This is a genomic window from Enterobacter sp. UCD-UG_FMILLET, assembly GCF_000762975.1.
Lineage (GTDB): Bacteria > Pseudomonadota > Gammaproteobacteria > Enterobacterales > Enterobacteriaceae > Enterobacter > Enterobacter dykesii.
This window is the reverse complement of sequence record NZ_JRJC01000036.1, coordinates 748,493-806,163: the sequence shown is the minus strand read 5'-3', so window position 1 is coordinate 806,163 and position 57,671 is coordinate 748,493. Positions and strand designations below refer to the sequence as shown.

The following is a 57,671-nucleotide window of genomic DNA, read 5'->3' as shown; positions in this document are numbered from 1 at the left end:
AGCCAGCCGACGTGCGCGACGTTGCCCAGTTGAAAGGCTTCTACGACGCGATTCAGGCGCTGGTGGCGCAGCGTAAGCTGCTGGCCTACCACGACCGTTCCGACGGCGGCCTGTTGGTGACTCTGGCAGAGATGGCCTTCACCGGCCACTGTGGTGTGGAAGCCGACATTGCAACGCTTGGCGAAGACCGTCTGGCGGCGCTGTTCAACGAAGAGCTGGGCGCCGTGATTCAGGTGCGCGCGGCGGATCGCGACGCGGTTGAAGCGATTCTGGCGAAGCACGGTCTGGCAGACTGCGTGCACTATCTGGGTAAAGCCGTTCAGGGCGACCGCTTCGTCATTGAAGCGGACGGTCACGCCGTGTTCAGCGAAAGCCGCACCACGCTGCGCATGTGGTGGGCGGAAACCACCTGGCAGATGCAGCGCCTGCGTGATAACCCGGAATGTGCCGATCAGGAGCATAACGCGAAAGCGAATGACCAGGATCCAGGCCTGAACGTGAAGCTCTCCTTCGACATTAACGAAGACATCGCTGCGCCGTACATTGCGACCGGCGCGCGTCCAAAAGTGGCCGTGCTGCGCGAGCAGGGCGTTAACTCCCACGTTGAGATGGCGGCTGCCTTCCACCGCGCGGGCTTTGACGCTATCGACGTTCACATGAGCGACCTGCTGGCCGGGCGTACCGGTCTGGAAGATTTCCAGGCGCTGGTGGCCTGCGGCGGCTTCTCCTACGGCGACGTGCTGGGTGCGGGCGAAGGCTGGGCGAAGTCCATCCTGTTCAACAGCCGCGTGCGCGACGAGTTCGAAACCTTCTTCCACCGTCCGCAGACCCTGGCGCTGGGCGTGTGTAACGGCTGCCAGATGATGTCTAACCTGCGTGAGCTGATACCGGGCAGCGAAGCCTGGCCGCGCTTTGTGCGTAACCAGTCAGACCGCTTCGAGGCGCGCTTCAGCCTGGTGGAAGTGACCCAAAGCCCGTCTCTGCTGCTGCAGGGGATGGTCGGTTCTCAGATGCCAATCGCCGTTTCCCACGGCGAAGGTCAGGTAGAAGTGCGTGACGCTGCGCATCTGGCTCAGCTGGAAAGCAAAGGCCTGGTGGCGCTGCGCTTTGTCGATAACTTCGGTAAGGTGACAGAAACCTACCCGGCTAACCCGAACGGCTCCGCCAACGGTATTACGGCGGTGACCAGCGAAAGCGGTCGCGCGACCATCATGATGCCGCACCCGGAACGCGTGTTCCGTACCGTGAGCAACTCCTGGCACCCGGAAAACTGGGGAGAGGATAGCCCGTGGATGCGTATCTTCCGCAACGCGCGTAAGCAGCTGGGTTAAGTTTTAGCCCTACCCCCTTCCAGGCCCGGTAAGCGAAAGCTTCACCGGGCTTTTTATTTATGTCGCAATTACGCGACAGACCCGCAATATGGCTGTCTCCAAAAGGCGACACTTAAGTAATTGATTTATATGTGGCAGTAAAGGTTCCCGTTAAGGTGTTGCTTAATAGCGACACTTAGCCTGAAAATCATTCAACCGATAATTAACGCGTTAAACGAGTAAAAACTATATATTTCAATATGTTAATATTTTATTTTGCATTCTGGCACGGGTGTTGCATAATATTAACCAGTGGCTCATTCACCTTCTTATGTCAGCCCCTTCGGGACGCGCTACATAAACTTCGAATGACGCACAAAAAGGTGCCTGCCGTCCAACTACTGATCATAGCGATGCTTTATCAGGCCAGGGCGAAACGTCGAGTTAGGCACCGCCTCATTCCATGACAAAGCCGGGTTTTTACCCGGCTTTGTTGTATCTGAAGGGCAGACTCAGTTACGCTCTGCGTAAACCCCCATTAAGAGAGTAATGCGTTGAAACGCTGGCCCGTTTTCCCCCGCTCCCTGCGGCAGCTCGTCATGATGGCCTTCCTGCTGATCCTGCTGCCGCTGCTGATCCTTGCCTGGCAGGCGTGGCAAAGCCTGAACGCGCTGAGCGCGCAGGCGGCTTTGACCAACCGCACGACGCTCATCGACGCCAGACGCAGTGAAGCGATGACCAACGCCGCACTGGAGATGGAGCGTAGCTATCGTCAGTATTGCGTGCTTGACGATCGGACGCTGGAAAAGGTTTATCAGAGTCAGCGTAAACGCTACAGCGAAATGCTGGACGCTCACGCGGGGGTCTTACCTGACGACAAGCTCTATCAGGCATTACGTCAGGATTTAAACGATCTCGCGCAGCTGCAGTGCAGCAACAGCGGCCCGGATGCCGTTGCCGCCGCGCGCCTCGAAGCTTTTGCCAGCGCCAACACCGAGATGGTGCAGTCTACGCGCGCGGTGATTTTCTCTCGCGGCCAGCAGCTCCAGCAGGAGATTGCCGAGCGCGGCCAGTTCTTCGGCTGGCAGGCGCTGGTGCTGTTCCTGGTGAGTCTCGGGCTGGTTCTGCTCTTTACCCGTATGATCATCGGCCCGGTGAAGGGCATTCAGCGGATGATCAACCGCCTGGGGGAGGGAAGATCGCTCGGGGATACGGTCGCCTTTAAAGGTCCTCGCGAGCTGCGATCCGTAGGCCAGCGCATTATCTGGCTGTCCGAGCGCCTGGCGTGGCTCGAATCACAGCGCCATCAGTTCCTGCGCCATATCTCTCATGAGCTTAAAACGCCGCTGGCCAGCATGCGCGAAGGGACGGAGCTGCTGGCGGACGAAGTGGCCGGGTCCCTTACGCCAGAACAGAAAGAAATTGTCGAGATCCTGGATAACAGCAGCCGCAATCTGCAAAAGCTGATTGAGCAACTGCTGGATTACAACCGCAAGCTGGCTGACGGGGCGGTCGTACTGGAAAACGTAGAGATTGAGCCGCTGGTGGATATGGTGATCTCCGCCCACAGCTTGCCAGCAAGAGCTAAAATGATGCATACCGGCGTCGAGCTGAATGCGCCTGCGTGCCTGGCTGAACCCATGCTGCTGATGAGCGTTCTGGATAATCTTTACTCCAATGCGGTGCACTATGGTACTGAATCCGGTAACATTTATATCCGGAGTAATACGAATGGTTCACGGGTGTTTATTGACGTCGCAAACACCGGCACCCCGATCCCCGATGACGAAAAAACCATGATCTTCGAACCCTTTTTCCAGGGAAGTCATCAGCGGAAAGGCGCGGTCAAAGGAAGCGGTCTGGGCTTGAGCATCGCCCGGGACTGCATACGACGCATGCAGGGTGAGCTAAACATTGCCGCGGACGAACGTTCAGATGTTTGCTTCCGTATCGAACTGCCCGTGAGCCGGAAAAATCAATAAAATGAATCTATGTCTGGTGAGTATGTCACACGTCTTTTTCCGCGCCGTACGCGCGGTGTTTTCCAGCAAAACGCTTAGCCTGAGCCTGCCCTGTTTATTTCTGGCAGGGTGTGTTTCCCATGCGCCACAAAGTGCCATTAGCGATAAACAGGAAGATAAATGGCCCGATAACCAGCTGGCCGATTTCCTCTCAACCCGCTGTGACGACATCTGGAACCTGTCAGGACATGACGTTGAAAGCAACCCGCTCTTCTGGCTGCGAGGAATAGACTGCGCCCAGCGTCTGGCGCCGGTAGACGCCCGCTCGAAGGCCGCGATGCTGGATGACGACACCTGGCAGGATGCGTTCAAGCGTGGGATTTTACTTGCAGATGCGAAAATCACCCCCGTTGAACGCCGCGTCAATGTCACCCGGCTGGACACGTTTGTGGTCAATCTTCCCGTGCAGGTACGCCCGGTATACCAGCTCTGGCGCGATGGGCAGACATTACAACTTCAGCTGTCTGAAGAGCGTTCCCGCTACAGCAAGCTGCAGCAGTCAACCGACAGCGAGCTTGATACGCTGCGGCAACAGCAGCAACATTTACGTACGCAGCTGGATACCACGACGCGTAAGCTGGAAAACCTGACCGATATCGAAAGGCAGCTCTCGTCGCGTAAATATCAGCCGGGGAGTTCATCCGCGGCACCGGACAGCGATACGCCGAAACAAGAGGACGTGAAGCATGACGAGCCGTAAACCTGCCCATCTTTTACTGGTGGATGACGATCCCGGGCTGTTAAAGCTGCTGGGGATGCGTCTGGTGAGTGAAGGCTACAGCGTCGTGACCGCCGAAAGCGGGCTGGAGGGGCTGAAGATCCTCACCCGCGAGAAAATCGATCTGGTGATAAGCGACCTGCGGATGGACGAAATGGATGGCCTGCAGCTGTTCGCGGAGATCCAGAGGCAGCAGCCGGGTATGCCCGTGATCATTCTGACGGCGCACGGGTCGATCCCGGATGCGGTTGCCGCGACGCAGCAGGGGGTCTTCAGCTTCCTGACCAAGCCGGTGGACAAAGACGCGCTGTATAAGGCTATCGACAGCGCGCTGGAACATGCCGCCCCGGCGGGGGATGAAGCGTGGCGGGAGTCCATCGTCACCCGCAGCCCCATTATGCTGCGTCTCCTTGAACAGGCCCGGATGGTGGCGCAGTCCGACGTCAGCGTGCTCATCAACGGCCAGAGCGGAACCGGGAAAGAGATCCTGGCCCAGGCGATCCATAACGCCAGCCCGCGCAGTAAAAATGCCTTTATCGCCATTAACTGCGGCGCGCTTCCGGAACAGCTTCTCGAATCTGAACTGTTTGGTCATGCCCGCGGCGCATTCACCGGCGCGGTGAGCAGTCGGGAAGGGCTGTTCCAGGCGGCGGAAGGCGGCACGCTGTTCCTGGACGAGATTGGCGACATGCCCGCGCCGCTGCAGGTCAAACTGCTGCGCGTATTGCAGGAGCGAAAAGTTCGCCCGCTGGGCAGCAACCGCGATATCGATATTAACGTGCGCATTATTTCCGCCACCCACCGCGACTTGCCAAAAGTGATGGCCCGCAACGAGTTTCGCGAAGATCTCTACTACCGTCTGAACGTGGTGAATCTGAAGATCCCTGCGCTGGCGGAGCGCGCGGAAGACATTCCGCTGCTGGCGAATCATCTTCTGCGCCAGGCGGCCGATCGTCATAAACCGTTTGTGCGCGCGTTTTCCACCGACGCGATGAAGCGGCTGATGGCCGCAGGCTGGCCGGGTAACGTGCGCCAGCTGGTGAACGTGATTGAGCAGTGCGTGGCGCTGACCTCCTCACCGGTAATCAGCGATGCGCTTGTAGAGCAGGCGCTGGAAGGAGAAAACACGGCGCTGCCGACGTTTGCGGAAGCGCGGAATCAGTTCGAGCTGAACTATCTGCGCAAGCTATTGCAGATCACCAAAGGCAACGTGACCCACGCGGCGCGCATGGCCGGACGCAACCGCACCGAGTTCTACAAGCTGCTGTCGCGCCACGAGCTGGAAGCAAACGATTTTAAAGAGTAATGCCGTATGATACTGTGAGCAATCGATTACGAGGCAGCTTACAGGCAAGAGTTTAAGGACCCACCATGAAAAAGATTGATGCGATTATTAAACCTTTCAAACTGGATGACGTGCGTGAAGCGCTGGCGGAAGTCGGCATCACCGGGATGACCGTGACGGAAGTGAAAGGTTTTGGTCGTCAGAAAGGCCACACCGAGCTTTACCGTGGCGCAGAGTACATGGTCGACTTTCTGCCGAAAGTAAAAATTGAAATTGTGGTCAGCGACGATATCGTCGATACCTGCGTGGATACCATTATCCGCACCGCGCAGACGGGCAAAATTGGCGACGGTAAAATCTTCGTCTTTGACGTGGCGCGCGTGATCCGTATCCGTACCGGCGAAGAAGACGACGCCGCGATTTAACATTCCCAAAAGTTTTGTAGCCGGGAAAGGCGCAGCCGCCATCCGGCGAAAAAAAAAGCCCCTCGAACGAGGGGCTTTTTGCATTACAGCACCTTATGCGGCCCGAAACATTCGTAGTGAATGTTGTCTTTGTTCACGCCCAGCTCCACCAGCTGCTTCGCGGCGTACTGCATAAACGCCACCGGTCCACAGACGTAGAACTGCATATCCGGTGCGCTGAACAGGCCTTCACGCTGGCTCAGATTCATCAGACCCTCACTGTCAAAGCGGGCAGCTGTGCGGTCTGCTTCCGTCGGCAGGCGATACCAGGTGTGCGCGGTGAAGCGCGGCAGGGAAGCCCCGAGCGTGTTCACTTCATCCGCAAAGGCGTGCACGTCACCGTTTTCCGCAGCGTGGAACCAGTTGACCTGCGCACCGTGGTTGGTTTTCGCCAGCGTATCGAGCATCGCCAGCATTGGCGTTTGGCCGACGCCCGCAGAGATCAGCGTAACCAGGGTATTCGCTTCAACGGCCATGAAGAAATCGCCCGCCGGCGCGGCCAGATGGACCACGTCGCCCACGTTAGCTTCGTTGTGCAGCCAGCTGGAGACCTGGCCGCCGTCCTCGCGCTTCACCGCAATGCGGTAGCCTTTACCGTTTGGCTTGCGGGTAAGAGAATACTGGCGGATCTCCTGATGCGGGAAACCTTCAGGCTTCAGCCACACGCCCAGATACTGGCCCGGCTGGTAATCGGCAACCGGCTGTCCGTCCAACGGCTCAAATTCAAAGCTGGTAATCAGCGCGCTGCGCGGCGTTTTCTCAACGATGCGGAAGGCGCGCGTGCCTTCCCAGCCGCCGTTCTTGCTGGCATTTTCGCTATAGATCTGCGCTTCGCGGTTGATAAACACGTTTGCCAGCACGCCGTAGGCTTTCCCCCACGCGTCCAGCACCTCCTGGCCCGGGCTGAACATCTCGTCCAGCGTTGCCAGCAGGTGGCCACCCACAATGTTGTACTGCTCGGGCTGGATCTGGAAGCTGGTGTGCTTCTGCGCGATTTTTTCCACCGCGGGCAGCAGTGCCGCCAGGTTTTCAATATTGCTGGCGTAGGCCGCGATGGCGTTGAAAAGCGCTTCGCGCTGATCGCCGTTACGCTGGTTGCTCATGTTGAAAATTTCTTTGAGCTCCGGGTTATGCGTGAACATGCGATCGTAAAAATGGGCGGTGAGTTTAGGGCCGGTTTCCACCAGCAGGGGGATGGTGGCTTTAACGGTAGCGATGGTTTGAGCGTCGAGCATGAGCGCATCCTTCTGATGTGACTTTAATGATGTATTTTAAATGCATCTTATAAAAAATACCCCTGCGTTGTAAATGGTTCTTTGCAAGATGAAAAATATGCATCACAAACCTGAAAAGAAATCCGCTGAAAAGGAGGAGAGCTTTATTCCTCAAACCCTTGCGTGGCGCGCAGGAAAACGTTTGCGTAAAATCGTTTGTCAAGACCTGTTATCACAGAACTAATCAGTTATACTGTTGCCCGTTGTCCAACTGGACTGCCTTTTCAGGCCAAAATTTACTTGTTAGCTGAGTCAGGAGATGCGGATGTTAAAGCGTGAAATGAACATTGCCGATTATGATGCCGAACTGTGGCAGGCTATGGAGCAGGAAAAAGTACGTCAGGAAGAGCACATCGAACTGATCGCCTCCGAAAACTACACCAGCCCTCGCGTTATGCAGGCGCAGGGTTCTCAGCTGACCAACAAATACGCTGAAGGTTACCCGGGCAAGCGCTATTACGGCGGTTGCGAGTACGTTGATATCGTTGAGCAGTTGGCTATCGACCGTGCGAAAGAACTCTTTGGCGCTGACTACGCAAACGTGCAGCCGCACTCTGGCTCTCAGGCTAACTTCGCGGTCTACACCGCGCTGCTGCAACCGGGCGATACCGTTCTGGGTATGAACCTGGCGCAGGGCGGCCACCTGACTCACGGCTCCCCGGTTAACTTCTCCGGCAAACTGTACAACATCATCCCTTACGGTATTGATGAGTCCGGTAAAATTGACTACGAAGACATGGCGAAGCAGGCTAAAGAGCACAAACCGAAGATGATCATCGGTGGCTTCTCTGCTTACTCCGGTATCGTTGACTGGGCAAAAATGCGTGAAATCGCGGACAGCATCGGTGCTTACCTGTTCGTCGACATGGCGCACGTTGCGGGCCTGATTGCCGCTGGCGTTTACCCGAACCCGGTTCCACACGCTCACGTTGTGACCACCACCACCCACAAAACCCTGGCGGGTCCACGCGGTGGCCTGATCCTGGCGAAAGGCGGTGACGAAGAGCTGTACAAAAAACTGAACTCCGCTGTATTCCCAAGCGCGCAGGGCGGCCCGCTGATGCACGTTATCGCGGCTAANAGCCGTTGCGCTGAAAGAAGCGATGGAGCCAGAGTTCAAGGTTTATCAGCAGCAGGTTGCTAAGAACGCCAAAGCGATGGTGGAAGTGTTCCTGAACCGTGGCTACAAAGTGGTATCCGGCGGTACTGAAAACCATCTGTTCCTGCTGGATCTGGTTGATAAGAACCTGACCGGTAAAGAAGCTGACGCTGCCCTGGGCCGCGCCAACATCACCGTGAACAAAAACAGCGTGCCAAACGATCCGAAGAGCCCGTTCGTGACCTCCGGTATCCGTATCGGTTCTCCGGCCGTAACTCGTCGCGGCTTTAAAGAAGCGGAAGTGAAAGAGCTGGCTGGCTGGATGTGTGACGTTCTGGACAACATCAATGACGAAGCGGTTATCGAGCGCGTCAAAGGTAAAGTTCTGGATATCTGCGCACGCTTCCCGGTATACGCATAATTCTTCTGCTTCGCAGAAATAAAAAAGGCCGCGTATGCGGCCTTTTTTTATGGCTTAACGCCGGTCCAGGGAGATGGCGCCAGGTCCGACAATCGCCAGCAAAATAAAGGCGCCAGCAATACTGATGTTCTTGTAGAAATTAATCATATTCGGTACGACCGCATCACCGGTCATATCCCAGTAATGGTGACCGATAATCGCCGTGCCCAGCGTATAGAATACAAACAATACGGCGAGAGGACGGGTGAAAAAGCCCAGGACGATCAGGATAGCGGCAGGCACTTCCATCACCACCGCAATAATAGCCGCCAGCATGGGCATCGGCGTACCCAGCGAGGTCATATATTGTACGGTGCCGCTAAACCCCGTCAGTTTTGGATAGCCAAAGATGATAAACAGCACGACAAGCGCGATGCGCGCAATCAACAGCAAAAGGTGACGTGACTGACCGAAATCGAAATAACGTAATGAGTTCATGGCAGAAAAACCTCTGCAAGTGGAGTAATTTAAACGTAATACATATTTTCATTCCCCGCCATAAGCCAGACGACTGCACGAAATGTTAAAATCTCGTTAATTTATAGCAGGCTATCGACTTGCTTAATTTTTATATTCTCGCCAGACTATGGCCTCGATTTCGGGAGGGATTCATGGTCTTGCATTCCACGCGCTGGCTGGCGCTCAGTTATTTCACCTATTTCTTTAGCTACGGCATTTTTCTGCCTTTCTGGAGCGTCTGGCTTAAGGGTATCGGCCTGACGCCCGAGACCATCGGTGTCCTGCTCGGGGCCGGGCTGGTGGCGCGTTTCCTTGGCAGCCTGCTGATTGCTCCGCGCGTCAGCGATCCCTCCTTACTGATCAAGGCCGTGCGCATTCTTGCGCTGCTGACCCTGGTCTTTGTTGCCTGCTTCTGGGTCAGCCACCAGTTTGCCTGGCTGATGGTGGTGATGGTCGGCTTTAACCTTTTCTTCTCACCGCTGGTACCGCTGACGGATGCCCTGGCGAACACCTGGCAAAAGCAGATCACCATGGACTATGGCCGCGTGCGCCTGTGGGGCTCAATTGCCTTTGTGATTGGCTCGGCGCTGGTGGGGAAACTGGTCAGCCTTTACGATTACCGCGCCATTCTCGCCCTGCTGAGTATCGGTATTGCCTCGATGCTGCTTGGCATGCTGCTGCGACCGTCGGTGATGCCGCAAGGGGAGAGCCGCCATCAGGAGAGCGCAGGCTGGCCCGCTTGGCGGAGCCTGGTGGCCCAGAGCTGGCGTTTTCTGGCATGTGTCTGCCTGCTTCAGGGGGCGCATGCGGCGTACTATGGCTTCAGCGCCATCTACTGGCAGGGGGCGGGATATTCTGCTTCCGCCGTGGGCTATCTGTGGTCGCTGGGCGTGGTGGCCGAAGTCATCATTTTCGCCCTGAGCAAGAAATTGTTCCGTCGATTTGGCGCACGAGACCTGCTGCTGCTTTCCGCCGTGTGCGGCGTGGCGCGCTGGGGGATTATGGGCTGGACGACCGATCTGCCGTGGCTGATCGTGGCGCAAATTCTTCACTGCGGCACCTTTACCGTGTGTCATCTGGCGGCGATGCGCTATATCGCAGCGCGCGAGGGCGGAGACGTTATTCGCCTGCAGGCCGTCTATTCGGCAGTGGCGATGGGAGGCAGTATCGCGATCATGACGGTGTTTGCCGGATTCCTCTATCAGCACCTGGGGCATGGGGTTTTCTGGGTGATGGCGCTGGTCGCCTTACCCGCCATCGTTGTTCGCCCTAAAGTGGCCGCCCGCGCGTCGCTATGATTCCAGCATGGCGCGTATATGTTCTTGCTGTTGCGCGTTTAATGTCTCAACGGCATGGATCAGCGGCGGCGAGAACAGCGGCAGGGCAGTAGGGTAGGGGGTGATAACCAGCGCGGCCTCGCGCGGTGCCCCCTCTTTCTGGAAAGCCTGCAGCGTTAGATAGCGAATATTAAGCGGCAGCAGCGTCAGCTCGCGAAGCTGCTGTTCAATCAGATCCTCGCTGGCTTTATCGTCTCCCGTCAGCAGGATCACCTGTTTTTCGTGCAGATCGGTCTCCTGCATCAGCCAGGCACCGAAAATCACCGCCACCAGGCTCATCTCTTCATCAGAAAAACGCAGCCCAAACTCCGCTTCCAGCTCGAACAGCGCTTCCTTTGTGGTGCGTAACAGCCGGGGATAGAGACGATGGATCTCCTCCGGCAGGCTATTGTCGATGCCGATTTCAAACAGCGAGCGGTCCAGCGCCTGAGCCAGATGGATATACAGCTGATCGGTCAGCCCTTGCTCATCGCTGAAGTTCATCCCGGTCTGCGAGCGAAAACGGGCGACCATGCGCACAATGGCCCGGCGCAGACGCTGATCCTGCTGGTGCTTATCAAGCACCGGATCGGGCGTGCGGAGCATCATAAACAGCAGCGCCAGAAACAGCTGTTCATCCCCGTGCGCACCCTGCGGGACGCGCCGTTTCCAGTGACGTACGATCTCCTGGGCCGTAAAATACTCCCCTCTCGACTGGGTCCAGCTGCGCTGCACGTGAGAAAACTGTGGCGTATTTCCGAGCTGATGCTGAATGAGACAGTATTGCAAATAGAGCTGTAAAAACTGGACGTCGCGGCATTCAAACTGGCGCTGCAGCTTGCGGGAGCAGAAGCCGATCAGCGCCCGCAGGTTCGCATCATCGTAAAGCGGCCGCGCAATGCCGTGTTGTTTAAGCGCGGTTTTTAATGCGGGGGTAAACTGGTGCGAGACAAACTGCGGGCAAAGCCGCAGCGCCCGGCGCAGCCAGTGCAGCAGGCATAAACGCTGATTCAGGGCTGTGCCTTCAATCCGGTAGCTGCCGTCGTGGTGCGTAACGATGTCCAGCCGGTGATAGCGCTGGATTTCATCGCGCGTCTCGGCTATATCTTGCCGTGCCATCGCGTCGTCCACGCCGTTGGTAGCGATAATGCTCTGTGCGGTGACGGTAGCATCGGGCAGGTAAAGCATCAAAAGCACCTGGCAGCGGCGCTGCGAACTGGAAAGCACAGATGGAATTTCAAGCGTCGTCATCATCTGTCGGGTATCCAGTGTGAATGTTTGATAAGAATAGCTAAAGGATGAGCGCTGAAAAGCGCGCTGGCAGGCCTTTCACTCAGGATTGCTGGGGAACATCACAGAATTTTTGACGTGAGGAATTGATGCAAACAGTTAAACAAAGTGCGATGGCGTTATTTTTGGCGGTTATCAGCTTCACCGCCAGCGCACACCCTCACAGTTTTATTGACCTCCAGACGGAGCTGGTTACCGACGGCACGCAGCTGAGCGGCCTGAAGATGCGCTGGACGATGGATGAAATCACCTCGGCCGATCTGCTCTATGATGCGGGAAACGCGAAGCCTGGCGATGAAATCTGGAAAAAGCTGGCGGCGGAAGTGATGGCCTACGTGCTCGGCCAGCACTACTTCACGGAATTCTGGCACAACGGGCAGAAGGTCAAATTTCTGAACCGGCCAACGGAATACGGGATGACGCGTGACGGGCATCAGGCTGTGCTGACGTTTGTGCTTCCGCTGGCGCATCCGCAGCCGCTGGCCGGGCAAACGTACCGTTTTTCCACCTTTGACCCTACTTACTATGTCGACATGCGCTATGACAAAGACGGAGACGTACGGCTGCCGGACGCTCTGCAAAAAAACTGCAAAATTGGCGTACACACCCCGAAGCCCAGCGAGGAGACGCTGAACTTTGCGGTCTCGCTTGATAAAGAAGATGCCCCACCTGAGGACATGGAGTTGGGTAAACAGTTCGCGCAGGAGGTGACGTTACAATGTCAGTGATCTCCTCTCCGGTTCGAAAACCTCGCCGCTGGCTGCACCTCTGGCCACTGGCGCTCTTTCTTGTGCTAGCCGTTTGCGGTTCGCTCTGGCTATGGCAGGCCTGGCCGCAGGTCATGATGAAAAGCATTATCTGGCAGCGTGAGGTCAACCAGCAGATGAGCGGTCTGCTGAAGGCGGTGGCGGAGAACCCGACCAAAGCGGGTGGTTCCCTGCTGGCATTCAGCTTTATCTATGGCGTTCTGCACGCGCTGGGGCCGGGGCACGGCAAAATCGTGATAACGACCTGGCTCGCCACCCATCCGTCGAAGCTGAAATCGAGCATCGGCCTGACGCTGGCCTCCTCGCTGCTTCAGGGCAGCGTGGCGATTGCGCTCGTCGTGGTCGTGCTTTCGCTGTTGCAGCTTCCCGCGCGCCAGCTGCACATGAGCAGTTTCTGGCTGGAGAAGGGCAGCTACGCGCTGGTAGGCGTGCTGGGGCTGATCCTCTGCTGGCGGGCGCTGAAAAAGCTGCGCGCGCTGCTGCGAAAACCGAAATTCAAAACCTTTACGCCGCACCACGTTCATGATGAAAGCTGCGGCTGCGGGCATCAGCATTTGCCCACGCAGGAACAATTGCAGAGCGGTGACGACTGGCGTGCGCGGCTGATGATTGTTCTCTCGATGGGCATGCGCCCATGTTCGGGGGCAATCATGGTGCTGCTGTTCAGCAAGGTGATAGGCGTGTTTGGCTGGGGAATGCTCTCCGCGCTGGCGATGGCGGCAGGGACGTCTCTCACCATTTCGTCTTTAGCGCTGCTGGTTCACAGCTTCCGTCAGCTGGCGGTCAAACTGAGCGGCAATAAAACGCCGGTGCTGTGGCGACAGGTAGGGTGGACAACGCTTGCGCTGGCGGGCGGGGTGATTCTGCTGGTGGCGGCGGTGACGATGTGGATGAGCGCGGTACCGGTGGGAAGAGGATTGCGGCCGTTTTAGTTGGGATCCCCTCTCCCACGGGGAGAGGGAATGACCGGGATTAACGCTTCAGCGCATCGCTCAGTTCATCACGCATGTTTGCCAGCATGGCTTTAACAACGCGTGGGTTACCCGCAACGACGTTGCCGGTAGACATATAGTTATGGCCGCCGGTGAAATCACACACGATGGCGCCTGCTTCACGTGCGATCAGCTCGCCCGCAGCAAAGTCCCACGGCTTCAGCGACAGCTCGAAGTAACCGTCAACGCGGCCTGTTGCTACATAGGCCAGATCCAGTGCGGCAGAGCCGGTGCGGCGGAAGTCCGCGCATTCGGTGAACAGTTTGCCCAGGATATTCATATAAGTGGTCGCGTGCTGTTTCGCCTTGAACGGGAAACCGGTCGCCAGAATGGTGCCGTCCAGATCGCGTGCGTTGCTGCAGCGCAGACGGTAGCCGTTCAGCTGTGCACCCTGACCGCGGGTCGCGGTGAACAGTTCGTTACGCATTGGATCGTAAACAACGGCGACTTCAGTACGGCCTTTAATGCGTACAGCGATAGACACAGAGAAGTGTGGCAGGCGTTTGACGAAGTTGGTGGTGCCATCCAGTGGATCGATAACCCATTGAACATCCTGATCGGTACCTTCATGTTCACCGCTTTCTTCGGTGATGATGGTGTGCTGCGGGTAAGATTTGCGGATCGTTTCGATAATAATCGCTTCTGCGGCTTTATCGACGTTAGTCACGAAATCATTGCTGCCTTTCTGGCTGGTTTCTACGGAGTCTGGCGTTTCGTAGTGTTTGGCAATTACATTACCCGCCTTGCGCGCTGCGCGCACGGCGATGGTCAGCATCGGATGCATCGGTCTCTCTCACTGGATGTTAAAGAACAGGAAAATCGGCGCAGAGTATAGCAGTGGGATCGGATTATGTCTCCCGTTTATGATAATATGCCGGAATATTCTTCAGACGCTGAATTCAGACATTAAAAATTATGCTGCAAAACATTCGAATCGTGCTGGTCGAAACATCGCACACCGGCAACATGGGCTCCGTTGCCCGCGCTATGAAAACCATGGGCTTAACGAACCTGTGGCTGGTTAACCCGCTGGTGAAACCTGACTCGCAGGCTATCGCCCTGGCGGCAGGTGCCAGCGACGTGATCGGCAACGCCCAGATCGTCGATACCCTTGACGAAGCGCTGGCCGGCTGCAGCCTCGTTGTTGGCACGAGCGCGCGTTCACGCACGCTGCCGTGGCCGATGCTGGATCCGCGCGAATGCGGCCTGAAAAGCGTCTCAGAAGCGGAACAGGCTCCGGTTGCGCTGGTGTTTGGCCGCGAGCGCGTTGGCCTGACCAACGACGAGCTGCAGAAGTGCCACTATCACGTCGCCATCGCGGCGAACCCGGAATACAGCTCGCTGAACCTGGCGATGGCGGTGCAGGTTATCGCCTATGAGGTGCGAATGGCGTGGCTGGCGACGCAGGAGAAACAGGCAGAGCCTAAAGAAGAAACGGCCTACCCGCTGGTGGACGATCTTGAGCGCTTCTACGGTCACCTGGAGCAGACGCTGCTCTCAACCGGCTTTATTCGTGAAGGCCACCCGGGCCAGGTGATGAACAAGCTGCGCCGCATGTTTACCCGCGCGCGCCCGGAAAGCCAGGAGCTGAACATCCTGCGCGGGATCCTGGCGTCGATTGAGCAGAAGAATAAAGAGTAGTGTCGATTTCCCCCTCTCCTCGTGGGAGAGGGCTGGGGTGAGGACATCAGGCCGCACCTGGGTTATGAAGGCACGGAACGTTAAATACCTGACTAAAACAGTCAAGTAAATAGTTGACCATTTTAGTCAGGAATGTCAGACTTGGCCCTGCTATGCAATACCCCCATTTTACAATAAAAAACCCCGGGCAGGGGCGAGTTTGAGGTTAAGTAAGACATGAGACTGACATCTAAAGGGCGTTATGCCGTGACCGCGATGCTGGACGTTGCGCTCAACTCCGAAGCGGGCCCGGTTCCGTTGGCTGATATTTCTGAACGACAAGGGATCTCCCTCTCTTACCTGGAACAGCTATTCTCCAGACTGCGTAAAAATGGACTTGTTTCCAGCGTTCGTGGCCCAGGCGGCGGTTATTTGCTGGGTAAAGACGCGGGCAGTATTGCAGTTGGTGAAGTGATTAGCGCAGTTGACGAATCCGTTGACGCGACCCGTTGCCAGGGTAAAGGCGGCTGCCAGGGCGGCGATAAGTGCCTGACCCACGCGCTGTGGCGCGATCTGAGCGACCGTTTGACCGGCTTCCTGAACAACATCACCCTCGGTGAGCTGGTGAATAACCAGGAAGTTCTGGATGTCTCAGGTCGTCAGCACGGTCAGGATTCCCAACGCAGCACCCGCGCGCAGGACGCTATCGACGTCAAACTGCGCGCGTAATAAAACGATAAAGATTTCAGAATCAGGCCGGGGCGGTCACGCCCCGCGTACTCGGTCGTACATCCAGCCGGTTGCCTGATTCCTTGCATTGAAGCGATGTACGGAGTTTAAAGAGCAATGAAATTACCGATTTATCTCGATTACTCCGCAACCACGCCGGTGGACCCGCGTGTTGCCGAGAAAATGATGCAGTGTCTGACCCTGGACGGAAACTTTGGTAACCCAGCTTCCCGTTCACACCGTTTTGGCTGGCATGCTGAAGAGGCGGTTGATATCGCCCGTAATCAGATTGCTGACCTGGTGGGTGCCGACCCGCGTGAGATTGTATTCACCTCCGGTGCGACCGAATCCGACAACCTGGCGATCAAAGGTGCAGCCAACTTTTATCAGAAAAAAGGCAAGCACATCATCACCAGCAAAACCGAACACAAAGCCGTGCTGGATACCTGCCGCCAGCTGGAGCGTGAAGGGTACGAAGTGACTTACCTGGCGCCACAGAGCAACGGGATCATCGACCTGAAAGAGCTCGAAGCGGCCATGCGTGATGACACCATTCTGGTTTCTATCATGCACGTTAACAACGAAATCGGCGTCGTTCAGGACATCGCGACCATCGGCGAAATGTGCCGCGCGCGCGGTATCATCTACCACGTGGACGCGACCCAGAGCGTGGGCAAACTGCCTATCGACCTGAGCCAGCTGAAAGTGGACCTGATGTCCTTCTCCGGCCACAAAATTTATGGCCCGAAAGGGATCGGCGCGCTGTACGTTCGTCGTAAGCCACGTATCCGCATCGAAGCACAGATGCACGGCGGCGGTCACGAGCGCGGTATGCGTTCCGGCACGCTGCCTGTTCACCAGATCGTGGGCATGGGCGAAGCGTACCGCATTGCGAAAGAAGAGATGGAAACCGAGATGGCACGCCTGCGCACGCTGCGTAACCGTCTGTGGGACGGCGTGAAAGATATGGAAGAAGTGTATCTGAACGGCGATCTCGAGCAGGGCGCACCGAACATCCTCAACGTCAGCTTCAACTATGTTGAAGGCGAATCGCTGATCATGGCGCTGAAAGACCTGGCCGTTTCTTCCGGTTCTGCCTGTACGTCTGCAAGCCTGGAGCCATCCTACGTGCTGCGCGCGCTGGGCATGACCGACGAGCTGGCACACAGCTCTATCCGTTTCTCTTTAGGTCGTTTCACTACCGAAGAAGAGATTGACTACACCATCAAGCTGGTTCGCAACTCCATCGGCCGTCTGCGCGACCTTTCTCCACTGTGGGAAATGTTCAAGCAGGGCGTGGATCTGAACAGCATTGAATGGTCACATCACTAATCGGTACATAAGGAGAATTCAATCATGGCATACAGCGAAAAAGTCATCGATCATTACGAGAACCCGCGCAACGTTGGCTCATTTGACAACAGCGACGAATCTGTTGGTAGCGGCATGGTTGGCGCACCGGCGTGTGGCGACGTGATGAAGTTGCAGATCAAAGTCAACAATGAAGGTATCATTGAAGACGCGCGTTTCAAGACCTACGGCTGCGGTTCTGCTATCGCGTCCAGCTCCCTGGTGACCGAATGGGTGAAGGGCAAGTCTCTGGACGAAGCACAGGCAATCAAGAACACGGATATTGCTGAAGAACTCGAACTGCCACCGGTGAAAATTCACTGCTCAATTCTGGCAGAAGACGCGATCAAAGCCGCTATTGCGGACTATAAAAGCAAACGTGAAGCAAAATAATTGAGGTTTGAGTATGTCGATTACCCTTAGCGACAGCGCTGCCGCGCGAGTAAGCTCTTTTCTGGCGAACCGTGGTAAAGGCTTTGGCCTGCGACTGGGCGTACGTACCTCCGGCTGTTCTGGTATGGCTTACGTACTGGAGTTTGTTGATGAACCGGCGTCTGATGATACCGTGTTCGAAGACAAGGGCGTGAAGGTGGTGGTCGATGGCAAAAGCCTGCAATTCCTCAACGGCACTCAGCTGGACTTCGTTAAAGAAGGCCTGAACGAAGGGTTCAAGTTCACGAACCCGAACGTCAAAGACGAGTGTGGTTGCGGCGAAAGCTTCCACGTTTAACCGCGCGTCATCCGAAACCCCACCGTGGCTTACCTGCTGCGCGTGGGGTTTGTTCTAACAGGCTACCCCTGAGATTGTTATGGATTACTTCACTCTCTTCGGACTACCCGCTCAATACCCGATTGATCTCCAGGCGCTGACAATCCGTTTTCAGGATCTTCAGCGTCAGTACCATCCGGATAAATTCGCGAGTGGTACTCAGGCAGAACAGCTGGCTGCGGTTTCCCACTCTGCCACCATCAACCAGGCCTGGCAGACGCTGCGCCATCCGCTGGCGCGCGCTGAATATCTGCTCTTGCTCCACGGTTTCGATCTGGCGAGCGAACAGCACACCGTGCGTGACACGGCGTTTCTGATGGAACAGCTGGAGCTTCGCGAAGAGCTGGATGAGATTGAACAGGCCAAAGACGAAGCGCGTCTGGAAAGCTTTATTACGCGCGTGAAGGGCATGTTCGATACCCGCCATCAGCAGATGGTGGAGCAACTGAACAACGAGACCTGGGACGTGGCGGCAGACACTGTGCGCAAACTCCGTTTTCTCGATAAACTGCGAAGCAGTGCTGAACAACTCGAAGAAAAGCTGCTCGATTTTTAATTTCGGAAGCAATTATGGCCTTATTACAAATTAGTGAGCCTGGCTTAAGTGCCGCACCGCACCAGCGTCGTCTGGCGGTGGGTATCGATCTGGGCACCACCAATTCCCTCGTGGCGACCGTGCGCAGCGGCCAGGCGGAAACGCTGGCTGACGAGCAGGGCCGCCATCTGCTGCCTTCCGTGGTCCACTACCAGCAGCAGGGGCACGCGGTCGGCTATGACGCCCGCGCCAACGCCGCGCGCGATCCGGCCAACACCATCAGCTCCGTGAAGCGCATGATGGGCCGCTCGCTGACCGATATTCAGACCCGCTATCCGCATCTGCCGTATCAGCTGCAGGCCAGTGAAAACGGCCTGCCGATGATTGCGACCGCGGCCGGTCTGCTGAACCCGATTCGCGTTTCCTCCGACATCCTCAAAGCGCTGGCGGCGCGCGCGACGGCGACGCTCGGCGGCGATCTGGACGGCGTAGTCATCACCGTTCCGGCCTATTTTGACGATGCACAGCGTCAGGGCACCAAAGACGCCGCGCGTCTGGCGGGCCTGCACGTGCTGCGCCTGCTGAACGAACCGACGGCGGCGGCGATTGCCTACGGCCTCGACTCCGGTCAGGAAGGGGTCATTGCGGTTTACGACCTCGGCGGCGGTACCTTTGATATCTCGATCCTGCGCCTGAGCCGTGGGGTGTTTGAAGTGCTGGCGACCGGCGGGGATTCCGCGCTGGGTGGCGATGACTTCGACCATCTGCTGGCGGACTACATTCGCGAGCAGGCGGGCATCAGCGATCGCAGCGATGCGCGCGTCCAGCGTGAACTGCTGGATGCGGCGATTGACGCCAAAATCGCCCTGAGCGATGCGCAGACGGTTACCGTAAACGTTGCGGGCTGGCAGGGTGAGATCACCCGCGACCAGTTCAGCGATCTGATTGCCCCGCTGGTGAAGCGCACCCTGCTGGCCTGCCGTCGCGCATTGAAAGATGCGGGCGTTGAGGCGAACGAGGTGCTGGAAGTGGTCATGGTGGGCGGGTCGACCCGCGTGCCGCTGGTGCGCGAGCGCGTGGGCGAATTCTTTGGCCGCACGCCGCTGACCTCCATCGACCCGGACAAAGTGGTTGCCGTGGGCGCCGCAGTCCAGGCCGATATTCTGGTCGGCAACAAGCCGGACAGCGAAATGCTGCTGCTGGACGTCATCCCGCTGTCGCTGGGTTTAGAAACCATGGGCGGCCTGGTGGAGAAAGTGATCCCGCGTAACACCACCATTCCGGTGGCGCGCGCGCAGGAGTTCACGACCTTCAAAGACGGCCAGACCGCGATGTCCATCCACGTAATGCAGGGCGAACGCGAGCTGGTGCAGGACTGCCGCTCTCTGGCGCGCTTTGCGCTGCGCGGCATTCCGGCGCTGCCTGCGGGTGGGGCGCATATTCGCGTCACCTTCCAGGTGGATGCGGACGGTCTGCTGAGCGTCACGGCGATGGAAAAATCCACCGGCGTGGAATCGTCCATCCAGGTGAAGCCGTCCTACGGCCTGACCGATGGCGAAATCGCCTCCATGATTCAGGACTCAATGAGCTACGCCGAGCAGGATGTGAAGGCGCGTATGCTGGCTGAACAAAAAGTTGAAGCCGCCCGCGTGCTGGAGAGCCTGAATGGCGCGCTCGCTGCCGATGCCGCGCTGTTAAGCGCCGCTGAGCGCCAGGTGATTGACGACGCTGCCGCGCATTTAAGCGCAGTAGCAGAAGGCAATGACGCTGACGCAATAGAAGAAGCCATTAAAAACGTTGATAAACAAACCCAGGACTTTGCTGCTCGCCGCATGGACAAATCTGTCCGCGTCGCGCTGAAAGGCCAGTCCGTGGACGAGGTTTAATATGCCAAAGATTGTTATTTTGCCTCATGCGGACCTCTGTCCGGATGGCGCTGTTCTGGAAGCGAAGACCGGTGAAACCATTCTCGATGTTGCCCTGCGTGCAGGTATCGAAGTGGAACACGCCTGTGAAAAATCCTGTGCCTGCACCACCTGCCACTGCATCGTGCGTGAAGGTTTTGATTCTCTCGCTGAGAGCACCGAAGACGAAGACGACATGCTGGATAAAGCATGGGGTCTGGAGCCTGACAGCCGCCTGAGCTGTCAGGCGGCGGTAACCGATGAAGATCTGGTCGTGGAATTCCCACGCTACACCATCAACCACGCACGCGAGCATTGATATGGGACTGAAGTGGACAGACAGCCGTGAAATCGGCGAAGCGCTCTACGACGCGAACCCGGATCTCGATCCGAAGACCGTACGATTCACCGACATGCATCAGTGGATCTGCGATTTAGAGGATTTCGACGACGATCCAAACGCATCCAATGAAAAAATTCTGGAGGCGATTCTGTTAGTCTGGTTAGATGAAGCAGAATAAATAACATAACGGGCTGCCTTCAGGCGGCCCGTTTGCTAGTTGCTAATAAGGAAAAATAAAATGACCGAAGCGATGAAGATTACGCTCTCGACGCAGCCCGCCGACGCGCGCTGGGGCGAGAAAGCCAGCTACAGCATCAACAATGACGGCATAACCCTGCACCTGACGGGCAACGACGATTTGGGTCTGATCCAGCGCGCCGCGCGTAAAATTGACGGCCTGGGCATTAAGCATGTCTCCCTGGAAGGCGAAGGCTGGGACACCGACCGCAGCTGGGCATTCTGGGCAGGCTACAAAGGGCCGAAAGGCACCCGCAAAATTGAGTGGGCGAACCTCGACGAAGCCGGTCAGAAAGAGCTGGAAAGCCGCCTGCAAATCATCGACTGGGTGCGCGACACCATCAACGCCCCGGCGGAAGAGCTTGGTCCGGAGCAGCTGGCGCAGCGCGCGGTTGACCTGCTGTGCGGCGTGGCCGGCGACAAGATGTCCTATCGCATTACCAAAGGTGAAGACCTGCGCGAGCAGAATTACATGGGCATCCACACCGTGGGCCGTGGTTCCGAGCGCCCTCCGGTCCTGCTGGCTCTGGATTACAACCCAACCGGCGATAAAGCGGCGCCGGTCTTTGCCTGCCTGGTCGGGAAAGGCATCACCTTCGACACCGGCGGCTACAGCCTGAAGCAGAGCGCGTTCATGGACTCCATGAAGTCCGACATGGGCGGCGCGGCAACCATCACCGGCGCGCTGGCGTTCGCCATTACCCGCGGTCTGAACAAGCGCGTGAAGCTGTATCTGTGCTGCGCGGACAACATGGTGAGCGGTAACGCCTTCAAGCTGGGCGACATCATTCGCTACCGCAACGGCAAAAACGTCGAAGTGATGAACACCGACGCCGAAGGCCGTCTGGTGCTGGCCGATGGCCTGATCGACGCGTCTGCCCAGAAGCCAGAGCTAATTATCGACATGGCGACCCTGACCGGCGCGGCAAAAACCGCCCTGGGTAACGACTACCACGCGCTGTTCAGCTTCGACGACAAGCTGGCCGCTCGCCTGCTGGCAAGCGCCGCTGCGGAAAACGAGCCGTTCTGGCGTCTGCCGCTGGCCGAGTTCCACCGCAGCCAGCTGCCGTCCAACTTTGCCGAGCTGAACAACACCGCGAGCGCGGCGTACCCGGCGGGTGCAAGCACGGCGGCAGGCTTCCTGTCCCACTTCGTTGAGAACTACCACGAAGGCTGGCTGCACATCGACTGTTCCGCAACGTACCGTAAAGCGGCAGTTGAGCAGTGGTCCGCGGGCGCGACCGGTCTGGGCGTGCGTACCGTGGCGAACCTGCTGACGGCGGAGTAATCGTTATTGCCCTCTCCCCCTCTCCCAGGGGGAGAGGGGGAAATGCATCATCTGGAATTGTTATGTCCGAAACCAAAAACGAATTAGAAACTCTGCTGGAGCAGGCGGCGACCGAGCCCGCCCACCGTCCGGCATTTTTCCGCACGCTGCTGGAATCCACCGTCTGGGTGCCGGGCACCGCGGCGGAAGGTGAGCAGGTTGTCGAAGATAGCGCGCTGGATCTGCTGCACTGGGAGAAAGACGACGGCAGTTCGGTGATCCCGTTCTTTACCTCGCTGGAAGCCCTGCAGGAAGCGGTAGAAGACGAACAGGCGTTCGTAGTGATGCCGGTGCGTACCCTGTTTGAAATGACGCTGGGCCAGACGCTGTTCCTTAACGCGAAGCTGCCGACCGGGAAAGAGTTTACGCCGCGTGAAATCAGCCATCTGATAGGTGAAGAGGGCAACCCGCTCAGCACCCAGGAAGTGCTGGAAGGGGGCGAAACGCTGCTGCTGTCTGAAGTGGCCGAGCCGCCCGCGCAGATGATTGATTCCCTGACGACGCTGTTCAAAACCCTGAAACCGGTTAGACGCGCGTTTCTCTGCTCCATTAAAGAGCGTGCGGACGAGCATCCGGTTCTGCTGATTGGTATTGAGGCGGACGGCGATATCGACGACATCATTCAGGCCGCGGGTAGCGTGGCGACCGACACGCTGCCGGGCGATGAGCCGATTGATATCTGCCAGGTGAAGAACGGCGAGAAGGGCATCAGCCACTTTATTACCGAGCACATCACCCCGTTCTACGAGCGTCGCTGGGGCGGCTTCCTGCGCGATCTCAAAACCAACCGCATCATCTGATTACGGCGGGGTGAATATCACCCCGTTGCTTCCAGCAGCAGTAAATCCATCAGCAGCACCAGATTCGACTCAAACGACGTCACCCCCGCGGCTTCGGCGGCGAAGTGTACCGCTTCGTCATAGAGGGCGAAGTGCACGTCCGCCATCCCCGCCAGCGTATTGGCCGAGGCGCGGGTAAACGCGACGATCGTCATGCCAACGTTTTTGGCAATCCGCGCTTTATCCAGCACCTGCTCCGTTTCGCCGCTGCGTGAGACGGCAATAAACACCTGATAGCGGGCGGCATTGCTGAGGAAAATATTCCGGCTGTCCCCCGGCCCGGAGATAAACGCCGTTTTGCCCAGCACCTGCAGCTTCTTGGTCAGGTACTCCGCAAAGAGATAGGAAAACCCGGCCCCGTAGAGAAAGAAGCTCTCTTTCTGGCGCAGCAGGTCGGCAAACTGCTGGCGTTTTTCCTGCGTGACCCACTGGAAGGTGTGCTGATAGTTGGCGATAAACTGGTTAAACAGCGCCGGGAGTTCAGGAAGCGACTGCCCCTGAGCGGCAATATGCGGCGTGTCGGAGAGCAGCTGCTTGCAGTGCCAGATAAACTCGCTAAAGCCGCTGAACCCCAGCTTCTGGCACAGCCGCATGATGGTGGCGGTAGAAACAAACGTCGCCTGCGCCAGCTCGCGTACCGTGATGTTGCCCACCAGCAGCGGATGCTCCGTGAGGTGAGCGAGGACGCGATACTCCGCGCGGGTCAGTGACGCTCCGCGCGTTAACAGCGTGGCCAGGCGATTATCCATTATTTCGCCGGTTCAACCGGCAGGTCGTCACGCGCGCCCCATTCGCTCCAGGCGCCGTCGTATAGCGTGACGTCGTTCGCGCCGAGCGTGGCGAGCGCCAGGATCACCACGCAGGCCGTGACGCCGGAGCCGCAGCTGGCAATAATTGGACGGTGTAAATCAACGCCGGCACGGTCAAAAATGGCGCGCAGCTCGTCGGTGGTTTTCAGCTCGCCCTCAAACACCAGATCGCCCCACGGCACGTTCAGCGCGCCCGGAATATGTCCGCGCTTCAGCCCCGGACGCGGTTCGTCCGCTTCGGCATTGAAGCGAGGCGCTGGACGGGCATCGACGATTTGCGCCGTTTTTTCATGGCTCACGACCAGCACGTCGGTCAGGCGTTTTACCACGTGGGTGTCAAAGGTCGCGTCGAATTCACCTTCCGGCAGCGTTACGTCACCCTGCTGAAGCGGCAGCTCGTCGCGCTTCCAGCCCGCCAGCCCGCCGGCAAGAATCGACACTTTTTCCACGCCGAAGTTTTTCAGCATCCACCACGCGCGCGGCGCGGAGAAGAGGTTACCTTCATCATAGACAACGAGGTGTTTGTCTTTGCTGACGCCCAGCTCGCGCATCGCCACGGAAAATGCTTCCGGGCGCGGCAGCATGTGCGGCAGGGGAGAGTTGTGATCGGAGAGGGTTTCAATATCAAAAAATACCGCGCCAGGCAGGTGCCCGGCACGGTATTCCGCGACCATATCGCGAAGGTGTTCCTGCCCAGCCGGGGCCATACGCGCGTCAATAATCTGAACTTCCGGATCGTCACCGTGCTCAATCAGCCAGTCGGCGGCGACAAAATATGAGGTGGACATGGGTTGCCTCCATTCTTTTCCGTAAAAAAGGATTGTCGGTGTTTTTTCTGACACCGACAAGCAAACCACGTTCAACTCGCGAGCAAGCCCCTATTTTTTCACCGGTTCGCCGTCTTGCCAGGCTTTTTGCAGCGCTGGCCAGTAGTCGCTGTTGGCCTCAATCATTTCATCCAGAATCGCCTTCGCGTGTTCCATGGTCGGCACGGTGCGGTTGAGGGTAAACGCCTGCAGGGCTTTCTCATAGCTGCCTTCGATAGTCGCCTCTACCAGCAGCTGTTCAGATGCGAGCTGCTGCTGCAAAAGGGTTTGATGGAACAGCGGCACCTGACCGACGCGAATCGGTTCCGGACCCTCGGAGGTGATATAAGCGGGAACCTCCACCACCGCATCGTAAGGCAGGTTGGTAATCGCCCCGCGGTTTTCCACCATCACCAGATGGCGGCTGTGCAGGTTAAAGGCCAGCGAGCAGGCGACATCAACGATAAACTCGCCGTGGACGCCCACGTGGAAGGCATCAGGCAGGATCCCGGTGCGCTTATATTCTTCGGCAGCGGCGAACAGCTTTTTCTCGCGCCCGTCCATCACTTCATTGGCGCGGGTATAGTCCGGGTTCTGGTGTTCCACAATCTGGTTCGGCATCAGGTAGTACTGCAGATACGGGTTCGGCAGATACTCCGGGAAATGGTCCATGATTGGCTTAATGTTGCGCCAGGTTTTTACCCATGATGGATCGGAATGCTGCGGATCGGTTTTGGCCGCATCTTCCGTCAGCAGGCCAAACGTCGCGATATGCTTACGCAGCTCGGGAAGCTTGTCTTCGCCGTCCACCAGTACTCGGGTAAACCAGCCGAAGTGGTTCAGGCCGAAGTAGTCCACCTCCAGCCTGCGGCGATCGACCCCCAGAATCGCCCCCATATTGCGCATGGCGGCGACAGGCATATCGCAGATGTTCAGCACCCGCGCATCCGGACGCAGCCGGCGCACGCCCTCCGCAACGATCGCCGCCGGGTTGGAGTAGTTCACGATCCAGGCTTTTTCGTGCGCGTAGCGATCCACCAGATCGATAAGCTCAACCATCGGCAGGATCGTGCGCAGGCCGTAGGCCAGCCCGCCGGGTCCGCAGGTTTCCTGGCCGACCACCCCGTGACGCAGCGGGATCTTCTCATCCTGCTCGCGCATCTTATACTGGCCGACGCGCATCTGGGCGAAGACGAAATGCGCGCCGCTGAAGGCCACTTCAGGGTCGCTGGTAACGGTGAACTTGATGCTCTGGCTGTGGTCGCGGATGACCTTTTCGACGACCGGCGCAATGGTGTTCTGGCGCGCCTCGTCGATGTCATAAAGGCGGATTTCGGCCAGCGGGAAATCCTGCAGGCGCACCATCAGGCTTTTCACAATACCCGGCGTGTAGGTGCTGCCGCCGCCGGCAATCGACAGAATGAATGGGGGTGTAAACATCTTTAGCTCCTTTCAGAGAAACGTCTCAACGGCTTCTCGCATTTTTTTGACGTGCAGCCCGTAGACCACCTGAACGTTGTTACCTTGTTTGATAATCCCTTTCGCGCCGGTCGCCTTCAGCCGCGGCTCGTCGATAATGGCGACATCCTTCACAGTGACGCGTAAGCGGGTGTAGCAGTTGTCCACCACTTCAATGTTTTCCCGACCGCCGAGTCCCACCACGATGGATTCACCCAGCCCGTCGTTATTGCCCTTCGCCTGGTACTCCTGCTTGCTGTAGAGGCGCGTCTCTTGATCTTCATCCTCACGGCCCGGCGTTTTCATGTTGAAGCGCAGGATCAGGAAGCGGAACACCACGAAGTAGAGAGCGAACATGATCAGCCCGACCACGATGTACACCGGCCAGTTGGACTTCTCCGTGCCGAGCGGCAGGTTGTAGAGGATGAAGTCGATAATCCCGTTGGCACCGATGGCGTGAACGCCCAGCAGCGAGAACAGCATCATGCCGATGCCGGTCAGCACCGCGTGCACCACGAACAGCAGCGGAGCGACGAACAGGAAGGAGAACTCAATCGGCTCGGTCACGCCGACCAGCAGAGAGGTCAGCGCCGCCGGGATCAGAATGGCTTTCGCAATGGCTTTACGCTCCGGCTTTGCGGTCATGTACATCGCCAGGGCTGCGGCAGGCAGGCCGAACATCTTGCTGATGCCGCGCGCATCCCACACCACGGTGCTGCTGAGCTGCTTCACCTCCCGACAAGCCATTTCGGCGAAGTAGATATTGCGCGCGCCCTGATAGGTTGTGCCGCACACCTCCTGCGTGCCGCCCAGCTCGGTATAGAGGAACGGCGTATAAACCAGATGGTGCAGGCCGGTGGGGACCAGAATACGTTCCAGGAAACCGTAGATTGCCACGCCAAGCGGCCCGGAGCCTTTGATGGCCAGCGCCAGGGCACTAATACCGTGCTGGGCAAAGGGCCATAGTTCACTCATCACCACGCCGAGCAGCATGGAGACGGGAAGCATGACGATGGCGACAAAACAGTGGCCAGAGTAAATCGCCATCGCGCCGTTAAACTGTACGCCGGAGTATTTGTTGTACAGATAGCCGGAGAGCGCCCCGGTCAGGATCCCGGCAAAAACGCCCATCTCCAGCACCTGTACGCCCAGTACCATGGTCTGCCCGGCCGCTTTCATTTGGGCCGCTGGCGCCAGCGCGCCCTGCAGCTGCAGCGTGACGTTCATGGCGTTGATGAACACCACAAAGGTCACCAGACCAATCAGCGCGGCATAGCCTTTATCACGCGTCGCCAGACCAATCGGGATCCCGACGGCAAACACCAGCGCCAGGTTGACCAGCACCGACACGGCAGATTTCACGATAAGCTGACCAAGATGCTGAATCAGCGGATGGCCCAGAAACGGCAGGTATTCAGCGAGATTACCGTTACCCAGAACGTTACCAAAGGCGATAAACAGACCGACGATCGGTAAGATAAGGACCGGTCCATACAATGATTTTCCGAAATTTTGTAGGGCGTTCACGGCTCGTTTCATGGCTTTCTCTCTTTTTGAACCGCGCACTCGGGGTGCGTCATGGTCATAAAACTAGCAGCCTTCGGGCGAGCTTAGCCAGCTATCTTCTTGTTTTAAAAACAAATGACGTAAAAGGTAACATGTGACGTTATGTGCTGTGATCGCGGTTCCATCACGGTGTAGCGACGTGATGCCGTTCTGCGAGGCGCTTTCCACATTTTAAAATTGGCCTTTTTGAATTAACGAAACTTGCGGATAATACTTATCCGGACGACGACCAACAGGCCCCCTCAGGCCAGGGACACAGGATGAAACCGTTTCGCTTAGCCGCGATCTCTCTCGCGCTGCTTACCACGTTTACGCTTGTCGGCTGTGATAACAGCGACGATAAATCTCAGGCTGCGGCTCCCGCGGCATCCACAGCATCAACACCGAAAGCTGCAGAAAAGCCCAATGCTGAAACGTTGGCTAAGCTTGCCGCCCAGAGTCAGGGAAAAGCGCTGACCCTGCTGGATACCTCGGAAGTCCAGCTCGACGGTGCCGCCACGCTGGTGCTGACCTTTTCTGTTCCGCTGAATCCCGATCAGGATTTCGCCAAAACGGTGCATGTCGTGGATAAGAAAAGCGGCAAGGTTGACGGGGCGTGGGAACTTGCGCCTAACCTGAAAGAGCTTCGACTGCGCCACCTGGAACCTAACCGTAACCTGGTCGTCACCGTTGAACGTGACCTGCAGGCGCTGAACAAGGCGACGTTTGGCATTGATTATGAAAAAGCCCTGACCACCCGGGACATTGAACCCACCGTTGGTTTTGCCAGCCGCGGCTCGCTGCTGCCGGGCAAAGTGGTGGAAGGTCTGCCGGTGATGGCGCTCAACGTCAACAATGTTGATGTCAACTTTTACCGCGTGAAGCCGGAATCGCTGGCCTCCCTTGTCAGCCAGTGGGAGTACCGTAACTCGCTGACCAACTGGGAATCCGATAACCTGCTGAAGATGGCGGAGCTGGTTTACACCGGTCGATTCGACCTTAATCCGGCGCGCAATACGCGCGAAAAATTGCTGTTGCCCCTGAAGGATATTAAACCGCTCCAGCAGTCTGGCGTTTATATCGCGGTCATGAACCAGGCCGGGCACTACAACTACAGCAACGCCGCAACGCTCTTTACCTTAAGCGATATTGGCCTGTCCGCTCACCGTTACCATAACCGCCTGGATATTTTCACCCAGAGTCTGGAAAACGGTGCGGCGCAGTCCGGCGTGACCGTCACGCTGCTGAACGATAAAGGGCAGACCCTTGCCGAGGCGAAGAGCGACGGCGATGGCCACGCTAAGCTTGAGACCGACAAAGAGGCCGCGCTGATTCTGGCCAGTAAAGACGGTCAGACCACGCTGCTTGACCTCAAGCTTCCTGCGCTGGATCTGGCAGAGTTCGATATTGCCGGTAGCCCTGGCTACAGTAAGCAATTCTTTATGTTTGGCCCACGCGATCTCTACCGCCCGGGTGAAACGGTGGTCCTCAACGGCTTACTGCGCGACAGTGACGGTAAGCCACTTCCGGATCAGCCCGTGAAGCTTGACGTGCTGCGCCCGGATGGACAGGTCGCGCGTACGATTGTCGTCAAGCCAGAGAACGGACTCTATCGCTTTAACTATCCGCTGGACAGCGGGGCGCAGACCGGCATGTGGCATATCCGCGCCAACACGGGCGATAACCTGCAGCGCCTGTGGGACTTCCACGTCGAAGACTTCATGCCAGAGCGCATGGCGCTCAACCTGAGCGGACAAAAAACGCCGGTTTCACCGCAGGATAACGTCGACTTTAACGTGGTGGGTTATTACCTGTATGGCGCACCGGCCAACGGTAATTCTCTGCAGGGCCAGCTTTTCCTGCGTCCGCTGCGTGACGCGGTGGCTGCGCTGCCGGGCTTCCAGTTTGGCGATATCGCCGAGGAGAACCTGAGCCGCAGTCTGGATGAAGTTCAGCTTACGCTTGATGAGCAGGGGCGTGGGCAGGTTTCTACCGAAAGCCAGTGGAAAGAGGTGCATTCTCCGCTGCAGCTGATCCTGCAGGCCAGCCTGCTGGAATCCGGCGGTCGTCCGGTGACGCGTCGCGCTGAGCAGGCAATCTGGCCGGCGGCTGAGCTGCCGGGTATCCGCCCTCAGTTCGCCAGTAAAGCCGTTTACGACTACCGCACCGATACCACCGTCAACCAGCCGATTGTTGACGAGAACGGCAATGCCAGCTTCGACATCGTTTACGCCGATGCCAGCGGAGCGAAAAAGGCAGTGTCCGGTTTACAGGTTCGCCTGATCCGCGAGCGCCGTGACTACTTCTGGAACTGGTCTGAGAGCGAAGGCTGGCAGTCTCAGTTCGATCAAAAAGATCTGATTGAAGGCGAGCAGGAGCTGACGCTCAAGGCCGACGAGACGGGTAAAGTCACCTTCCCGGTGGAGTGGGGCTCTTATCGTCTGGAAGTTAAAGCACCTGATGAGATGGTCAGCAGCGTGCGCTTCTGGGCAGGCTACAGCTGGCAGGATAACAGCGACGGCACCGGGGCTGCACGTCCTGACCGCGTGACGCTGAAGCTGGATAAGCCAGCCTATCAGCCAGGCGATACCATCAACCTGCACATTGCCGCGCCGGCAGCAGGCAAGGGCTATGCGATGATTGAGTCCAGCGAAGGGCCGCTGTGGTGGAAAGAGATCGACGTACCGGCAAACGGGCTTGATCTCGCTATCCCGGTCGACAAAGCCTGGAAACGTCACGATCTTTATCTCAGCACGCTAGTGGTACGTCCTGGGGATAAATCCAAATCCGCCACGCCGAAACGCGCGGTCGGCCTGCTGCATCTGCCGATGGGCGATGAAAATCGCCGCCTGAACATTGCGCTTGATAACCCGCAGAAAATGCGTCCAAACCAGACGCTCTCAGTGAAGGTGAAAGCCAGCGTGAAAGAAGGTGCGGTGCCGCAGAAAGTGAACGTCCTGGTCTCGGCGGTAGACAGCGGCGTGTTGAATATTACCGATTACGTTACGCCGGATCCGTGGCAGGCTTTCATTGGTCAGAAGCGCTACGGCGCGGATATCTACGATATTTACGGCCAGGTCATTGAAGGGCAGGGCCGCTTGGCCGCGCTGCGTTTTGGTGGTGACGGTGATGAGCTGAAGCGCGGCGGTAAACCGCCGGTAAACCACGTCACCATTATTGCCCAGCAGGCACAGCCGGTTACGCTGGATGCCAACGGAGAAGGCACGGTTACGCTGCCCATAGGAGACTTCAACGGTGAGCTGCGTCTGATGGCGCAGGCCTGGACGGAGGACGATTTCGGCAGCAGTGAAAGCAAGGTTGTGGTGGCCGCGCCGGTCATTGCCGAGCTTAATACGCCGCGCTTCCTGGCAAGCGGGGATACCTCGCGGCTGACGCTGGATATCACCAACCTCACCGACCAGCCGCAAACGCTGAACGTTGCCCTGACCGCGACAGGAAAACTGTCGCTGGAAGGCGGGCAGCCGCAGCCGATTCAGCTGTCTCCTGGCGCACGCAGCACCCTGTTTATTCCGGTGCGTGCGCTGGAGGGTTATGGTGATGGCGAGGTGACCGCTCAGGTGACCGGCCTGCAGCTCCCGGACGAGACCTTTGCACCGCAGCAGAAGAGCTGGAAAATCGGCGTGCGTCCGGCGTTCCCGGCGCAGACGGTGAATACCGGTGCCATGCTGAACCCCGGCGAGTCCTGGACCGCACCGGCGCAGCACAGTAACGGTTTCTCTCCTGCTACCCTGCAGGGGCAACTGCTGCTGAGCGGCAAACCACCGCTTAACCTGGCGCGCTATATTCGCGAACTGCAGGCATATCCGTATGGCTGTCTGGAGCAGACCACCAGCGGTCTGTTCCCGTCGCTCTACACCAACGCGGCGCAGCTTACGGCGCTTGGCATCAAAGGTGATACGGACGATAAACGCCGTGCCGCCATTGATATCGGTATTTCCCGTCTGCTGCAGATGCAGCGTGAAGACGGCGGGTTCGCGCTGTGGGATAAAAACGGTCCGGAAGAGTACTGGCTGACGGCCTACGTGACCGACTTCCTGATCCGTGCGGGCGAGCAGGGCTACAGCGTGCCTGCCGATGCGGTGAATAATGCCAATAGCCGGTTGCTGCGCTACCTGCAGGACCCGGGCATGATGTCTATTCGCTACAGCGACGATACGCAGGCCAGCAAGTTCGCCGTGCAGGCCTATGCCGCGCTGGTGCTGGCACGTCAGCAAAAAGCGCCGCTGGGCGCGCTGCGTGAAATCTGGGATCGTCACGCTCAGGCGGCGTCCGGTCTGCCGCTGATGCAGCTGGGCATGGCGCTCAAACTGATGGGCGACGCCCCGCGCAGCCAGCAGGCGCTGGATCTGGCGCTCAAAACGCCGCGCAACGACAGCAAAACCTGGATGGCCGATTACGGTAGCCAGCTTCGCGATAACGCGCTGATGCTCTCTCTTCTGGAGGAGTACAAGCTGCTGCCGGATGCGCAAAATACGCTGCTGAATGCCCTGTCTGAACAGGCCTTCAGCCAGCGCTGGCTGTCAACGCAGGAGAGCAATGCGCTGTTCCTGGCAGGACGTTCGCTGCAAACCCTGTCCGGTGCGTGGCAGGCAAAAACGTCTCTGTCTGAGACCGCATCAGGCGGCGATAAGTCGCTGGTACAAAACGTGAGCGGCGACCAGCTTGGCGCGCTACAGGTGACCAACACCGGGACAACACCGCTATGGGTACGCCTGGACAGCACCGGTTATCCGGAATATGCCCCTCAGCCGAGCTCGAACGTGCTGCAGGTGGAACGTCATATCCTGGCAACCGACGGCAGCAGTAAATCGCTCTCTTCGCTGAAGAGCGGTGAACTGGTGCTGGTCTGGCTGGAAGTTAAAGCCAGCCAGAACGTGCCGGACGCGCTGGTGGTGGATCTCCTCCCTGCGGGTCTGGAGCTGGAAAACCAGAATCTGGCGAGCAGCAGCGCCAGCCTGCAGGACAGCGGCAGTGAGGTACAGAACCTGCTCAGCCAGATGCAGCAGGCGGACATTCAGCATATGGAATTCCGCGACGACCGCTTTGTGGCTGCCGTACCGGTAAATGAAGGCCAGCCGGTCACGCTGGTCTATCTGGCCCGCGCCGTGACGCCGGGAACCTACCAGGTGCCAGTTCCGATGGTGGAGTCTATGTACGTTCCACAGTGGCGGGCAACGGGGGCGGCCAGCGGCCCGCTGATTGTTGTTCCGTAAAATGCGAATGGCACGTCTGACACGCTCCCGCTGGCTATGGCTGGCGGGAGCGCTTCTCGTTTTATGGGGGCTGATTATCGTTGCCGACCGCCTGTGGCCGTTGCCTCTGAAAGAGGTTAACCCCGCCCGGGTGGTGGTGGATGAGAAGGGCACGCCGCTCTGGCGTTTTGCCGATAGCGAAGGGATCTGGCGCTATCCGGTGACGATCGAAGAGGTCTCTCCCCGTTATCTTGAGGCGCTCATCCAGTACGAAGATCGCTGGTTCTGGGATCACCCCGGCGTAAACCCGCTTTCTGTCCTGCGCGCCGCCTGGCAGGATCTCAGTTCTGGCAAGGTCGTCTCTGGCGGAAGCACGCTCACCATGCAGGTCGCGCGACTGCTGGATCCGCATCCGCGCACCTTCGGCGGCAAAGTTCGTCAACTCTGGCGGGCGATGCAGCTGGAGTGGCATCTTTCCAAACGCGAAATTCTCACGCTTTATCTCAACCGCGCGCCGTTTGGCGGCACGCTGCAGGGCGTCGGGGCGGCAAGCTGGACCTATCTCGGCAAACCGCCGTCGCAACTCAGCTATTCCGACGCGGCTCTGCTGGCGGTGCTGCCGCAGGCACCGAGTCGTTTACGCCCGGATCGCTGGCCTGAACGGGCCGAAGCGGCGCGCAATAAAGTGCTCGACCGCATGGCGACGCAGGGGGTCTGGTCCGCAAAGCAGGTCAAAGAATCGCGGGAAGAATCGGTATGGCTGGCGCCCCGACAGATGCCGCAGCTGGCGCCGCTCTTTGCGCGGATGATGCTCGGCAAAAGTCGCGACGCAAAAATTGTCACCACGCTGGATGCCGGACTGCAGCGGCAGCTGGAAGAGCTGGCGATAAACTGGAAATCCCGCCTGCCGGCACGCAGCTCGCTGGCGATGATCGTCGTGGATCACACCGATATGAAAGTGCGCGGCTGGGTGGGATCGGTGGATATCAACGATGACACGCGTTTCAGCCACGTGGATATGGTCAATGCGATCCGATCCCCGGGATCGGTGTTAAAGCCCTTTATTTACGGTATGGCGCTTGATGATGGCCTGATCCATCCCGCCTCGCTGCTTCAGGACGTTCCCAGAAAAACCGGTGACTATCGGCCCGGAAATTTTGACAGCGGGTTCCACGGACCGGTCAGCATGAGTGAAGCGCTGGTGCGCTCCCTCAACCTGCCCGCGGTACAGGTACTGGAAGCCTACGGGCCAAAACGGTTTGCCGGGATGCTGAGCAACGCAGGCTTGCCGCTGATCCTGCCCGCGGGGGCGCAGCCGAATCTGTCCCTGATCCTCGGCGGGGCAGGCGCGCGGCTGGCAGATATCGCTGCAGCCTACAGTGCTTTTGCCCGACACGGTAAGGCGGGGAGGCTACGCCTGCAGCCGGGCGATCCGCTGACTGAACGTCCGCTGTTATCACCCGGCTCGGCGTGGATTATTCGCCGTATTCTGGCCAATGAGGCGCAGCCGCTGCCGGATAATGCGCTACCGCAGGTTGCGCCGCTGGCGTGGAAAACCGGTACCAGCTACGGCTACCGTGATGCCTGGGCCATCGGTCTGAATGCCCGTTATGTGATAGGCATCTGGACCGGACGACCGGACGGCACGCCCGTGGCGGGACAGTTTGGGTTTGCCAGTGCGGTTCCGCTGTTAAACCAGGTCAATAACCTGCTTCAGTCGCGCTCAACGGTAGACGAAGCCCGTCTGCCGCGCGATCCGCGTCCGGCAAGCGTCGGGCGGGGCGTGATCTGCTGGCCGGGCGGCCAGTCGCTGCCGGAAGGCAGTGAAAACTGTCGACGTCGCCTGTCGACCTGGCTGCTGGAAGGGAGTGAACCGCCCACGCTGCTATTGCCCGAACAGGAAGGGATACGCGGCATTCGTTTTCCGGTTTGGCTGGATAAAACCGGCAAACGCGTGGCGGCAGATTGCCCTGATGCAACTGAAAAAGTCCTGGATGTCTGGCCGCTGCCGCTGGAGCCGTGGCTGCCGGCGACCGAGCGTCGCGCGGTAAGGGTCCCTCCTTCATCAACCACCTGTCCTCCGCTGTCGCAGGACGCACCTGCGCCCCTCATTCTGACAGGCGTGCGTGAAGGGGCCGTTATTAAACGTCTGCCGGGTGAATCCCGCGTTTCGCTGCCGCTTCAGGCGACCGGCAATAGCGGTGAGCGCTGGTGGTTTTTGAACGGTGAACCGCTGAATGTGAAGGGAAGAGTTTACACATTACAGCTTGATAAATCGGGCGATTATCAGTTACTCGTTATGGATGAGACCGGTCAAGTCGCGACGGTGAATTTTACGCTGCAGTGACCTGAAAATAGCTTTCAGATGTGAGCTGTTGCTAAAACTCGTCTTATTTTAAAAAAATGTTACCTGAATCCATAGGCAATGGCGCTATTGCTCATTATAATCCGCGCCACACCATACTCAGGTATGCAAAACAACAGAACATTGACAGAGGTTATCATGGCTATTGAACGTACTTTTTCCATCATCAAACCAAACGCGGTGGCAAAAAACGTTATTGGCAGCATCTTCGCTCGCTTTGAATCTGCGGGGTTCAAAATTGTTGGCACCAAAATGCTGCACCTGACCGTTGAGCAGGCTCGCGGTTTCTACGCTGAGCACGAAGGTCGCCCATTCTTTGACGGCCTGGTTGAGTTCATGACTTCCGGTCCAATCGTGGTATCCGTGCTGGAAGGCGAAAACGCAGTACAGCGTCACCGTGACCTGCTGGGCGCAACCAACCCGGACAACGCGCTGGCTGGTACTCTGCGCGCTGACTACGCTGACAGCTTCACCGAGAACGGCACCCACGGTTCTGACTCTGTTGAATCTGCTGCACGCGAAATCGCTTTCTTCTTCGCAGAAGGCGAAGTGTGTCCACGCACCCGTTAATTTAACGGTTTCGTTTACACATTATTTTCGTAAATGCCGCGTCCAGACGTGGCATCCCTGCGCCAGACTTTGTACAATGCAACGCCCCGGACGAGCAGACCGCTTTCCGGGGCGTTTCTATTCAACCCTCCATGGGCCATAACGTGTAACAACGAGGCCGGAAAATATTATGTCTGAATTAGTGAATACCTCCGAAGTCGCCATTCCTGCGGTTCCCAATAAAAATGGAAAAATCAACCTGCTGGATCTGAACCGTCAGCAGATGCGCGAGTTCTTTAAAGAGATGGGCGAAAAGCCGTTTCGTGCCGATCAGGTCATGAAGTGGATGTACCATTACTGCAGCGACAATTTTGATGACATGACTGACATCAACAAGGTCCTGCGCAACAAGCTCAAAGAAGTGGCTGAAATCCGCGCACCGGAAGTGGTGGAAGAGCAGCGATCCGCAGATGGCACCATCAAATGGGCGATTGCGGTAGGCGATCAGCGCGTTGAGACCGTCTATATCCCGGAAGAGGACCGCGCCACGCTGTGTGTCTCCTCTCAGGTAGGCTGTGCGCTGGAGTGCAAATTCTGCTCTACCGCGCAGCAAGGCTTTAACCGTAACCTGCGGGTGTCAGAAATTATCGGCCAGGTCTGGCGTGCCGCGAAAATCGTCGGCGCGGCAAAAGTAACCGGCACGCGTCCTATCACTAACGTGGTGATGATGGGGATGGGTGAGCCGCTGCTAAACCTGACCAACGTCGTTCCGGCGATGGAAATCATGCTGGATGACTTCGGCTTTGGTCTGTCCAAGCGTCGCGTCACGCTGTCTACCTCTGGCGTTGTGCCTGCGCTGGACAAGCTCGGCGACATGATTGACGTTGCGCTGGCGATCTCCCTGCACGCACCAAACGATGAAATTCGTGACGAAATTGTGCCGATCAACAAAAAGTACAATATCGAAACCTTCCTCGCTGCGGTGCGTCGCTATCTGGAGAAATCCAACGCCAACCAGGGCCGCGTGACCATCGAGTACGTGATGCTTGACCACGTCAACGACGGCACCGAGCATGCGCATCAGCTGGCTGAACTGCTGAAAGATACGCCATGCAAAATCAACCTGATCCCGTGGAACCCGTTCCCGGGCGCGCCGTATGGCCGTAGCTCGAACAGCCGTATCGACCGTTTCTCCAAGGTGCTGATGGAGTATGGTTTCACCACCATCGTGCGTAAAACCCGTGGTGATGACATTGATGCAGCATGCGGACAGCTGGCAGGTGATGTTATTGACCGCACCAAGCGTACCCTGCGTAAACGCATGCAGGGCGAGACGATCGCGGTTAAAGCTGTTTGATTATTATTCACTCACGGCGCATTATCTGCGCCGTGAAGCATACTCTTACTGAATAATCAGTCAGATTCGTGATGACTGAACAATAATTACGGTGCGTTTCATCCGACTTTCGGGCAGTATGTAACGACGTAACAACAGTTTAGCCGTACGGGCAGGGCTGTACTGTCATCTCCGGGCTGACAGTCTTATACTCTCTGTTCAAGGTTAACTGACCAGAAGTTTCGCGGTGCGGGTGGCATTGTGACTCACCGGCACCTGAACCCTTATTTTTCACGTACCAGTAGTTGTAGCGAATGAATACTGAAGCCACTCACGACCAACATGAAGCACTCTCCACTGGCGTTCGTCTTCGCAACGCCCGTGAACAACTCGGACTCAGCCAGCAAGCCGTTGCGGAACGCTTGTGCCTGAAGGTTTCCACGGTTCGCGATATTGAAGAAGATAAGGCACCTGCCGATCTGGCTTCAACGTTCTTGCGCGGTTATATCCGCTCTTACGCAAAACTGGTCCATATCCCCGAAAACGAATTACTGCCAATAATGGAGAAGCAGGCACCGGTCCGTGCAGCAAAAGTTGCGCCGATGCAGACCTTCTCCCTGGGGAAACGTCGTAAAAAACGCGATGGCTGGCTGATGAGCTTTACCTGGCTGGTGCTGTTTGTGGTGATCGGTTTGACCGGCGCATGGTGGTGGCAAAACCACAAGGCCCAGCAGGAAGAGATTACCACTATGGCCGATCAATCCTCCGCCGAACTCAACCAGGCCGGAAGTGAGAACGGTCAGAGCGTGCCGCTGAATACCGACGGCGCAGCGTCCTCAAGCGAGCCACAGACCGCAGCGCCAGACGCGTCGGCGACCGATGCAGCACAGGCTCCGGCAGCAACGGCTAACACCGCTGCGCCGCAGGCTCAGGATCAAAACGCGGTTGTTGCCCCTTCTCAGGCTAATGTTGATACTGCGGCGAACGCGCCTGCGGCTACTCAGCCTGCAGACAATAGCGCAGCGGCTCTGCCAACCAGCCCGGCGGGTACAGCGACAGCAGCCGATCCCAACGCACTGGTGATGAACTTCAGCGCCGACTGCTGGCTGGAAGTGACTGACGCGACAGGTAAAAAACTGTTCAGCGGCCTGCAGCGTAAAGATGGTACGTTAAACCTAACCGGCCAGGCTCCCTATAAACTTAAAATCGGCGCTCCGGCAGCGGTACAGATCCAGTATCAAGGAAAACCTGTCGACCTGAGCCGCTTTATCAGAACTAACCAGGTTGCACGTCTTACCGTTAATGCCGAACAATCAGCAGCACAGTAACAGACGGGCAACGCGGGAGATTTTTCATGCATAACCAGGCTCCGATTCAACGTAGAAAATCGAAACGGATTTACGTTGGGAATGTGCCAATCGGCGATGGGGCACCTATCGCCGTTCAGTCGATGACCAACACGCGCACTACCGATGTAGAAGCGACGGTCAATCAAATCAAAGCATTAGAACGTGTAGGCGCGGACATTGTGCGCGTCTCCGTCCCGACCATGGATGCCGCTGAGGCGTTCAAACTGATCAAACAGCAGGTCAGCGTTCCGCTGGTGGCTGATATCCACTTCGATTACCGCATCGCACTGAAAGTGGCCGAATACGGCGTCGATTGCCTGCGCATTAACCCGGGCAACATCGGTAACGAAGAGCGTATCCGCATGGTCGTGGACTGCGCCCGCGATAAAAATATTCCAATCCGTATCGGCGTTAATGCCGGTTCCCTGGAAAAAGACCTGCAGGAAAAATACGGCGAGCCGACGCCACAGGCGCTGCTCGAATCCGCGATGCGCCATGTGGATCATCTGGATCGTCTTAACTTTGACCAGTTCAAAGTCAGCGTAAAAGCGTCCGACGTGTTCCTGGCGGTAGAGTCTTATCGTCTGCTGGCAAAACAGATCGACCAGCCTCTGCACCTCGGGATCACCGAAGCAGGCGGCCTGCGCAGCGGCTCTGTAAAATCCGCTATTGGTCTTGGGCTGCTGCTCTCTGAAGGGATCGGTGATACCCTGCGCGTCTCGCTGGCGGCCGATCCGGTCGAAGAGATCAAAGTCGGTTTCGATATCCTGAAGTCACTGCGCATTCGCGCGCGTGGGATCAACTTCATTGCCTGCCCAACCTGCTCGCGTCAGGAGTTTGATGTGATCGGCACGGTGAATGCCCTGGAGCAGCGTCTGGAAGACATTATCACCCCGATGGACGTCTCCATCATCGGCTGCGTGGTAAACGGTCCGGGTGAAGCACTGGTGTCAACTCTGGGCGTGACCGGCGGTAACAAGAAAAGTGGTCTCTATGAAGATGGCGTTCGTAAAGATCGTCTGGATAATAGCGACATGATCGACCAGCTTGAAGCCCGTATCCGCGCCAAAGCCGCCATGATGGACGAAACACAGCGTATCAGCGTTCAGCAGGTTGAAAAATAACGTGATGGGAAGCGTGCCGCTTCCCATGTATGATTGAACCCATTCTTTGGGTTTTTTTTGTATATAGAAAGAGAATAAACGTGGCAAAAAACATTCAAGCCATCCGCGGCATGAACGATTATCTGCCTGGCGAAACCGCCATCTGGCAGCGCATTGAAGGCACACTGAAGCAGGTGCTCGGCAGCTACGGTTACAGCGAAATCCGTTTGCCGATTGTAGAGCAGACCCCGTTATTCAAACGCGCGATCGGTGAAGTCACCGATGTGGTTGAAAAAGAGATGTACACCTTTGAGGACCGCAACGGCGACAGCCTGACCCTGCGTCCGGAAGGTACGGCGGGCTGCGTACGCGCCGGCATCGAACATGGTCTTCTGTACAATCAGGAGCAGCGCCTGTGGTATATCGGCCCGATGTTCCGCCACGAACGTCCTCAGAAAGGTCGTTATCGTCAGTTCAATCAACTGGGTGTGGAAGTCTTTGGCCTGCAGGGCCCGGACATCGACGCTGAACTGATTATGCTGACCGCCCGCTGGTGGCGCGCCCTCGGTATTGCCGATCACGTTTCTCTTGAGCTGAACTCTATCGGTTCTCTGGAAGCACGCGCTAACTACCGCGATGCGCTGGTGGCGTTCCTGGAACAGCATAAAGATAAGCTGGACGAAGACTGCAAACGTCGCATGTACAGTAACCCGCTACGCGTTCTGGATTCCAAAAACGCGGATGTTCAGGCACTGCTGAACGATGCGCCTGCGCTGGGTGACTACCTGGATGAAGAATCTCGCGAACACTTCGCGGGCCTGTGCAAGCTGCTTGAAGCGGCAGGCATCGCCTATACCGTGAATCAGCGCCTGGTGCGCGGTCTGGACTACTACAACCGTACTGTGTTTGAGTGGGTGACCACCAGCCTCGGTTCTCAGGGCACCGTATGTGCGGGCGGCCGTTATGACGGTCTGGTTGAGCAGCTTGGCGGTCGTGCAGCCCCTGCTGTTGGCTTCGCGATGGGCCTTGAGCGACTTGTTTTGCTGGTTCAGGCAGTTAATCCGGAATTTAAAGCAGATTCCGTTGTCGATATATACCTGGTGGCTTCAGGCGCGGAAACGCAGTCTGCGGCGATGCAGCTTGCCGAACGCGTGCGCGATGCGCTGCCGGGCGTTAAGCTGATGACCAACCATGGCGGCGGCAACTTCAAAAAACAGTTTGCTCGTGCCGATAAGTGGGGCGCAAGTATTGCACTGGTGCTGGGCGAGTCCGAAGTGGCTAACCGCGAAGTGGTGGTGAAGGACCTGCGCTCTGGTGAGCAGACAACGGTAACGCAGGACGGCGTTGCGGCGCACTTGCGCACTCTATTGGGCTAAGGAGAAGGACTGCGTGGAAATTTACGAGAACGAACACGATCAGGTCGACGCGATTAAGCGCTTCTTTGTTGAAAACGGCAAAGCGCTGGTTGTTGGGGTTATTTTAGGTATCGGTGCGCTGGTGGGCTGGCGTTACTGGAACAATCATCAGGCAGATTCCGCGCGCGGCGCGTCTCTGTCCTATGAAAATACCGTGAGCGCAATTCGTGCCGATCAGCCTCAAACGCTGACGGCGGCAGAAAAATTTGCGGCTGACAACAAAAACACCTACGGTGCACTGGCTGCGCTGGAAGTGGCTCAGCAGTACGTTGATAAGAACGAACTGGATAAAGCCGCTGCTCAGCTCTCGCAGAGCCTTGCTGCTGCCAGCGATGAGAACCTGAAAGCGGTGATCAATCTGCGCCTGGCACGTATTCAGGTTCAGCAGAAAAAAGCTGACGATGCGCTGAAAACGCTCGATACCATCAAAGGCGAAGGTTTTGCTGCCATCGTTGCCGATCTGCGCGGTGAAGCACTGCTGAGCAAAGGTGACAAAGCGGGTGCGCGTAAAGCGTGGCAAGCTGGCGTAGAGAGCAACGCTTCACCTGCGCTGAGCGAAATGATGCAGATGAAAATAAATAATTTGTCCGTCTGAGAGGGACCCGATGCAATTGCGTAAATTACTTCTGCCAGGACTGCTTTCTGTTACGTTATTGAGTGGTTGTTCACTGTTCAGTGGCGAAGAAGACGTTGTGAAAATGTCCCCACTGCCGACGGTTGAAAACCAGTTTACCCCATCCACCGCGTGGGATGTCTCCGTGGGCAATGGGATTGGTGATTTCTATTCCAACCTTCATCCGGCGTATGCAGACAGCGTTGTCTATGCCGCTGACCGCAAAGGTACCGTGAAAGCGGTGAACGCCGATGACGGGAAAGAAGTATGGTCCGTTAACCTGGCGGAAAAAGACGGCTGGTTCTCCCGTAAACCTGCACTGCTGTCTGGCGGTCTGACCGTTGCCGGTGGTCATGTCTATGTGGGCAGCGAAAAAGCGCAGGTTTATGCGCTGAACAGCAGCGACGGCTCCATTGCCTGGCAAACAACCGTAGCGGGTGAATCCCTGTCTCGTCCGGTAGTAAGCGACGGCCTGGTGCTGATTCATACCAGCAACGGCCAGCTGCAGGCGCTGAACGAAGCTGACGGTCTGGTGAAATGGACCGTTAACCTGGATATGCCTGCGCTCTCTCTGCGCGGCGAATCCGCGCCGGCTACCGCATTTGGTGCTGCCATTGTGGGCGGTGACAACGGTCGCGTGAGCGCAGTGCTGATGCAGCAGGGCCAGATGATCTGGCAGCAGCGTATCTCTCAGGCCACTGGCTCAACGGAAATTGACCGTCTGAGCGACGTAGACACAACGCCGGTCATCGTTAACGGTGTGGTTTACGCGCTGGCCTATAACGGCAACCTGACCGCGCTGGATCTGCGCAGCGGCCAGATCATGTGGAAGCGTGAGCTGGGCTCTGTGAACGATTTCATCGTTGAGGGCAACCGCATCTATATGGTCGATCAGAACGACCGTCTGCTGGCTCTGAGCACCGAAGGCGGCGTGACGCTGTGGACGCAAAGCGATCTGATGCACCGTCTGCTGACTGCTCCGGCACTGTACAACGGTAGCCTGGTGGTTGGCGACAGCGAAGGGTATATGCACTGGATCGATCCGGATAACGGCCGCTTTGTTGCACAGCAAAAAGTCGACAGCTCTGGTTTCCTGACCGATCCGGTTGTGGCCGACGGCAAACTGCTGATTCAGGCAAAAGACGGCACGCTGTACGCGATCACGCGTTAATTACCCGGCGGTTGTAGTATACTAAACGGCTCCTGTTCACTCAGGAGCCGTTTTGACATTTTTAAAAACGCCGCGAAAGCGACGTTATTTTGAATTTTATGAGGCTTCAAACATGGTACCTGTGGTCGCGCTTGTCGGGCGCCCTAACGTTGGAAAATCCACTCTTTTTAACCGTTTAACACGCACCCGTGATGCGCTGGTTGCGGATTTCCCGGGGCTGACGCGTGACCGTAAGTACGGTCGTGCAGAGGTGGAAGGACGCGAGTTCATCTGTATTGATACCGGTGGTATTGACGGCACAGAAGACGGCGTTGAAACCCGCATGGCGGAACAGTCGCTGCTGGCGATTGAAGAAGCGGATGTGGTGCTGTTTATGGTGGATGCGCGCGCTGGCCTGATGCCGGCTGACTCCGCTATTGCCAAGCATCTGCGTTCACGCGAAAAGCCGACCTTCCTGGTGGCGAACAAAACTGACGGCATCGATGCCGATCAGGCCGTCGCGGATTTCTGGTCTCTGGGCCTGGGTGAAATCTACCCGATTGCGGCATCGCATGGCCGTGGCGTCACCAGCCTGCTGGAAACCGTTCTGCTGCCGTGGGTTGACGAAGTAAACCCGCCGGAAGAAGTAGACGAAGACGCTGAATACTGGGCGCAGTTCGAAGACGGAGAAGAGGGCGAAGAAGAGCCTGAAGACGACTTCAACCCGCAGGATCTGCCGATCAAGCTGGCCATCGTGGGTCGTCCAAACGTAGGTAAGTCTACGCTTACTAACCGTATTCTGGGTGAAGAGCGCGTGGTCGTTTACGACATGCCGGGCACCACCCGCGACAGCATCTACATCCCGATGCAGCGCGATGAGCGTGAGTATGTCCTCATCGACACCGCCGGGGTGCGTAAGCGCGGGAAAATCACCGATGTGGTGGAAAAATTCTCCGTTATCAAAACCCTGCAGGCGATCGAAGATGCCAACGTCGTGCTGCTGGTCATCGACGCGCGCGAAGGTATCTCCGATCAGGATCTCTCTCTGCTCGGCTTTATCCTCAATAGTGGGCGCTCACTGGTTATCGTGGTCAACAAGTGGGATGGCCTGAGCAATGAAGTGCGCGAGCAGGTGAAAGAGACCCTCGACTTCCGTCTGGGCTTTATCGACTTTGCCCGCGTGCACTTCATCTCTGCGCTGCACGGCAGCGGAGTGGGTAACCTGTTCGAATCCGTGCGTGAAGCGTACGACAGCTCAACCCGTCGTCAGAGCACCGCCATGCTGACCCGCATCATGAATATGGCTGCAGAAGACCATCAGCCGCCGCTGGTGCGCGGCCGTCGCGTGAAGCTGAAATATGCTCACGCCGGTGGTTACAACCCGCCAATCGTAGTAATTCACGGCAACCAGGTGAAAGACCTGCCGGATTCCTACAAGCGCTACCTGATGAACTACTTCCGTAAATCGCTGGACGTGATGGGCACGCCTATCCGTATCCAGTTCAAGGAAGGGGAAAACCCGTTTGCCAACAAGCGCAACACCCTGACGCCAAACCAGATGCGTAAGCGTAAGCGCCTGATTAAGCACATTAAGAAAAGCAAATAAGCTTTACCTGCTTCACGAAAGCCCGCGTTTATCGCGGGCTTTTTTCACCTAACCATACCGCCAGTTTTCTCTGTGTGAAGTCAATCACTATTCACTTTTAACCATGTTTAAATCTAAGAAAGTAGACAATCGTCGAATTTTCATCTTAAAGTCCAGGGTCCGGTACTAGACAAAACTAGCGCCTGGTTATCAAATGGTTAACTAACTTTTCGCCGCATGTAAAAAATCGGCCAGATACGTAACTGGCCGGCGTACCTGCTGGTGTTTACAAGCACGACGACATACCTTTCGGGAGAATTATGCAATCCACTGTTAATCAAAAAGAGAGCCGAACGTTCTTCGGCCATCCGTATCCGCTCGGTTCCCTGTTCTTCACCGAGATGTGGGAGCGTTTCTCGTTTTACGGCATTCGTCCGTTACTGATCCTGTTTATGGCCGCCACCGTCTATGACGGCGGGATGGGCCTGGCGCGTGAAAACGCCTCGGCGATTGTCGGCATTTTCGCCGGTACCATGTACCTGGCCGCGCTGCCGGGTGGGTGGCTGGCGGATAACTGGCTCGGCCAGCAGAGAGCCGTCTGGTACGGTTCGATCCTGATTGCGCTCGGCCACCTGTCGATTGCGCTCTCGGCTGTGATGGGGAACAACCTGTTCTTTATCGGCCTGATGTTTATCGTGCTTGGCTCCGGACTGTTCAAAACCTGTATCTCGGTGATGGTCGGTACCCTGTACAAAAAAGGCGACGCGCGTCGTGACGGCGGTTTCTCGCTGTTCTATATGGGCATCAATATGGGCTCGTTCATCGCGCCGCTGATTTCCGGCTGGCTGATTAAAACCCACGGCTGGCACTGGGGCTTTGGTATTGGCGGCATCGGGATGCTGGTGGCGCTGATTATCTTCCGCGTGTTTGCCGTTCCGGCGATGAAACGCTATGACGGCGAAGTCGGCCTCGACTCCACCTGGAACAGCCCGGTGGTGAAGCGTAACGGCGTGGGCGTTTGGCTGCTGGCGCTGGCGGCAGGCGTGGCAACGATCGTGACGCTGATTGCGCAGGGCGTGATTGTGATTAACCCGGTCGCGGTAGCCAGCGTGCTGGTCTATGTGATTGCTGCATCCGTTGCCCTCTACTTTATTTATCTGTTTGTCTTTGCGGGGCTGAACCGTAAAGAGCGCGCCAGACTGCTGGTCTGCTTTATTCTGCTGATCTCCGCGGCGTTCTTCTGGTCCGCGTTCGAACAGAAGCCAACCTCGTTCAACCTGTTTGCCAACGACTACACTAACCGCATGATCGGCGATTTTGAAATCCCGGCGGTGTGGTTCCAGTCAATTAACGCCCTGTTCATCATCCTGCTGGCACCGGTGTTTAGCTGGGCATGGCCGAAGCTTGCGAGCATGAACATTCGTCCGAGCAGCATCACCAAGTTCGTTATTGGTATTTTGTGCGCGGCGGCAGGCTTTGGCCTGATGATGCTGGCGGCACAGAACGTGCTGAGCAGCGGTGGAACGGGCGTGTCGCCGTTCTGGCTGGTGGGCAGCATCCTGATGCTGACGCTCGGCGAACTGTGCCTGAGTCCGATTGGCCTGGCGACCATGACGCTGCTTGCGCCGGAAAGAATGCGCGGCCAGATGATGGGGCTGTGGTTCTGCGCCAGCGCGCTGGGTAACCTGGCGGCGGGCCTGATCGGCGGCCACGTGAAGGCCGATCAGCTGGATATGCTGCCGGATCTCTTCGCGCGCTGCTCCATCGCGCTGCTGATCTGTGCCGCGGTACTGATCGTCCTTATTGTTCCGGTGCGCCGCATGCTGGAAAATGCGCAGACTAAACCGGCAGCTGAAGCCTGATAATGTTCAGCCTACCGGGGCAGTTATCCTGCCCCGGAAAACCCAACAGGAGAGAATATGCCGATTACCTGCCCGGAATGCCATGCACCGCTGGAGCCCCAGAACGGCGTAGCGCACTGCGACAGCTGTAATAAAGATATTGCGCTTGAAGCCCGCTGCCCGGAGTGCCATCAGCCACTCCAGGTATTAAAAGCCTGCGGTGCGGTGGACTATTTCTGCCAGAACGGCCACGGTTTAATCTCTAAAAAACGCGTGGAATTTGTTCGGGCCGAAGGTTAATCGCAGACGCAGCCTTCGCCTTTCTTCCACAGCTCGACCAGCGACTCGGGCGCTTCCTGCTCGGGTACCAGCACGATGATATCGGCGTAGTGCGCCTGATTTTGCCCGGTCCAGATAATCTGGATGCGGAAATAGCGCTGGTCGCCGCTGCCGGGTGAAGAGGCTTGCCCCGGCGGCTGACCGCGTGGAAAAGCCTGCTCCAGGATGCTCACCAGTCGCTGGCGCTGGGCTTCATTGAGCGAGGAGAGCGCGATGGTGCGCTGTCCGCTCAGCCTGGGGATAAAAGCGACGCCGCCTTCCCGGGCCAGCTCAACCACGGCGTCATCCGTCAGTTCCGGAACCTGCATTTACAACACTCCCACCTGTTCCCAGGCTTGTTTAATGGCCGCACCAGCGTCACCGCCGGAGCGTTTCTCTCCGTGCGCGATCGTCAATTTTGCGAAGGCCTCAAAATCCGCATCCTGCGCCAGATTGCGATCGCAAACCGTGTCGTACCAGGCATAACCTGCTTTTTCCCAGGCGTAGCCGCCGATCGCCGTCGCGGCCAGATAAAATGCCCGGTTGGGGATGCCGGAGTTCAGATGCACGCCGCCGTTATCCTCGCGCGTTTTAATGAAATCTTTCATGTGCGCAGGCTGCGGGTCTTTGCCGAGCAGGGGATCGTCATAGGCGGTGCCGGGTTCAGACATTGAGCGCAGCCCTTTGCCGTTAATCCCTTTCGCCAGCAGCCCTTCACCAATGAGCCAGTCTGCTTTATCGGCGGTTTGCTTCAGATGGTACTGTTTGACCAGCGAGCCAAACACGTCCGACAGAGACTCGTTCAGCGCGCCCGACTGCTCAAAATAGATAAGCCCGGCTTCGGTCTCGGTCACACCGTGGCTCAGCTCGTGCGCCACCACGTCGATGGCGATGGTAAAGCGGTTAAATATTTCCCCGTCGCCGTCGCCAAATACCATCTGCTGACCGTTCCAGAAGGCGTTCTGATATTCCCGGCCATAGTGAACGGTGCCGGTCAAAATAAGTCCTTTATTATCGAGCGAATCACGCTGATATTCTTTCCAGAAGAAGTCATGGGTAATACCTAAATAATTATAAGCTTCATCCACCGCCACATCGCCGTTCGACGGCTGGCCTTCGTAACGCACCTGCTTACCCGGCAGCTCCTGGGTTTGCTTCGCGTCGTAAATATCGCGCTCCAGCTGCCCGGCTTTATTCACGTGCGGCGCGGCGGGTTTGCCCGGCATGTGGGCCATCAGCGTCTGGACGTGGGTTAATGTCTGACGGGCACAGCGCTGCTGCGGCTCGGAACCGCTTTCGATAATACGACGAAGAATATAAGGGGGAATAACGCTATGAAGATGGGGCATGCTGCTCTCCTTATTAAAAAAGGGAATAGCAGCAGTATAGTAAGTAACCGGCGAAGAATTATCCGGTTTTACGCTGACGCGTCTTTTTCACCGGTTTAATTGATTTCACTTCGCTTTCTACCCAGCCGTCGGAAAGACGCGTCGTCAGCACATCGCCGGTATTTACCTGTTTAGTTTGTTTCAGCACTTTGCCGTCCGTCGCCGTCGTCACGCTATAGCCGCGCGCCAGCGTGGAGAGGGGGCTGACGGCTTCAAGGTGGGTCACCGCATTGCCGAAACGTTCGCGGGTGGTGCTCAGTCGCGCCCGGATAGTTTCCGCCAGACGATACTCCAACTGCTGGATCCGCGTTTGCGCGCGATAAATTTTCGGCTGCGGGTTCTGCTGGTTCAGGCGCTGCGTCACGCGCTGCTGGCGCGATACCGCGCGCTTAAGCTGACTATCCAGCGCGAAATTCATGCGCTGACGCAGGCGCTCCAGCACGGTCTGCTGACGCGCCAGACGCAGCTGCGGGTGCTGCTGCTGAAGACGATGATGAAGCTGGGTAAAGCGGCGGGTACGGTTGGCAAGGAAGTAGTCCATCGCCATCTCAAGACGCTGCTGGCCGTTCTGAATCTGACGCAGCAGCTCCAGCTGGTTGCGGCTGACCACTTCCGCCGCCGCGGACGGCGTAGGCGCGCGCAGATCCGCGACAAAATCGGCTATCGTTACGTCAGTTTCGTGGCCGACGGCGCTCACCACGGGGATAAGGCTGGCAAAGATTGCCCGCGCCACGCGCTCGTCGTTAAAGCTCCACAGGTCTTCCAGCGAGCCGCCGCCGCGCCCGACGATTAATACGTCGCACTCCTGACGGGCGTTCGCCAGCTCAATGGCGCGAACTATCTGTCCCGGTGCATCGTCACCCTGAACGGCGGTCGGATAGATGATGACGGGCAGGGAAGGATCGCGACGCTTCAGCACGTGCAAAATATCGTGCAGTGCCGCACCGGTTTTCGAGGTGATGACCCCAACGCAGTGGGCGGGGGAGGGCAGCGGTTTTTTGTACTGCTGGTCGAACAGCCCCTCGGCAGAGAGCCGGGCTTTTAACTGTTCATACTTCTGCTGCAGCAGGCCTTCGCCCGCAGGCTGCATGCTCTCGACGATGATTTGATAATCGCCGCGCGGCTCATACAGGGTGATATTGGCGCGAACCAGAACCTGCTGGCCGTGCTGAGGGCGGAACGTCACGCGGCGGTTGCTGTTGCGGAACATCGCGCAGCGCACCTGGGCGGTGTCGTCTTTTAAGGTAAAGTACCAGTGACCGGAGGACGGCTGCGTGAAGTTAGAGATCTCACCGCTGATCCAGACCTGCCCCATTTCCTGCTCAAGCAGCAAACGCACCGTCTGATTCAGGCGGCTGACGGTATAAATTGAGGGGGATTGAGAGGATAACATGTGAGCGGGATCAAATTCTAAATCAGCAAGTTATTCAGTCGATAGTAACCTGCTGAGAGGCAATCGCAAGCTTTTTTATAAAAAAGTGTAGATGCAATCGGTTACGCTCTGTATAATGCCACGGCAATATTTAACCACCCAGGTCAGAGATATTGCCCATGCTACGTATCGCTAAAGAAGCACTGACGTTTGACGACGTCCTCCTCGTTCCCGCTCACTCCACTGTTCTGCCGAATACTGCCGATCTCAGCACGCAGTTGACGAAAACCATTCGCCTGAACATTCCTATGCTCTCTGCGGCAATGGACACCGTGACTGAAGCGCGCCTGGCTATCGCCCTGGCACAGGAAGGTGGCATTGGCTTTATTCACAAAAACATGTCTATCGAACGTCAGGCGGAAGAAGTTCGCCGCGTGAAGAAACATGAATCCGGCATCGTGTCTGACCCACAGACCGTTCTGCCAACCACCACGCTGCATGAAGTGAAAGCCCTGACCGAACGTAACGGTTTCGCCGGTTACCCGGTGGTGACCGAAGAGAACGAACTGGTGGGCATCATCACCGGTCGTGACGTGCGTTTCGTGACTGACCTGAACCAGCCTGTCAGCGTGTACATGACGCCAAAAGAGCGTCTGGTCACCGTTCGCGAAGGTGAAACCCGCGACGTGGTGCTGGCAAAAATGCACGAAAAACGCGTTGAAAAAGCGCTGGTTGTTGACAGCAGCTTCCACCTGCGCGGCATGATCACCGTTAAAGATTTCCAGAAAGCAGAACGTAAGCCTAACGCCTGTAAAGACGAGCATGGCCGTCTGCGCGTCGGCGCGGCGGTTGGCGCAGGTGCCGGTAACGAAGAGCGCGTTGACGCGCTGGTCGCTGCGGGCGTTGACGTCCTGCTGATTGACTCCTCTCACGGCCACTCCGAAGGCGTTCTGCAGCGTATTCGTGATACCCGTGCCAAATACCCTGACCTGCAGATCATCGGCGGTAACGTGGCCACTGGCGCAGGCGCTCGCGCGCTGGCTGACGCTGGCTGCAGCGCGGTGAAAGTGGGTATCGGCCCTGGCTCCATCTGTACCACGCGTATCGTCACCGGCGTGGGCGTTCCGCAGATCACCGCGGTATCTGACGCGGTTGAAGCCCTGGAAGGGACCGGTATTCCGGTTATCGCTGACGGCGGTATCCGCTTCTCTGGCGACATCGCCAAAGCGATCGCCGCGGGCGCAGCTGCCGTAATGGTAGGCTCCATGCTGGCCGGTACCGAAGAATCCCCGGGCGAAATCGAACTCTACCAGGGTCGTTCTTACAAATCTTACCGCGGCATGGGCTCCCTGGGCGCGATGTCCAAAGGCTCCTCTGACCGTTACTTCCAGACCGATAACGCCGCAGACAAACTGGTACCGGAAGGTATCGAAGGTCGCGTTGCCTATAAAGGCCGTTTGAAGGAGATCATTCACCAGCAGATGGGCGGCCTGCGCTCCTGTATGGGTCTGACCGGCTGTGGTACCATCGACCTGCTGCGTACTAAAGCGGAATTCGTACGCATCAGCGGTGCGGGTATCCAGGAGAGCCACGTTCACGACGTGACGATCACCAAAGAGTCCCCGAACTACCGTCTGGGCTCCTGATAAGTTTCCGCGCCCGGCTTCTGCCGGGCGCTCTGTTTTTGTTTCACTTGCCTCGGAATTAGCGTCAATGACGGAAAACATTCATAAACATCGCATTCTCATCCTGGACTTCGGTTCTCAGTACACTCAGCTGGTGGCGCGTCGCGTACGTGAACTGGGCGTTTACTGTGAGCTGTGGGCGTGGGATGTCACGGAAGCACAGATTCGCGAATTCAATCCAAGCGGCATCATCCTGTCCGGCGGCCCGGAAAGTACCACCGAAGAGAACAGCCCGCGCGCGCCGCAGTACGTGTTCGAAGCTGGCGTGCCGGTATTCGGCGTTTGCTACGGCATGCAGACCATGGCAATGCAGTTGGGCGGCCACGTAGAAGGCTCTAACGAGCGTGAGTTTGGCTACGCACAGGTAGAAGTCGTCACCGACAGCGCGCTGGTGCGCGGTATCGAAGACTCCCTGACCGCAGACGGCAAACCGCTGCTGGACGTGTGGATGAGCCACGGCGACAAAGTGACCGCCATCCCGTCTGACTTCGTGACCGTTGCCAGCACCGAAAGCTGCCCGTTTGCCATCATGGCGAACGAAGAAAAACGCTTCTACGGCGTGCAGTTCCACCCGGAAGTGACTCACACCCGTCAGGGTATGCGCATGCTGGAGCGCTTCGTGCGTGACATTTGCCAGTGTGAAGCCCTGTGGACCCCGGCAAAAATCATCGACGACGCCGTTGAGCGTATCCGCCAGCAGGTTGGCGATGACAAAGTGATCCTCGGCCTCTCCGGCGGCGTGGACTCCTCCGTGACCGCGATGCTGCTGCACCGCGCCATCGGCAAAAACCTGACCTGCGTCTTCGTGGACAACGGTCTGCTGCGTCTGAACGAAGCCCAGCAGGTCATGGACATGTTTGGCGACCACTTCGGTCTGAACATCGTTCACGTGGAAGGCGAGCAGCGCTTCCTGGACGCGCTGAAGGGCGAGAACGATCCGGAAGCGAAACGTAAGATCATCGGCCGCGTGTTCGTGGAAGTGTTCGACGAAGAAGCGCTGAAGCTGGAAGACGTGAAGTGGCTGGCGCAGGGCACCATCTACCCTGACGTGATCGAATCCGCGGCCTCTGCAACCGGTAAAGCACACGTCATCAAATCTCACCACAACGTGGGCGGCCTGCCGAAAGAGATGAAGATGGGCCTGGTTGAACCGCTGCGCGAGCTGTTCAAAGACGAAGTGCGTAAGATCGGTCTGGAACTGGGTCTGCCGTACGACATGCTCTACCGTCACCCGTTCCCGGGTCCGGGTCTGGGCGTGCGCGTGCTGGGCGAAGTGAAGAAAGAGTACTGCGACCTGCTGCGTCGCGCGGACGCGATCTTCATCGAAGAGCTGCACAAAGCTGACCTGTACAACAAGGTAAGCCAGGCGTTCACCGTGTTCCTGCCGGTTCGCTCCGTCGGCGTGATGGGCGATGGCCGCAAGTACGACTGGGTTGTTTCCCTGCGTGCGGTGGAAACCATCGACTTTATGACCGCGCACTGGGCGCACCTGCCGTATGACTTCTTAGGCCGCGTGTCTAACAGAATAATCAATGAAGTCAATGGGATATCGAGAGTCGTATATGACATCAGCGGTAAGCCACCGGCTACGATTGAGTGGGAATAATTTCCCGCTGAATTAACAACCAAACCCTCTGCCTGTGCAGGGGGTTTTTTATTGCCTTACTTCCCCTCTCCCAACCGATACGCCAGCGCCACCACCAGCGACTGCACCAGACACAGCGTTGCCGACTGAGACCGAAACGCATCAACCTGCGCCTCTTTCACCACAAAGCAGAGATCGCTGAACGTCGCCAGGGGGCTTATCTGGCTGTCCGTAATCACAATTTGCCGCGCGCCAACGCTGGCGGCGGTTTCGCTGACCATCACCGTCTCTTCCGCGTACGGCGAGAAGCTTATCGACACCACAATGTCGCGCGCCTTAATGCGGCTGATCTGCTCGCGCAGCATCCCGCCCATACCGTCGAGCAGGATAGGGCGGCATTCCAGATGGCTCAGGGCGTAGGTAAGGTAGGCCGCGACGCTGAAGGAGCGGCGCAGCCCGGCGATGTAGATGGTGTCGGCATCTGCCAGCAGCTGTACCGCGCGCTCCAGCATTTCCGGCTCGGCGCGGGCGGCCAGCTGCTGGAGCGCCTGGGCGTTCGAGCGGGCGAACTCCTGCAGGATATCGAGCGGCGTTTCCGGCACGGCCTCGCTCTCCATCTCGCGGAACATCCGGGCGCGGTCGCTGTAGCTGGCGGTCTCCTCCACCAGATTCATGCGAAACAGCTGTTTCATTTCGTTGAAGCCGGTGAAGTCAAAGGCGTTGGCAAAGCGGATCAGCGTCGACGGCGGCACGTCGGCGCGCTCGGCAATGACGGCAACCGTATCGAAGGCCACGCTGTTGGTGTTGTCCAGCACGTAGCGGGAAACCTGCTGCAGCCTCTTGCTCAGGCTATCGTAGCGATCGCGGATTTGCTGCTGCAGTTCGTTCAGGCTGGTTGCTGTCGTCATCTTATCCCCCAAATACAGTCTTATGATTCTAAACGCAAAACCGCGTCTTTTAAATGTCGGCCATCCATCTGGCAGCAAAAATGAAACAGAAACTTCAGTCATTTCCTCGCCCGAAATTCCTTAATAGCGCACGCTGCGTCAGTGTTGTTGGCTGTTAACATAAAAATCCATCCGTGATCACAATAATCATCATTTATTTTATTTCAACTTAAAATGGAATATTTGTTTCATATATAGTGTTCGGTACACGGTATTCAGGTAACAGTCACGTATCAACAGCGAGAGGTTAAGGATGGAGACGGTAGCGAATTTTATTCACGGCGAATGTGTCACCGGTTCAGGCCAGCGCGTTCAGGCGATCTTCAACCCGGCCACCGGCGAGCAGATCCGCCAGGTGGTGATGAGTACGGCACAGGAAACGGAGCAGGCGATTGCCGCCGCGCAGCAGGCATTTCCGGCGTGGGCGCGCCATGCTCCGCTTAAGCGCGCGCGCGTGATGTTCCGCTTCAAGGCGCTGCTGGAAGAGAACATGGATCGCCTGGCCCGCCTCATCAGCGAAGAGCACGGCAAGGTCTTCTCCGACGCGGTGGGCGAACTGACCCGCGGCCTGGAAGTGGTGGAGTTTGCCTGCGGCATCCCTCATCTGCAAAAGGGTGAACACTCGGCGAACGTCGGGACCGGCGTCGACAGCCACTCGCTGATGCAGCCGCTCGGCGTCTGCGCCGGGATCACCCCGTTTAACTTCCCGGCGATGGTGCCGATGTGGATGTTCCCGATTGCGCTGGCGACCGGCAACACCTTCGTGCTGAAGCCGTCGGAAAAGGATCCTTCTCTGGCGCTCGCGCTGGCGCAGCTGCTGAAAGAGGCCGGCCTGCCGGACGGCGTCTTCAACGTGGTGCAGGGCGATAAAGAGTCCGTTGACGTGATCCTGACCGACCCGCGCGTGCAGGCGGTGAGCTTTGTCGGCTCCACGCCGATTGCGGAATACATTTACCAGACCGCGTCCGCCCACGGCAAGCGCTGTCAGGCGCTGGGCGGTGCGAAAAACCACTGCATCCTGATGCCGGACGCCGACATGGAGATGGCGACCAACGCCATCATGGGCGCGGCCTACGGCGCGGCGGGGGAACGCTGCATGGCGCTCTCGGTGGTGCTGGCGGTGGGGGATAAAACCGCCGATGACCTCTGCGCCCGGCTGGAAAAACAGATTGCCGCGCTGCGCGTCGGGCCGGGCCTGGACCAGTCGCCGGAAAACGAAATGGGGCCGCTCATCTCCTCCGCGCACCGCAGCAAGGTGCTGGGCTACATCGACAGCGGGGAAGCGCAGGGAGCGAAACTTCGCGTGGACGGTCGCGGCTTCAGCGTGAAGGGCCACGAGCAGGGCTACTTCGTCGGCCCGACGCTGTTCGATAACGTCACTCCTGAAATGACCATCTATAAAGAAGAGATTTTTGGCCCCGTGCTTTCTGTGGTGCGCGTAGCAGATTACGCCAGCGCGGTGGATCTGATTAACCGCCATGAATATGGTAATGGCTCGGCGATCTTCACCCGCGACGGCGGCTGCGCGCGCCGATTCTGCGAAGAGGTGCAGGCGGGCATGGTGGGGGTCAACGTGCCGATCCCGGTGCCGATGGCGTTCCACAGCTTCGGCGGCTGGAAGCGTTCCATCTTTGGTGCGCTCAACGTGCACGGCAACGACGGCGTGCGCTTCTACACCCGAATGAAAACCATCACCGCGCGCTGGCCGGAAATGCAGCAGGAGACAGGCGCTGCGTTCTCTATGCCAACGCTGGGCTGACAGGAGGTTTTATGCAAACCGAACGTATGACCATGGCCCAGGCGCTGGTCCGGTTCCTTAATCAACAGTACGTCAGCGTGGATGGCAACGAAACGCCCTTCGTGGAGGGCGTGGCCACCATCTTTGGGCACGGCAACGTGCTGGGTATCGGCCAGGCGCTGGAGCAGGACCCGGGCCATCTGCAGATCATGCAGGGCTGCAACGAGCAGGGCATTGCCCATATGGCGACGGGATTCGCCAAACAGCACCGCCGTCAGCGCATTTTTGCCGTCACCTCCTCCGTCGGGCCGGGTGCCGCCAATATGGTCACGGCGGCGGCCACCGCCACGGCGAACCGCATCCCGCTGCTGCTGCTGCCGGGCGATATCTACGCCAGCCGCCAGCCGGACCCGGTGCTGCAGCAGATCGAGCAGTATCACGACCTCAGCATCAGCACCAACGACTGCTTCCGTCCGGTCTCCCGCTACTGGGACCGCATCAACCGCCCCGAGCAGCTGATGAGCGCCATGTTAAGCGCGATGCGAACGCTTACTGACCCCGCAGATACCGGAGCGGTGACCATCTGCCTGCCGCAGGACGTGCAGGGAGAGGCCTGGGACTACCCGCTGAGCTTCTTCGCGCGTCGCGTGCACCACATCGAACGCCGTCCGCCCGATCCGCAGCGTCTGGCGCAGGCGCGGGCGCTGATTGCCCGCAAGCGTCGTCCGCTGGTGGTGTGCGGCGGCGGCGTGCGCTATTCCGGCGCGCATGAGGCGTTTCGCGAATTTGTCGAGACGCTGCGGCTGCCGTTTGCCGAAACCCAGGCCGGAAAGGGGGCGCTGGTAAGTGACCACCCACTTAACCTGGGTGGCCTGGGCGTGACGGGCGGAATGGCCGCCAACCAGCTCGCGCCGCAGGCCGATTTAGTGATTGGCATCGGCACGCGCCTGACCGACTTTACCACCGGCTCCAAGGCGCTCTTTTCCCATCCGGACGTCGAATTCCTGCTGCTGAACGTGGCCGAGTTTGACGCCCTGAAGCTGGACGCCACCGCGCTGATTGCCGATGCCCAAACCGGGCTCCAGGCATTGACCCACGCGCTCGGGGATTACCGCAGCGGCTGGGGAGAGGCGATCGCCGATGCGAAATCCGCGTGGCGCGACGAGTGCCGCCGCCTGTGGGATCGCCAGTGGCGTCCGGACGACGCGCCCGAAGTGGCGGGGCACCTGGATGCGCAGCTGGCGGAATACGGCGAGGCGCTCAACACCCACCTGACCCAGACGCGGGTGCTGGGGCTGATCAACCAGCATGTTGAAGATAACGCCATCGTGGTGGGCGCGGCCGGTTCGCTGCCGGGCGATTTACAGCGTCTCTGGCAGGTCAAGACGCCGGACAGCTATCACCTGGAGTACGGCTACTCCTGCATGGGCTACGAGATTGCGGCGGCCCTCGGCGCGAAGCTCGCCAGACCCGAACTGCCGGTGTACGCCATGGTGGGGGATGGCTCCTACATGATGCTGCACTCCGAGCTGCAAACCGCCGTTCAGGAGGGCATTAAGGTCACCGTTCTGCTGTTTGATAACGCCAGCTTCGGCTGCATTAACAACCTGCAGATGGGGCACGGTATGGGCAGCTTTGGCACGGAAAACCGCCACCGCAACCCGAAAACCGGACGGCTTGACGGTCCGCTGGTGAAGGTCGACTTCGCGCAAAACGCGGAGAGCTACGGCTGCCGCGCGTGGCGGGTGAACGATGAGCAAAGCCTGCTGGCGGCGCTTGAGGCGTCGCGGGCGCATCCCGGCCCGACGCTGCTGGACATCAAGGTGCTGCCGAAGACCATGACCCACGATTACGCCTCGTGGTGGCGAACCGGTGATGCGCAGGTGGCGGCGTCGTCTGCCGTGCGTGAGGCCGCTGAGCAAACCCAGGCGCAGGTGAAAAAAGCCCGCCAGTATTGAGTTTTTCCGTTTTAACGAAATTTTCATTTCATTTTTCTTTTTCCCCTCCCCCTAACCCTCTCCCACCGGGAGAGGGGACGGATCGGTGTGGTTTTTTCTCCCTCGCCCCTTTGTAATGGCGGGGGCATCCCTACCGCCATGTTGTGAGATTGATAACAAAATTTATCTCATTCATCTCAAAAGTGTTAACCCGCACTCAAAAACATAATTTTCACTATTTATAAAAATGAAATAAATGTTTTATTTATAGGGTCGTTAGTTCACAGCATTCACCAACACCGGGAGCCGTTATGTTTAACATTGCTTTACTGGGCGCTGGCCGAATTGGCCAGGTACATGCAGCTAACATCGCCAGCCACGGCGCGACCACGCTCTGGTCCGTGGTTGACCCGAATCAGGAATTTGCCACCCGCCTCGCCACGCAGTATCAGGCCC

At 57.8% G+C, this 57,671-nt stretch carries 48 protein-coding genes and 1 pseudogene (2 of these 49 running past the window's edge); 37 read left to right on the top strand and 12 right to left on the bottom strand.

Annotated elements, in window-relative coordinates:
* The 5 genes from purL to glnB form a co-directional block, all read left to right on the top strand.
* Positions 1-1,331 carry the 3' portion of a phosphoribosylformylglycinamidine synthase gene (gene purL, locus LA04_RS18720; protein WP_047652697.1) on the top strand. The gene continues 2,557 nt to the left of window position 1, outside the view, so only the last 1,331 of its 3,888 coding nucleotides appear in the window; its start codon lies off the left edge, out of view; it ends in the stop codon at positions 1,329-1,331.
* Positions 1,332-1,864: 533 nt separating this feature from the next.
* Positions 1,865-3,292, top strand: coding sequence for a two component system sensor histidine kinase QseE/GlrK (gene qseE / locus LA04_RS18715; protein WP_047652696.1), 1,428 nt, complete (start codon positions 1,865-1,867; stop codon positions 3,290-3,292).
* Between the two features lies 1 nt (position 3,293).
* Positions 3,294-4,031 (top strand): two-component system QseEF-associated lipoprotein QseG, encoded by a 738-nt coding sequence (qseG, locus tag LA04_RS18710; protein ID WP_047652695.1) that lies wholly within the window; start codon positions 3,294-3,296, stop codon positions 4,029-4,031.
* Positions 4,018-5,355 (top strand): two-component system response regulator GlrR, encoded by a 1,338-nt coding sequence (gene glrR / locus LA04_RS18705; protein ID WP_047652694.1) that lies wholly within the window; start codon positions 4,018-4,020, stop codon positions 5,353-5,355. The genes qseG and glrR overlap by 14 nt, the downstream gene beginning before the upstream one ends.
* Positions 5,356-5,420: 65 nt before the next feature.
* Positions 5,421-5,759 (top strand): nitrogen regulatory protein P-II, encoded by a 339-nt coding sequence (gene glnB / locus LA04_RS18700; RefSeq protein ID WP_003860685.1) that lies wholly within the window; start codon positions 5,421-5,423, stop codon positions 5,757-5,759.
* An 83-nt stretch (positions 5,760-5,842) separates the two neighbouring features.
* Here the strand turns inward: glnB and hmpA are convergent, their stop codons facing one another.
* Entirely contained in the window at positions 5,843-7,033 is a 1,191-nt protein-coding gene (hmpA, locus tag LA04_RS18695; protein ID WP_047652693.1) for an NO-inducible flavohemoprotein, read from the bottom strand.
* Positions 7,034-7,337: 304 nt separating this feature from the next.
* On the opposite strand from hmpA, the pseudogene glyA reads away from it, so the two are divergent.
* Positions 7,338-8,592 (top strand): annotated as a pseudogene (gene glyA, locus LA04_RS18690) (serine hydroxymethyltransferase).
* 54 nt (positions 8,593-8,646) lie between these two features.
* Here the strand turns inward: glyA and LA04_RS18685 are convergent.
* Positions 8,647-9,069, bottom strand: coding sequence for a DoxX family protein (locus LA04_RS18685; RefSeq protein WP_047652692.1), 423 nt, complete (start codon positions 9,067-9,069; stop codon positions 8,647-8,649).
* Positions 9,070-9,242: 173 nt separating this feature from the next.
* Between LA04_RS18685 and LA04_RS18680 the strand changes: the two genes are divergently transcribed.
* Positions 9,243-10,388, top strand: a complete 1,146-nt coding sequence (locus LA04_RS18680) for a 3-phenylpropionate MFS transporter (RefSeq protein ID WP_008502163.1) — start codon at positions 9,243-9,245, stop codon at positions 10,386-10,388.
* Here the strand turns inward: LA04_RS18680 and csiE are convergent.
* Positions 10,383-11,660 carry a stationary phase inducible protein CsiE gene (gene csiE, locus LA04_RS18675; protein WP_047652691.1) on the bottom strand — a complete coding sequence of 426 codons (1,278 nt, stop codon included), beginning with the start codon at positions 11,658-11,660 and terminating at the stop codon, positions 10,383-10,385. The genes LA04_RS18680 and csiE overlap by 6 nt on opposite strands.
* 125 nt (positions 11,661-11,785) lie before the next feature.
* Between csiE and LA04_RS18670 the strand changes: the two genes are divergently transcribed.
* Together LA04_RS18670 and LA04_RS18665 are read left to right on the top strand one after the other, a co-directional pair.
* Positions 11,786-12,424: a DUF1007 family protein gene (locus LA04_RS18670; RefSeq protein ID WP_047652690.1), complete on the top strand. Its 639-nt coding sequence runs from the start codon at positions 11,786-11,788 to the stop codon at positions 12,422-12,424.
* The gene (locus LA04_RS18665) at positions 12,415-13,395 is read left to right on the top strand and encodes a nickel/cobalt transporter (RefSeq protein WP_047652689.1); all 981 of its coding nucleotides are present in this window, start codon (positions 12,415-12,417) and stop codon (positions 13,393-13,395) included. The genes LA04_RS18670 and LA04_RS18665 overlap by 10 nt, the downstream gene beginning before the upstream one ends.
* A 40-nt stretch (positions 13,396-13,435) precedes the next feature.
* Here the strand turns inward: LA04_RS18665 and suhB are convergent, their stop codons facing one another.
* Complete coding sequence (suhB, locus tag LA04_RS18660; protein ID WP_023308828.1) at positions 13,436-14,239, bottom strand: inositol-1-monophosphatase; 804 nt, start codon at positions 14,237-14,239, stop codon at positions 13,436-13,438.
* Positions 14,240-14,370: 131 nt separating this feature from the next.
* On the opposite strand from suhB, the gene trmJ reads away from it, so the two are divergent.
* The 11 genes from trmJ to sseB all read left to right on the top strand — a co-directional run bounded on the left by trmJ (position 14,371) and on the right by sseB (position 23,069).
* Complete coding sequence (gene trmJ, locus LA04_RS18655; RefSeq protein ID WP_047652688.1) at positions 14,371-15,096, top strand: tRNA (cytosine(32)/uridine(32)-2'-O)-methyltransferase TrmJ; 726 nt, start codon at positions 14,371-14,373, stop codon at positions 15,094-15,096.
* A gap of 216 nt (positions 15,097-15,312) precedes the next feature.
* Positions 15,313-15,804 carry a Fe-S cluster assembly transcriptional regulator IscR gene (gene iscR, locus LA04_RS18650; RefSeq protein WP_023308826.1) on the top strand — a complete coding sequence of 164 codons (492 nt, stop codon included), beginning with the start codon at positions 15,313-15,315 and terminating at the stop codon, positions 15,802-15,804.
* 117 nt (positions 15,805-15,921) lie between these two features.
* On the top strand, positions 15,922-17,136 hold the full coding sequence (iscS, locus tag LA04_RS18645; protein WP_008502157.1) for a cysteine desulfurase: 1,215 nt from the start codon (positions 15,922-15,924) through the stop codon (positions 17,134-17,136).
* A 24-nt stretch (positions 17,137-17,160) separates the two neighbouring features.
* Positions 17,161-17,547 carry a Fe-S cluster assembly scaffold IscU gene (iscU, locus tag LA04_RS18640; protein WP_003860661.1) on the top strand — a complete coding sequence of 129 codons (387 nt, stop codon included), beginning with the start codon at positions 17,161-17,163 and terminating at the stop codon, positions 17,545-17,547.
* Positions 17,548-17,560: 13 nt separating this feature from the next.
* Positions 17,561-17,884, top strand: a complete 324-nt coding sequence (iscA, locus tag LA04_RS18635) for an iron-sulfur cluster assembly protein IscA (protein WP_003860659.1) — start codon at positions 17,561-17,563, stop codon at positions 17,882-17,884.
* Between the two features lie 79 nt (positions 17,885-17,963).
* Complete coding sequence (hscB, locus tag LA04_RS18630; RefSeq protein WP_047652687.1) at positions 17,964-18,479, top strand: co-chaperone HscB; 516 nt, start codon at positions 17,964-17,966, stop codon at positions 18,477-18,479.
* A gap of 14 nt (positions 18,480-18,493) precedes the next feature.
* Positions 18,494-20,344, top strand: coding sequence for a Fe-S protein assembly chaperone HscA (hscA, locus tag LA04_RS18625; protein WP_047652686.1), 1,851 nt, complete (start codon positions 18,494-18,496; stop codon positions 20,342-20,344).
* A 1-nt stretch (position 20,345) separates the two neighbouring features.
* Positions 20,346-20,681 carry an ISC system 2Fe-2S type ferredoxin gene (gene fdx, locus LA04_RS18620; protein WP_003860652.1) on the top strand — a complete coding sequence of 112 codons (336 nt, stop codon included), beginning with the start codon at positions 20,346-20,348 and terminating at the stop codon, positions 20,679-20,681.
* A gap of 1 nt (position 20,682) precedes the next feature.
* On the top strand, positions 20,683-20,883 hold the full coding sequence (gene iscX, locus LA04_RS18615) for a Fe-S cluster assembly protein IscX (RefSeq protein ID WP_003860650.1): 201 nt from the start codon (positions 20,683-20,685) through the stop codon (positions 20,881-20,883).
* Positions 20,884-20,943: 60 nt separating this feature from the next.
* Positions 20,944-22,230 (top strand): aminopeptidase PepB, encoded by a 1,287-nt coding sequence (gene pepB, locus LA04_RS18610; protein WP_047652685.1) that lies wholly within the window; start codon positions 20,944-20,946, stop codon positions 22,228-22,230.
* A 62-nt stretch (positions 22,231-22,292) separates the two neighbouring features.
* On the top strand, positions 22,293-23,069 hold the full coding sequence (sseB, locus tag LA04_RS18605; protein WP_047652684.1) for an enhanced serine sensitivity protein SseB: 777 nt from the start codon (positions 22,293-22,295) through the stop codon (positions 23,067-23,069).
* Positions 23,070-23,086: 17 nt separating this feature from the next.
* Here sseB and LA04_RS18600 read toward each other — a convergent pair whose 3' ends face one another.
* The 4 genes from LA04_RS18600 to LA04_RS18585 all read right to left on the bottom strand — a co-directional run bounded on the left by LA04_RS18600 (position 23,087) and on the right by LA04_RS18585 (position 27,720).
* Positions 23,087-23,857, bottom strand: a complete 771-nt coding sequence (locus LA04_RS18600) for a MurR/RpiR family transcriptional regulator (RefSeq protein WP_047652683.1) — start codon at positions 23,855-23,857, stop codon at positions 23,087-23,089.
* The gene (sseA, locus tag LA04_RS18595; protein WP_047652682.1) at positions 23,857-24,705 is read right to left on the bottom strand and encodes a 3-mercaptopyruvate sulfurtransferase; all 849 of its coding nucleotides are present in this window, start codon (positions 24,703-24,705) and stop codon (positions 23,857-23,859) included. The genes LA04_RS18600 and sseA overlap by 1 nt, the downstream gene beginning before the upstream one ends.
* Positions 24,706-24,795: 90 nt before the next feature.
* Positions 24,796-26,163: a 6-phospho-alpha-glucosidase gene (locus LA04_RS18590; protein ID WP_047652681.1), complete on the bottom strand. Its 1,368-nt coding sequence runs from the start codon at positions 26,161-26,163 to the stop codon at positions 24,796-24,798.
* Between the two features lie 12 nt (positions 26,164-26,175).
* A complete protein-coding gene (locus LA04_RS18585; protein ID WP_047652680.1) occupies positions 26,176-27,720 on the bottom strand; it encodes a PTS transporter subunit EIIC in 1,545 nt (514 codons plus the stop codon).
* A gap of 287 nt (positions 27,721-28,007) precedes the next feature.
* On the opposite strand from LA04_RS18585, the gene LA04_RS18580 reads away from it, so the two are divergent.
* The 12 genes from LA04_RS18580 to LA04_RS18525 all read left to right on the top strand — a co-directional run bounded on the left by LA04_RS18580 (position 28,008) and on the right by LA04_RS18525 (position 46,545).
* The gene (locus tag LA04_RS18580) at positions 28,008-32,960 is read left to right on the top strand and encodes an alpha-2-macroglobulin family protein (RefSeq protein WP_047652679.1); all 4,953 of its coding nucleotides are present in this window, start codon (positions 28,008-28,010) and stop codon (positions 32,958-32,960) included.
* Between the two features lies 1 nt (position 32,961).
* Positions 32,962-35,286 carry a peptidoglycan glycosyltransferase PbpC gene (pbpC, locus tag LA04_RS18575; protein ID WP_047652678.1) on the top strand — a complete coding sequence of 775 codons (2,325 nt, stop codon included), beginning with the start codon at positions 32,962-32,964 and terminating at the stop codon, positions 35,284-35,286.
* Between the two features lie 156 nt (positions 35,287-35,442).
* Positions 35,443-35,874, top strand: coding sequence for a nucleoside-diphosphate kinase (ndk, locus tag LA04_RS18570; RefSeq protein ID WP_003860625.1), 432 nt, complete (start codon positions 35,443-35,445; stop codon positions 35,872-35,874).
* A 169-nt stretch (positions 35,875-36,043) separates the two neighbouring features.
* The gene (locus LA04_RS18565) at positions 36,044-37,210 is read left to right on the top strand and encodes a bifunctional tRNA (adenosine(37)-C2)-methyltransferase TrmG/ribosomal RNA large subunit methyltransferase RlmN (protein WP_014171168.1); all 1,167 of its coding nucleotides are present in this window, start codon (positions 36,044-36,046) and stop codon (positions 37,208-37,210) included.
* A 293-nt stretch (positions 37,211-37,503) separates the two neighbouring features.
* Positions 37,504-38,517 (top strand): cytoskeleton protein RodZ, encoded by a 1,014-nt coding sequence (rodZ, locus tag LA04_RS18560; RefSeq protein ID WP_047652677.1) that lies wholly within the window; start codon positions 37,504-37,506, stop codon positions 38,515-38,517.
* A gap of 26 nt (positions 38,518-38,543) precedes the next feature.
* Positions 38,544-39,662, top strand: coding sequence for a flavodoxin-dependent (E)-4-hydroxy-3-methylbut-2-enyl-diphosphate synthase (gene ispG, locus LA04_RS18555; protein WP_023308814.1), 1,119 nt, complete (start codon positions 38,544-38,546; stop codon positions 39,660-39,662).
* A gap of 80 nt (positions 39,663-39,742) precedes the next feature.
* Positions 39,743-41,017: a histidine--tRNA ligase gene (gene hisS, locus LA04_RS18550; protein WP_047652676.1), complete on the top strand. Its 1,275-nt coding sequence runs from the start codon at positions 39,743-39,745 to the stop codon at positions 41,015-41,017.
* A 13-nt stretch (positions 41,018-41,030) separates the two neighbouring features.
* Positions 41,031-41,651: a YfgM family protein gene (locus tag LA04_RS18545; RefSeq protein WP_047652675.1), complete on the top strand. Its 621-nt coding sequence runs from the start codon at positions 41,031-41,033 to the stop codon at positions 41,649-41,651.
* Positions 41,652-41,661: 10 nt separating this feature from the next.
* Positions 41,662-42,840 (top strand): outer membrane protein assembly factor BamB, encoded by a 1,179-nt coding sequence (gene bamB, locus LA04_RS18540; protein ID WP_047652674.1) that lies wholly within the window; start codon positions 41,662-41,664, stop codon positions 42,838-42,840.
* A gap of 112 nt (positions 42,841-42,952) precedes the next feature.
* Positions 42,953-44,425, top strand: coding sequence for a ribosome biogenesis GTPase Der (gene der / locus LA04_RS18535; RefSeq protein WP_023308811.1), 1,473 nt, complete (start codon positions 42,953-42,955; stop codon positions 44,423-44,425).
* A gap of 299 nt (positions 44,426-44,724) precedes the next feature.
* Positions 44,725-46,266, top strand: coding sequence for a peptide MFS transporter (locus LA04_RS18530; protein WP_047652673.1), 1,542 nt, complete (start codon positions 44,725-44,727; stop codon positions 46,264-46,266).
* 57 nt (positions 46,267-46,323) lie between these two features.
* The gene (locus tag LA04_RS18525; protein ID WP_047652672.1) at positions 46,324-46,545 is read left to right on the top strand and encodes a zinc ribbon domain-containing protein; all 222 of its coding nucleotides are present in this window, start codon (positions 46,324-46,326) and stop codon (positions 46,543-46,545) included.
* On the opposite strand, the gene LA04_RS18520 is transcribed toward LA04_RS18525, so the two are convergent.
* Genes LA04_RS18520 through xseA form a run of 3 tightly spaced genes read right to left on the bottom strand, consistent with a single transcriptional unit; the run spans position 46,542 to position 49,344 of the window.
* A complete protein-coding gene (locus LA04_RS18520) occupies positions 46,542-46,892 on the bottom strand; it encodes a protealysin inhibitor emfourin (RefSeq protein ID WP_047652671.1) in 351 nt (116 codons plus the stop codon). The two genes, LA04_RS18525 and LA04_RS18520, sit on opposite strands and share 4 nt — an antisense overlap.
* Positions 46,893-47,912, bottom strand: a complete 1,020-nt coding sequence (locus tag LA04_RS18515) for a M4 family metallopeptidase (protein WP_047652670.1) — start codon at positions 47,910-47,912, stop codon at positions 46,893-46,895.
* Positions 47,913-47,970: 58 nt separating this feature from the next.
* A complete protein-coding gene (xseA, locus tag LA04_RS18510; RefSeq protein ID WP_047652669.1) occupies positions 47,971-49,344 on the bottom strand; it encodes an exodeoxyribonuclease VII large subunit in 1,374 nt (457 codons plus the stop codon).
* Positions 49,345-49,502: 158 nt separating this feature from the next.
* Here xseA and guaB point away from each other — a divergent pair, with 158 nt between their 5' ends.
* Entirely contained in the window at positions 49,503-50,969 is a 1,467-nt protein-coding gene (guaB, locus tag LA04_RS18505) for an IMP dehydrogenase (RefSeq protein ID WP_023333022.1), read from the top strand.
* 67 nt (positions 50,970-51,036) lie between these two features.
* Positions 51,037-52,614 carry a glutamine-hydrolyzing GMP synthase gene (gene guaA, locus LA04_RS18500; RefSeq protein ID WP_006811514.1) on the top strand — a complete coding sequence of 526 codons (1,578 nt, stop codon included), beginning with the start codon at positions 51,037-51,039 and terminating at the stop codon, positions 52,612-52,614.
* 56 nt (positions 52,615-52,670) lie between these two features.
* Here the strand turns inward: guaA and LA04_RS18495 are convergent, their stop codons facing one another.
* Positions 52,671-53,501: a MurR/RpiR family transcriptional regulator gene (locus tag LA04_RS18495; RefSeq protein WP_047652668.1), complete on the bottom strand. Its 831-nt coding sequence runs from the start codon at positions 53,499-53,501 to the stop codon at positions 52,671-52,673.
* Positions 53,502-53,793: 292 nt separating this feature from the next.
* Between LA04_RS18495 and LA04_RS18490 the strand changes: the two genes are divergently transcribed.
* The 3 genes from LA04_RS18490 to iolG form a co-directional block, all read left to right on the top strand.
* On the top strand, positions 53,794-55,299 hold the full coding sequence (locus tag LA04_RS18490) for a CoA-acylating methylmalonate-semialdehyde dehydrogenase (protein WP_047652667.1): 1,506 nt from the start codon (positions 53,794-53,796) through the stop codon (positions 55,297-55,299).
* Between the two features lie 11 nt (positions 55,300-55,310).
* Positions 55,311-57,236 (top strand): 3D-(3,5/4)-trihydroxycyclohexane-1,2-dione acylhydrolase (decyclizing), encoded by a 1,926-nt coding sequence (iolD, locus tag LA04_RS18485; protein ID WP_047652666.1) that lies wholly within the window; start codon positions 55,311-55,313, stop codon positions 57,234-57,236.
* 290 nt (positions 57,237-57,526) lie between these two features.
* A protein-coding gene (gene iolG / locus LA04_RS18480) for an inositol 2-dehydrogenase (RefSeq protein WP_047652665.1) crosses the window boundary here: on the top strand, positions 57,527-57,671 show its start. 842 nt of this gene lie beyond the right edge of the window; the window shows 145 of its 987 coding nt (coding positions 1-145); the start codon lies at positions 57,527-57,529; the stop codon falls past the right edge of the window.

Excerpts from the sequence above, each read along its gene's own strand:
- qseG (WP_047652695.1), top strand. The coding sequence starts at position 3,294 with ATGAATCTATGTCTGGTGAGTATGTCACACGTCTTTTTCCGCGCCGTA.
- glrR (WP_047652694.1), top strand. The coding sequence starts at position 4,018 with ATGACGAGCCGTAAACCTGCCCATCTTTTACTGGTGGATGACGATCCC.
- glnB (WP_003860685.1), top strand. The coding sequence starts at position 5,421 with ATGAAAAAGATTGATGCGATTATTAAACCTTTCAAACTGGATGACGTG.
- hmpA (WP_047652693.1), bottom strand. The coding sequence starts at position 7,033 with ATGCTCGACGCTCAAACCATCGCTACCGTTAAAGCCACCATCCCCCTG.
- LA04_RS18685 (WP_047652692.1), bottom strand. The coding sequence starts at position 9,069 with ATGAACTCATTACGTTATTTCGATTTCGGTCAGTCACGTCACCTTTTG.
- LA04_RS18680 (WP_008502163.1), top strand. The coding sequence starts at position 9,243 with ATGGTCTTGCATTCCACGCGCTGGCTGGCGCTCAGTTATTTCACCTAT.
- csiE (WP_047652691.1), bottom strand. The coding sequence starts at position 11,660 with ATGATGACGACGCTTGAAATTCCATCTGTGCTTTCCAGTTCGCAGCGC.
- LA04_RS18670 (WP_047652690.1), top strand. The coding sequence starts at position 11,786 with ATGCAAACAGTTAAACAAAGTGCGATGGCGTTATTTTTGGCGGTTATC.
- LA04_RS18665 (WP_047652689.1), top strand. The coding sequence starts at position 12,415 with ATGTCAGTGATCTCCTCTCCGGTTCGAAAACCTCGCCGCTGGCTGCAC.
- suhB (WP_023308828.1), bottom strand. The coding sequence starts at position 14,239 with ATGCATCCGATGCTGACCATCGCCGTGCGCGCAGCGCGCAAGGCGGGT.
- trmJ (WP_047652688.1), top strand. The coding sequence starts at position 14,371 with ATGCTGCAAAACATTCGAATCGTGCTGGTCGAAACATCGCACACCGGC.
- iscR (WP_023308826.1), top strand. The coding sequence starts at position 15,313 with ATGAGACTGACATCTAAAGGGCGTTATGCCGTGACCGCGATGCTGGAC.
- iscS (WP_008502157.1), top strand. The coding sequence starts at position 15,922 with ATGAAATTACCGATTTATCTCGATTACTCCGCAACCACGCCGGTGGAC.
- iscU (WP_003860661.1), top strand. The coding sequence starts at position 17,161 with ATGGCATACAGCGAAAAAGTCATCGATCATTACGAGAACCCGCGCAAC.
- iscA (WP_003860659.1), top strand. The coding sequence starts at position 17,561 with ATGTCGATTACCCTTAGCGACAGCGCTGCCGCGCGAGTAAGCTCTTTT.
- hscB (WP_047652687.1), top strand. The coding sequence starts at position 17,964 with ATGGATTACTTCACTCTCTTCGGACTACCCGCTCAATACCCGATTGAT.
- hscA (WP_047652686.1), top strand. The coding sequence starts at position 18,494 with ATGGCCTTATTACAAATTAGTGAGCCTGGCTTAAGTGCCGCACCGCAC.
- fdx (WP_003860652.1), top strand. The coding sequence starts at position 20,346 with ATGCCAAAGATTGTTATTTTGCCTCATGCGGACCTCTGTCCGGATGGC.
- iscX (WP_003860650.1), top strand. The coding sequence starts at position 20,683 with ATGGGACTGAAGTGGACAGACAGCCGTGAAATCGGCGAAGCGCTCTAC.
- pepB (WP_047652685.1), top strand. The coding sequence starts at position 20,944 with ATGACCGAAGCGATGAAGATTACGCTCTCGACGCAGCCCGCCGACGCG.
- sseB (WP_047652684.1), top strand. The coding sequence starts at position 22,293 with ATGTCCGAAACCAAAAACGAATTAGAAACTCTGCTGGAGCAGGCGGCG.
- LA04_RS18600 (WP_047652683.1), bottom strand. The coding sequence starts at position 23,857 with ATGGATAATCGCCTGGCCACGCTGTTAACGCGCGGAGCGTCACTGACC.
- sseA (WP_047652682.1), bottom strand. The coding sequence starts at position 24,705 with ATGTCCACCTCATATTTTGTCGCCGCCGACTGGCTGATTGAGCACGGT.
- LA04_RS18590 (WP_047652681.1), bottom strand. The coding sequence starts at position 26,163 with ATGTTTACACCCCCATTCATTCTGTCGATTGCCGGCGGCGGCAGCACC.
- LA04_RS18585 (WP_047652680.1), bottom strand. The coding sequence starts at position 27,720 with ATGAAACGAGCCGTGAACGCCCTACAAAATTTCGGAAAATCATTGTAT.
- LA04_RS18580 (WP_047652679.1), top strand. The coding sequence starts at position 28,008 with ATGAAACCGTTTCGCTTAGCCGCGATCTCTCTCGCGCTGCTTACCACG.
- pbpC (WP_047652678.1), top strand. The coding sequence starts at position 32,962 with ATGCGAATGGCACGTCTGACACGCTCCCGCTGGCTATGGCTGGCGGGA.
- ndk (WP_003860625.1), top strand. The coding sequence starts at position 35,443 with ATGGCTATTGAACGTACTTTTTCCATCATCAAACCAAACGCGGTGGCA.
- LA04_RS18565 (WP_014171168.1), top strand. The coding sequence starts at position 36,044 with ATGTCTGAATTAGTGAATACCTCCGAAGTCGCCATTCCTGCGGTTCCC.
- rodZ (WP_047652677.1), top strand. The coding sequence starts at position 37,504 with ATGAATACTGAAGCCACTCACGACCAACATGAAGCACTCTCCACTGGC.
- ispG (WP_023308814.1), top strand. The coding sequence starts at position 38,544 with ATGCATAACCAGGCTCCGATTCAACGTAGAAAATCGAAACGGATTTAC.
- bamB (WP_047652674.1), top strand. The coding sequence starts at position 41,662 with ATGCAATTGCGTAAATTACTTCTGCCAGGACTGCTTTCTGTTACGTTA.
- der (WP_023308811.1), top strand. The coding sequence starts at position 42,953 with ATGGTACCTGTGGTCGCGCTTGTCGGGCGCCCTAACGTTGGAAAATCC.
- LA04_RS18530 (WP_047652673.1), top strand. The coding sequence starts at position 44,725 with ATGCAATCCACTGTTAATCAAAAAGAGAGCCGAACGTTCTTCGGCCAT.
- LA04_RS18525 (WP_047652672.1), top strand. The coding sequence starts at position 46,324 with ATGCCGATTACCTGCCCGGAATGCCATGCACCGCTGGAGCCCCAGAAC.
- LA04_RS18520 (WP_047652671.1), bottom strand. The coding sequence starts at position 46,892 with ATGCAGGTTCCGGAACTGACGGATGACGCCGTGGTTGAGCTGGCCCGG.
- LA04_RS18515 (WP_047652670.1), bottom strand. The coding sequence starts at position 47,912 with ATGCCCCATCTTCATAGCGTTATTCCCCCTTATATTCTTCGTCGTATT.
- xseA (WP_047652669.1), bottom strand. The coding sequence starts at position 49,344 with ATGTTATCCTCTCAATCCCCCTCAATTTATACCGTCAGCCGCCTGAAT.
- guaB (WP_023333022.1), top strand. The coding sequence starts at position 49,503 with ATGCTACGTATCGCTAAAGAAGCACTGACGTTTGACGACGTCCTCCTC.
- guaA (WP_006811514.1), top strand. The coding sequence starts at position 51,037 with ATGACGGAAAACATTCATAAACATCGCATTCTCATCCTGGACTTCGGT.
- LA04_RS18495 (WP_047652668.1), bottom strand. The coding sequence starts at position 53,501 with ATGACGACAGCAACCAGCCTGAACGAACTGCAGCAGCAAATCCGCGAT.
- LA04_RS18490 (WP_047652667.1), top strand. The coding sequence starts at position 53,794 with ATGGAGACGGTAGCGAATTTTATTCACGGCGAATGTGTCACCGGTTCA.
- iolD (WP_047652666.1), top strand. The coding sequence starts at position 55,311 with ATGCAAACCGAACGTATGACCATGGCCCAGGCGCTGGTCCGGTTCCTT.